Below are 57,671 nucleotides of genomic sequence, written 5' to 3'. Positions count from 1 at the left end.
AACGAACAAGGATATCGTGTTTTTACAGAAGCCTATCACTTAAAACGTGGTTATTGTTGCAAAAGTGGTTGTAAGCATTGTCCTTATGGTTACGATAAAAAAACAGATACTTTCAGAAAAATTATTAAGAACCCAATAAATCAAAAAAAATGAAAAGATATTTTTTAGTTCTAGCAGCGTCAGTAGCACTTTTGGTTACTTCTTGTAGTCCGTTTCAAGTAAAAACTGATTATTCTCCGACTGCTCATTTTACAGATTATAAGACTTATCAATTTAGGGTAGATGACCTTAAAATTAATGATTTAGATAAGGATAGGGTACTGAATGAAGTAGCTAAAAACTTACAATCTAAAGGATTGTCGGCTTCTCAGACTCCTGATTTAATTATTAATCTTAAAGCATCTCACAAAGAAATTACAGATATCAATAATGATTACCCAGGAGGAATGTGGGGATGGGGAGGTCCTTATGGTTGGGGCTGGGGAATGAACCGCACTTGGACTAATCACTACACCAGAGGCTCATTGGTTATCGATATTGTAGATACTAAAACCAATAAATTAGTTTGGCAAGGGGTAGGAAATGGGATTAATGTAGATTCTCCAAAATCTAAACAAAAACAAATTCCTGCCATTGTAGAAGAAATGATGGCTAATTTTCCACCGATTAAGAAATAAATTTTCTTTGAATTTTTACATATAGTTTTTTAAATTTCGGGATGGCTTTTTTTGGGGCATCCCGAAATTGTTTTATAGGGCCTTAAAAAGTCTTAAAGAAATCATAATGCACGTTAAAAAGAATATTTTTTAGCATAAAATCCATAATTTTGCACCCAATGAAGTTATTAGAACATACCATTCCAATCGTTGAAATTTCTATTGGGGCAAGTGTACAACTTTTCATCAAAAGAGAAGACCTTACTCATCCCGAAATTTCTGGAAATAAATATTGGAAAATGTTTTTTAACATGAAAAAATATTTAGAAAAAGAAGTTTCCGAAAGGAAGATTATCACTTTTGGAGGTGCTTTTTCTAATCATATTGCCGCAGCTGCAGCTCTGGGGAACGAGTTCGGAATTCAAACTCTTGGCATCATCAGAGGAAATGAATTAGAAGATTCTTGGCAAGAAAATCCCACTCTTTTTTTGGCACATCAAAACGGTATGACTTTCAGATTTGTAAGTCGGGAAGTGTACAGAGATAAGGAAAAAATGATGAAAGAACTTCAAGAAGAATTTCCAGAAAGTTTGGTGGTTCCAGAAGGTGGAACCAATGAAAATGCAGTAGAAGGAATACAATATATGCTTTCTGATGAGACAAAGGGTTTTGATTATCTTTGTTGTGCTGTAGGAACAGGAGGCACTGTTTCTGGACTTGTAAAATTTGCAGAGCCTCATCAGCAGGTCATTGGTTTCAAGGCGGTGAAAGATGATTCTTTAGAAAAGAGAATAAAAAAACTTTCTCAAAAAGACCATTTCACCTTAATAGATGCGTCAGATGGAGGTTTTGGTAAAATAATAGACGAAAATGTACGTTTTATTAATGAATTTTATCAATATTTTGGCATTGTTTTAGAGCCTGTTTATACTGGGAAGATGCTGAGAAAAATCTTTGAGATGATTGCAGATGGTTATTTTCCAGAAAATAGTAAAATCTTAGCATTTCACACCGGTGGTGTACAAGGAATAGCAGGGGCTAATGAAATGTTGAAAAAGAAGAACAAAGAGTTAATTAATATTTGTAGAACTTAATAAGTTTTATTCGATTAAAAAATAAATATGAAGAAATTTATCGTAATATTTTCAATACTCATGATTTCGAATTTCCAAGCGCAAGGTTGGAAAACAGAAGACCAATACATTCAAAAATTTGCGCATTTTGCGGTAGAAGAAATGGAGAAGTATAAAATTCCGGCTTCTATTACTTTAGCTCAAGGTCTTTTAGAAACGGGAGGTGGACAAAGCATTTTGGCGCAACAAGGCAACAATCATTTCGGAATTAAATGCAAGGAAAACTGGACGGGTAGAACCATGAAATATACCGATGATGCACCCAATGAGTGTTTCAGAGTGTATGATGACCCTAAACAATCTTATGAAGACCATTCTATTTTTTTGGTTAACAGACCGTTTTATAGAGGGTTGTTTAGTTTGGACCCTAAAGATTATAAAGCTTGGGCACACGGATTGAAAAAGGCGGGCTATGCTACCAATCCTAGGTATGCTCATATATTGATTGCAAAAATCGAAAAATATAGACTTTTTGAATTTGACTTTATTAAAAAGGAAGAAGTTACAGAAAAGTTATTAGCTCTTTATCCTGAATTGGCCAATGACAAAGTTTTTTTGGCTAAAAATCTACCATTACCAACAGAAAAAATAGAAGACGAGCCGAAAGTGGTGATAGATGCTCCAGAGCCTGTAAAATTAACCAAGCAAGAAGTGCTGCTTTCGATTTTAATGAAAGCCCATCCTAACGAAGCGCTTAGGTATATTGTTATCCCTGTAGAGCCAGATTATGATGATGCTTCGGAGGTTAATTTAGAAGATATTTCCAAAAAATATGAAGTTTCTGTATCTAAGTTGATGAAATGGAACGAATTGACTTCTAATGCTTTAAAAGAAGGGCAAATCCTATTTTTAGAGAAGAAAAATTCAGAAGGAAGTGTAGATACTTACAGAGCTGAAAAAGGAGAAAGCATGTACAGTATTTCACAGAAATTTGCCATAAGATTAGACAAACTTTACGACAAAAACCGCATGGAGTATGGGGATAAAGTAAAAGAAGGTCAACTCATCTATCTCAAAAACAGAAAACCAAGAAATTAATCGACAATCAATTTTCAATCATCAATTATGATTTACCAAAGAAGTTCAGCGTTATTCGAAGAAGCTTATCAATATATTCCAGGAGGTGTCAATTCGCCAGTTCGTGCTTTCAAATCTGTAGGTGGAGTTCCTATTTTTATGAAATCTGCGAAAGGTGCTTATCTTACCGATGCAGATGAAAGAACTTATGTAGATTACATCAATTCTTGGGGACCAGCAATTTTAGGACATACTCATCCTGAAGTTTTAGAAGCCGTGAAATTACAAGCAGAAAAAGGTTTCTCTTTTGGTGCGCCAACAGAACTAGAAACAGAAATTGCAAAATTTATCATCGAAAACGTTCCGAATATTGACCAAATCAGAATGGTTTCCTCAGGTACAGAAGCTTGTATGAGTGCCATCAGATTGGCAAGAGGTTATACCGGAAGAGAAAAAATCATCAAATTCGAAGGTTGTTATCACGGACATTCAGATTCATTTTTAATAAAGGCAGGAAGCGGAGCTGCCACTTTTGGGAATCCTAATTCACCAGGCGTAACTTCTGGAACTGCAAAAGATACTCTTTTAGCAAAATACAATGATATAGAACAAGTTGAGGATTTGTTTCGTCATAATCAAGGTGAAATTGCTGCGATTATTGTAGAACCCGTTGCAGGAAATATGGGTTGCGTTTTGCCAGAAAATAGTTTCATTCAAAATCTAAGAAAAGTTTGTGATGAAAATGGCGCTTTATTGATTTTTGATGAAGTGATGACGGGGTTCAGATTGGCTTTTGGTGGAGCGCAAGAATTGTACAATGTAAAAGCAGACATCGTTTGTTACGGAAAAGTGATTGGTGGCGGAATGCCAGTTGGTGCTTTTGCAGCTAGAAACGAAATTATGAATTGTTTGGCTCCAAAAGGTGCCGTTTACCAAGCGGGAACTCTTAGTGGAAATCCTCTTGCAATGAGAGCTGGATTGACCACGCTTCAACTCATTAAAAATAATCCTAATTTCTACGAAAAACTAAATAAAACTACAGAAACGCTAGATTTTGAAATTGGAAAAATTCTCAATGAAAAGGGAATTGCCCATAAAATTAATAGAAAAGGCAGTATGATGAGTGTTTTCTTCCATACGAATAGAGTTTCTAATTTTGAGGAAGCTGCAGATTCTAATCATGCGTTATTCAATAATTTCTTCCATCAATTGTTGGCTCAGGGAATTTATCTTCCACCAAGTGGTTACGAAACGTGGTTTATTTCTGATGCCATCAACGAGACCGAAATCGATAAAACGCTTGAAGCCGTAAGAAATTTTGATTATTCAGATAAAGTAGAAGACTAATTTTTTTGCCACAAATACACGAATATTTTTAAAATTAATTCGTGCATTTGTGGCATAATTTATATTTCCAAGCCTAAAAGTTTTGCTTCTTTAATCACGAAATTTCTTGCTTCATCTTTATCATTGGCAATTTCACCTTCTAGAATGGCTTCTTTTACTTTTTCCTTTAAAATTCCAATTTCACGACCTGGTTTTAAGTTGAACATTTCCATAATTTCTTCACCAGAAATTGGGGGTTGAAAATTTCTAACGTGGTCTTTTTCTTCCACTTCTTTGATTTTTTTCGCCACATATTCAAAATTTTTCTTGAATTTTTCCTGTTTCGAAGCATTTTTCGTGGTGATGTCTGCTTTACAAAGCGTGAATAAATCTTCTAAATCTTCACCAGCGTCAAAAAGCAATCTCCTCAAGGCAGAATCCGAAGTTCCATCATCAATCAAAGCAATCGGGCGAGATGAAAGTTTCACCATTTTCTGCACATATTTCATATCAGTTCCTAAAGATAATTTCAGTCTAGTAAACAGATTTTTCACCATTTTAGAACCTAGAAATTCGTGTCCGTGGAAAGTCCAACCCACTTTTTCTACAAATTTTTTAGTCGGTGCTTTTCCGATATCGTGAAGCAATGCAGCCCAACGTAACCAAAGTTTATCTGTATTTTTAGAAATATTGTCAACTACTTCTAGCGTGTGCCAAAAATTATCTTTGTGCGTTTGTCCTTCTACTTCTTCAATGCCTCTTAAAGCCGTCAATTCAGGGATTATTTTTTCTAAAAGAGTAGTTTCTTCCATCAATTTTAAACCAACCGAAGGTTTTTCGCTCAACATAATTTTGTTGAATTCCACCATAATCCTTTCCATCGAAACAATTTTGATGCGTTCTGCTTCTTGTTTGATGGCTTCTAGAGAATTTTTTTCAATTTTAAAATCTAAAACCGATGCAAATCTTATGGCTCTCATCATTCTCAAAGGATCGTCAGAATAGGTTTGATCTGGTTCTAGAGGTGTTTTAAGAACTTTATTCAGCATATCTTCTCTTCCGTTGAAAGGGTCAATGAGTTCCCCGAAATTTTCAGCATTCAGAGAAATTGCCAATGCATTTACGGTAAAATCTCTGCGTTTTTGATCGTCTTCTAAAGTACCAGTTTCTACGGCTGGTTTTCTAGAATCTTCGGAATAGCTTTCTTTTCTGGCGCCCACAAATTCCAAATCCAAATCTTTGTATTTTATCATCGCCGTTCCGTAGGTTTTGAAAACAGAAACCTTCAAATCTCCGAGCTCTTTTCCTACTGCTTTTGCAAGTTCTATTCCGCTTTGTTCGGTTACAAAATCGATGTCTGTTGGTGCTTTTCTTTGCATCAACAAATCACGAACGTAACCGCCCACAATATAGACCGTTTGGTTATTTTCTTGGGCAACTTTAGAAATGATTTTAAAAAGTTTGAAATTTTTATTTTGGGTTAAATTGATTTTCATAAGTTGGAAGATGGAAGTCTGAAGATGGAAGTTCTTAATTGCCTCCAATAATCTAAATATTTTGCAAAGATACAAATGATTTTTTAAGTATATTTTACAATGCAGTAACCAAATTCTAATGCTGATTCAAAATATTCTTTGAATTTCTCATCTTTATATATTTCTCCAAAATTCTTTTTTCCTACTTTATTGAAAATTCCATCTTCAAAACCTTCATTCTCCATAATTGAAACTGCATAATCAATATCATATTCTGAATCTTTATCCGCTAAAATATAAAGCATAAAAGGAAACTCACTTTCATTATTTTGAAATTTTCCTAAATAAATATGAAATTCCTTTTCCATCACTCTCTCAAAACTTTCACTCTTCCGTCACTCCAAATTTTGATAACAGAAGAACCAGAATATTTAGAAACGCTTTCTCTGTTTTCTTCCACTGCGTAATCTACTGCATCAATCAATTCTTGAGAAATATCTGAGAATTTCAAAGGAGATTTGTCTCCGCTAAAATTCGCCGATGTGGAAACCAAAGGTTTATTGAGTTTAGAAATCAATTTTTTGCAAAAATCATCTTTTACCAATCTGATGCCGATGCTTCCGTCTTCTGCTAAGATTTCTTTTGGTAAATTTCTTGGATTTTCATAAACAATGGTGACAGGTTTTTCAGATAAATCAATAATCTGCCATGCCATTTCTGGAACATCCACCAAATCTTGTAATCGTCGTTCAGATTCTACCAAAATAATCATCGATTTGGTTTTCTCACGCTTTTTGATTTCAAAAATTTTGTTGATGGCTTCTACATTGGTGGCATCACAACCAATTCCCCAAATGGTATCAGTAGGATAGAGGATAACACCTCCGTTTTTTAGTATTTCTAGTGTTTTTTCCATAATTATTTAGAATTTTCTTCAAATTCTGATTTTAGTTCTACAATATTAGGATTTCTTGATGAAAAAATGATGGTTTCAAAATCTCCAATATTTTTTAAAGTGTCTTTCAAAAACAAATTTTTTGAAATTTTTTCATTGTTAAATTCAAAATTTATTTTTGCTCTTTTGTTGCCCTTATAATATGAAATATCTTCAATTTTCACTGATTTTTCAACTCCATAATAAGTTAAATCTGTGTATTCTACAAAATTTACAATTTTATAAAATAAGAAAATTGCTAAAATGAAAATGGTAAATGAGAATATTGTTAAAGTATTTCTGAATATTGCGAAATTTTCTTGAGATTCAATTTTATGAAAACTTAATAGACCTATAAAACCGAAGTTGTAATTTTTTAAAAATATTTTCCTTGAAACTAGAATTCCTAAATGCAAAATGCCAATCCAACCCAATCCTATTATTAAAAAGAGTTTGAAAAAATCACCAGAGTATAAATCAAGTTTCCACCAAAAATGATAAGCTAGTAAAAATGAAATTCCAATTGATAGAATTGAAATTAACAAATATTGTATTGTTACTTTATAATTCATTTTTGTAAAAATTCCTTCGGAATGACAGATGATGTGGTTTATATTATTTCAAATTGGGTAAATACCTTTCCTCAACTATTTTTAAATGATGGAAATTGTGTCCTACGATTAATCTTCCGATGGTTTCTACAGAAATTTCGTTTCCGTTGGCTTTTCCCGTGTTGGCAAGTGCAACATTTTGCAGATTTTCGAAGAAAATAATTGAAGTTTGTCTTACAATTCTAAATTCTTCTAGCAAGCTCACTAGAGTTCTGTCATTGGCAAAAGAATTCGCAACGAAGAAATCTTCATCAAAGCCAGCAAGTTCGGTTTGGTCTTTTCTTGCAAAACGAAGCGCTCTGTATTGGAAAATCTTTTCGGTGTCTATTAAATGAAGAAGCAATTCCTTCAAAGTCCATTTTCCTTCTGCATAGGCAAAAAGTGCAGTTTCGTTGTTTAAACCAGAAAAAATCTGAATGGTTTCTGCGCCAGAATTAATCATTTCTTCCAACCAATTTTCTGTCGGAATTTGGTCTAGATATCTTTGGATGTATTTTTGAAATTCAGTCATAATTATTTACGATTTACGATTTACGATTTACGATTTTGGATTTAAAATTTATCTTTTTTCTGTTAGAAATCGTAAATCCAAAATCCAAAATCTAACATCTAACATTAAAAGTGATTGGTCCATTCATAAAAATTGGCGTGCGTATAATGCTCAAAGCCACAACTCGGGTAGAGTTGGTTGCCAATTTTGTTGGTTTTATCGGTTTCTAAAAGAATTCCGCAAGCTTTTGTAGCAACACACAACTCTTTTGCGTTTTCTATCAATGCTTTAGAATGTCCTTTTCCACGATGATTTTCATTGACAAATAAATCATTCAGCAGCCAATATCTTTTCATTCTGGTGGAGGAAAATAAAGGGTATAATTGAGTAAAACCCGTCAATATTCCATTTTCTTCGGCTAAGAAAATTTCAGAATCTTGGTTTTCTAATCTTTCACGCAAGAAATTTTCAGCGCCTACGATGTCACTTTCTTTATGATACCAAGTTCTGTATAGGTCAAATAAATTGGCCAATTGCGGTAAATCTTCTAAAGTTGCTTTTCTGGTTGTGAACATTTTTTGAGGATTTATTTAATTTTACTCATCAATGCAAATTCCTCTGCAAATTCTTGAATTTTATCTGCCACATCATCTTCGCCAGTTGCTCTTTGGTAGGTATGACCTAGAGAAACAAAAATTTGATGCAAAAATACTTTCATTTGGTCAACAGGCATATCTTTTGTCCAAAGGTCTATTCTAAGAGCTTCAAATTTTTTATCGTCCCAAACTGAAATCATGGTAGCTTTGGTTTCTTGGTTTTCTACACCGCCATCTTGAGCGTTCCAAGTCATTTTTTCTGGAATGTGGTTATCATCAAGTTCTACGTTGATGGTTATTTGTGTATTTCTCATAAATGCAATTAGCTAATAGCAAATGGCAATTAGCTTTTGGGTTTATAATTAGTATTGTTAAATATTTCTGTTGCGTTTTTTTGTAAAAACTGTTGTAGGGTTACTTCGGGGTGTTCGCTTAGGTATTTTCTACAGATTTGCCAACCGATGAAAGCACCTACTCTAGGCGAAGATTTTTGGTCTATTTCGGTGTAAAATTTAGAAAAAGGACCTTTGTTTAGAAATCTCTCGTTCAAATTACCATCATCACTGAAAAGCAAATCATTTTCTACAAAATAATTCCAAATGTTTTCTTCGTTAGAAACTGCCCATTCTTGTTGACTTTTAGCATATCCTATTTTATATTGGTCTAGTGTTTTCGGCAAAAAAGCGTCTTGCAAGGTCAATAGTTTACCTTGATTAATGATTTTATCTAAAAATTTATTTTGGTCTGGCGTTACTGGTACGTAATCTACAGCGATGGTTTCGGAAACTCTGGTGATTACATTTTCCGGATTCATATCTTTTTTGATGTAATAATCTATTCCTTCATAATATTCAGATTTTTCGCCCATAAAAGCTGAAAGGTCTATGAATAGAATTTTTTGGTTTGGAATATATAAAATAGGTTCTTGGTACAATTCTGTAGCTGAAGAAAACACATACACTTTAGGATTTTGAAATTTTGGGAAATAATATTTCACGTGCGCAAATAATTCTGATAAATCTTTTTCCAGCTGAGGAATTTTATTGAGAGAAATAGCATTTTTATACATTCTTCTCTCTAGAGTATTGTTTCTTTTTTTCTCATAAGTAGCATCTGGAACTTGCGGTGCTAAAAAAAAGCTGTACTTCTCTTTAAATTCTTGAAAAGGAATTTTTTCATTGTAAAATTCAGCAGAAATATCGGTGATTTTTACAGGTTCAGAGGTTTTTACTTCTACATTCCAACGGTCATTTTCTTCTTTATTACAAGAGAAAAGGGTAAAAGAAAGGGATGCAAGTAATAAAAACAATATATTTTTTTTCATTATAATAGAATTTAGCAGTGGTTTGCGCTGAATACGTGCAAAATTTTAATTATTTTTACATCAGTTTTAGTTTCGCAAAAATAAGAAATAAAGGATGAATATCAGAATAGAAACAGAAAGATTAATTCTAAGACCTTTCACAGAAGATGATGTGGATAGATTGTTTTTACTAGATAGCAATCCAGAAGTGATGAAATATGTAGGACAGAAACCTTTAACTAAAATAGAACAATCTGCCGAAGTCATCAAAATGATTCAAAAGCAATATTTAGAAAACGGAATAGGAAGATTGGCAGTGATAGAAAAAGAAAGCAACTTATTGATAGGCTGGAGTTTTCTAAAATATTTAACCGAAGAAATTAATGGATTTAAAAATGTTTATGATTTAGGTTACCGATTTTTGCCAGAATTTTGGGGAAAAGGTTATGCTACAGAATCTGCAAAAGCAAGTTTAGCGTACGGTTTTAATAAAATGAATTTAGATAAAATTTGTGCACATGCTCATTCTGAAAATCTAGCATCAAATCATACTTTAAGGAAATTAGGTTTCGTAGAAAAAGGAAGTTTCGAAGAGCCAGACGGAACTTGTATTTGGTATGAAAAAAGTCGGATGTTAAAAAACGGAAGTCAGAAATAAAAATAGTTTGAAATTTTCAAACAAAATCAAACAAAATCAAACAAAAAATAAATATGCAAACAGAAAAAGTAATAGATTACATCGTAAATTGGTTGAAAGATTATGCTACAAAAGCTGGCGTAAAAGGGTATGTGATTGGAGTTTCGGGTGGTGTAGATTCTGGTGTGGTTTCTACGCTTTGTGCCATGACAGGCCTTAAAGTTTTGACTTTAGAAATGCCTATTCGTCAGCAGAAAGACCAAGTTTCTCGTGCACTAGAACACATCGATTTTTTAAAAAATAAATTCCCAAATGTAGAAGGTTTCACGGTAGATTTGAATGAACCTTTCGAAGCGTTGTACAAAACTTTTGATGTAAAAGATGACGAATTTCCTGCCGAAAAACTCGCTTTTGCAAATACTAGAAGTAGATTGAGAATGCTCACATTATATTATTACGGTCAAATTAACGGACTTCTCGTTTGCGGAACTGGCAATAAAGTAGAAGATTTCGGGATTGGGTTTTATACCAAATATGGTGATGGTGGAGTAGATGTTTCGCCGATTGCAGATTTGTACAAAACCGAAGTTTACGCTTTGGCAAGAGCTTTAGATTTGCCAGAAAGCATCAAAAATGCGATTCCTACAGATGGACTTTGGGATGTGGATAGAACCGATGAGCAACAAATTGGCGCTACTTATCCAGAACTAGAAAAAATCCAAAAAGAATGGGGAACCAAAACCGAAGCAGATTACAACGGAAGAGATTTAGAAGTTTACCAAATTTTCAGCAGAATGCACAAAGCGGCACAACATAAAATGAATCCAATTCCGGTGTGTGATGTTCCGGAAGAGTGGAGAGATTGAGTTGGAGAATGGGAGAATGGGAGAGTTGGAGAAATGGAGATTTGGTTTAAAATTTGATATTGAATTAAAAACAAAACTTATGAAATTTCTCAAAACTAAATATATTACACCTATTGCTTTATTGATTTTCTTTATGCCTTTTTTGAGAATGTGTGAAAGCAATAAGTCTATTAAAGAAATTGAACATAAAAAAGAAAATGTTACAGAAATTATTACTGAAAAAGAAGGCGGTTTATATGTTGGCAATGAAATTAATTTAAATGCATATGAAATTGCGTATTATCCATTTAGAATGATTAAAGAGAAAGATTTTGAACTAAAATTTTTCAGAGATAAAGAATTTTATGCTATAATTTTATATTCAATTGTCATTCTTTTTTCAATTTTAATGATTGTCTTTTCTTGGGAAAAAAGATATTTTTTAGTGAGAAATTTGGGAATTGTAAATATTATTTTGCTAACAATTTCAACAATTTTATTTGTTAAATCTAAATTTATTGATGAATTTGCAGATGTGAAATATGGATTGTATGTTTTTTTAATCTATTCAATATTAATTATTTACATTGCCAATAAAGAAAATTTAGAATTTAAAACTTAAATATCAAGGATTAAAATAAATTATGCAAAACAAAAAATCGTTTCTCTATATTTTTCTGGCTTTCGTGGCAGGGTTATTATTGATGTATCTTTTCAATAACTATAAAATCGAGAAAAAAAATACATCAGAAAATACAGAAATTTCTTATCAAAAATCTGAAACTCAAAATCAAGATAATTCTTATTCTTACGAAAAAAAATCAAAGAAAAATCAAGACCATTTTGAAAAAGAAAAATCAGATTTTTCTACAAAAAATAATAATAATTCAAGTAATCAAATCGATGAACTTACCAATGACGAGATTGTTGTAAAATATCTAAAAGAACACGGCGAATTACCAGAATATTACATCACAAAATCTGAAGCCAAGTCTTTGGGTTGGGTTCCTAGCAAAGGAAATCTCTGCGAAGTAGCTCCCGGAAAAGCCATTGGTGGTGATATTTGGACGAACAGACAAAAATCTCTTCCTACAAAATCTGGCAGAAAATATTACGAGGCAGACCTTAATTACCGTTGCGGAAACAGAAATGCAGATAGGGTAGTTTTTTCTAATGACGGATTGGTTTTCGTAACGTTTGATCATTACAGAAGTTTCGAGGAGAAATAAATTTGCTGGAAGTTAGAAGATGGAAGTTTTTAAAAAAAATATTTTTTTCTTTATTTTTATTTTATTGATTTTTTCTTGTGAAAAGTCAAAGGAAAATGCCATTGAAAACGCAGAAGAAAAAACGATCATCATTCAACCTTTTAAAGATATTAGTCCCAAACAATTAATTGAAATTTCGGCTAATATCAGAAAAATTTATCCTAAAATTAAGATATTAGAACCTATTGATTTTCCAAAAAATGCTTTTTATGAACCAAGAAATCGATATAGAGCAGATTCTATTATTAAATATTTAAGAACCCAAACTCCAGAAAATTGTGTCACTTTGGCTCTTACTAATAAAGACATCAGTGTTACCAAAGGAAAAGTGGCAGATTTCGGAGTGATGGGATTAGGTTACAGACCAGGAAATGCTTGTGTTGCTTCTACTTTTAGATTGAATGCTGAAAATAAAAGTGAATAGTTTTATAAAGTAGCGATTCACGAATTAGGACATACCCAAGGATTGAAACATTGCTCAGATAAAACCTGTTTTATGCGTGATGCAGAAGGTAAAAACCCAACTGATGAAGAGAAAGATTTTTGCCAAAACTGTAAAAAAGTTTTGAGAAGTAAGCATTGGAAAATTTAAAAACTAAAAAGTTCACTAACTTTGAATATTGAATTTTTTGAAATCATTTTTAACACCCCGACTTCGCTTTGCGAAGCCACCCCTCTGAAAGAGGGAAACCCCGAAGCGTTCAACTATAAATGTGAATTATGGAAATATATATTGATTTTTTAGAAATTGGTGATTACGAAGATTTTTATGCTCAATTAAAAGAAAAATTGACTTTACCCGAGCATTTTGGTGATAATCTCGATGCACTTTTTGATGTAATTACTGGCGAATTAGAAATGCCGTTACACCTAGAATTTGTGAATATGAGTGTAGAGCAATTAGAAATTTTTGAAGATTTATTGACTACTTTAGAAGATGCCGAAGATGAGGTAGAAGATTTTACTTTTTCTTATTATCTAGAGCAGTATGAAGACGAAGAGTAATTTTGATTTACGATTTTAGATTTAAGTTAAAAAAATGCGCCCCGAAATAATTTCGGGGCGCAAACTGTAATAATTAAATTGATATGAAGAAAACCAACTATTTTAAAAGAGAAGTTAAATCTACACCTTCTACAGTAGACCAAGCACCTCCAGTGATTGCAACTTTAGTCACTGTGCTAGTGTTGGTAATGGTTTTAGGAGCAGTAGAAGTGAAACCTGCATAACCCCAAACTCCAGCATTGTCAGAATTAAGAACATTGATTGGAGAAACTAGAACTTTATTAGCAATTACTTGGCTGATGTCAGTCGGAGAATCTTGGATAAGTACCGGATAAGCTTGTTTACCTCCTGTGTTTTTGTAACCATCAATATACACATTGGTGAATTTACCATTTCCGTGTTTTTTGAACTGGATTGCAGAAATTTCAGAAGAACCTGCTACTTCTGGATTAGTACCTGCAGCTCTGATTAAGGTAACCCCTGCTACCTTAGGGAAATTAGCATCAGCATTGTTAGAAGATTCTATTTCCATACCGAAGTTTCCTGTACCGGTTTGGTAAGCGAACCAATTGCTGTTGTCCTGTCCGTACCAACCATCTTGCCAGTCGAAAGCGTCATCAAAGTTACCGTATGAGATGAAATTTTTGGCAGAAACTGTTCCTCCGAAGAATTCTATACCATCATCAGTACCTTTGTAAGAAACAATGTTTTCTACGATAGTACCAGAACCTACTGCATAGAAGGTGATATTGTTAAATTCTGAAGTACCGTCACCAATTTTTTTACCACCATATTCTACTCTCAAATATCTGTAAACCCCAGAGTTAGAGCCTACGTCAGTACCACCATAGATTTGGTTAAGGCCGTCTTCAGAAGTTGCAGTAGAACCGCCACCGTTTGCTTTGATTGGGGCGTCACCATAGATTGTAATTCCGCACCAGTCTCCAGGTTTTTTTGATTCAGTAGTAAAAACGATAGGTTCTGTAGCAGTACCTTCTATGTAAGCTTTAGCGCCTTTTAAAATGATTAAACCGCTGGTAGTAGTTGTTTTAGCGTAAAAAGTAGCGCCAGGCTCAATGGTAAGTTTTACGCCATCTGTAATTCTTACTAATCCGTCAATATAATAAGTTCCTTTTTTAATCGTCAAGTCTTTGGTAATAGTTCCGGTAAGTGTACCAGAACCAGACATTACGTTTCCTGAAGTACTTCCACCACCTTCAGTAGTAGGGATGTCTGTGTCTTCCATAATTTCTACAGTACAAGATTGTAAAGAGATGGTGAAGATAGTAGCAAGAGCTAATAGTTTGAAAATGTTCTTTTTCATGATATTTTTTTATTTTTATTTAATACTTTTTATTAAAATTTAATTCCGAAGCTTAAGTTAAAAGAAACTCCTTTTTTATAATCTTCTAGTCTTAGGTTAGAAGCATTTATTTTTACGGTGCTTTCATCACCCATATCTAGTCTGTAGGTTTGGTCTAAAATATTGTAGATGCCCAATTTTACATCTATTTTTTTAGAAAGTTCAGATTGTAAGATGAAATCGAGTTGGTGAAAAGGTTTTTCGTACACGTGGTCTAATCCTCCGAAACCAACTGCATAGATTTTTTCAGCAGATACATTGTACACCAAAGAGGCAGTTCTTTTCAGATTGTTAGAATTCTTAAATTCGTATCTTAAATCTGCATTAACCATCCATGGTGCAGCACCTTGTAAACCTCTTTTGCTATTGAAATTGGTTTCTCCTTTTTGAGCGTCAGATTTTTCAACTTCAGAGTATAAGTAGGTGAAGTTACCCCCTAAACTCCAATTTTTTAAACTTTCTGAAATTCTATTAAGGTTGAGATTACCTTCTAGCTCTAGTCCAGCAATTTTTGCTTGTTTCGCATTGAAAAAAGTAGTCACCGTACCAGTAGAGTTAGAAGAAGGTAAGAAAGCTCTTTCGATAGCTCTGTCTAATATTTTTCCAAAAACATTGATCGCAAATACTTCTGAAGCTTTAGGGAAAATCTCATATTTTAAGTCGAGATTATAGTTTTGGCTATTGTCTAGTCCTTTGAAATCTTTACCAAAAGAAGTGTTAGGAATTTCGTAGTTCCCCAAGATGTTATTGCCATCAGGGTTAATGTATTCTATAGGTAATGTTTCTATTAAGATAGGTCTGGTAATGGTTTTTGAGATGGCAAATCTAAGGTTAGATTTGTTTTCAAAAGATTTTTTAACAGATAATGCAGGTAAAAAATAGTATTGATTTTTGGTAATGCTATTGAATTTACCATTGATGTTATCCGTAATTTTTTTATACCTAGTGATATTGATATTATTTTCGACTCTTAAGCCAGCTAGAATATCCCATTCTTTTGTTGGTTTGTAATTAAAACTGGTATAACCAGCATTTACAAATTGGTATAAGAAAGACTTATAATTAGGCTGGTCACTTTCTCTCCAATTTAATTTACCATTGTTACTGGCATTTAAGAAAGAAGAATCTGGTCTATCGATATTGATAATATCTTGGGTAGGATTATCGGTGTATCCGAAGATAAATCGGTAAGACATGGTTCTAAGGTCGGCAAAACCATTATATCCTAATGTAAAGGTGATAGGATAGTAGTTATCCTCCTGTTTTTTACCAAGGCCTAATTGGTATTCTGCCATACCAGAGAAATAATTTTCTCCACTTATGTCTAGATATTGTCTGATGAGGTTGTTTCCTCCGTAACTAATTAATAGATTGTTGTCACCGGTTCTAGTCCCAAAAAGAATTTTTCTATCTGGTTGTTGAAACCAGTTGTTTACCCAGCTTCCACCAGCTTTGAATTGATGTCTGTCACCAATTTTCTGTGAAACTAATAACTGCAAGTCTGTTAATCTAGACAAGTCTTGTTGGTTGGTACGGAAAAACAATATATCTTGAGGTCTATTGTCTTTAAAACCGTCATTGTCTTGAATTTGATTAGAAGAATTTTGCAAGAATGTACCGTTGAAATCTATTTTGGTGCCTGCTTTTTTATAGCTTAAGCCTAATAAAGCTGTAGATTGTATGTTGTAATTGTATTCTTTTTTGTAGAGTTTATTTTTAAACTCACCATTGGTATCAAAAGTATTGTCATTTCCTTCTCTGTATTCATATTCTGAACTTTGAGAAAGATTTAATAAAAATCCTAAGGAACCTCCATTTTGAAATTTGTAACGCTGAGATGTAGTCAATCCTATAGAAGTATTAGGTAATGATTTTACATTGTTAACATTCCAAGTGTCTTTAAATGAAGAGTTTGGTATTATTTTTCCGCTTGGTCTATAGCCATTTACTTCACCAGGAAGTTGTCTGTCTTCAGAATTAAGTCCAATGAATCCAGACATTGTGTTGGCATTTTTGTTAATTTTAAAATTCTTTCTGAATGAACTTAGAGTATTCACCCCAACAGATAGTTCTAACTTGGTGAAAGAGTTTTCAGGAACTAGAGTTTCAATGTCAAAAGTAGCCCCCGCAAAATCACCATATAAATTGGCGTTATATGTTTTATAAACATCGAATTTTCCTACAATATCCGTTGGAAATTGCTTCAATTCGATGATTTTTTGAAAAGGGTTGTTAGAAGGTGTTGCCAATCCGTTTACCAAGAGAGAGTTGTATCTTTCTTCTAAACCTCTTACAAATAAACCTCTAGATTCTACGGTGTTGATACCCGTGATTTTGGTAAGTCCTTGTTCTAGGTTAGAAATTCCTTTTCTAGAAATTTCTTCTGCACCTATAGATTGCTTTTGCACAATAGCTTTTCTCTGTTCGCCTAAAATAGCAGTTTCAGTTTTTTTATTGTTGGCGCCTTTTAGTTGTACACCTTCAATGCTCTTTTCTTTGGCTTTTACAGAATCTTTTTTAGTCTCTTGCGAGAACATCAATTGACTGCCTGTAAATAGAAATAAAACAGCAAGACTGATTTTTTGATACTTCATTTTTAATTTTTATTTGCCGCAAAGAAATAACCATTTCGAGTTTCGATTGGTTTAGGAAATTTTAATTAATTTTTAAATAAATTTTAATAAAATGAGGTGAATATTAATTAATTGTAAAATTTAATTTTTCGTAACAATGCATTGGTTTTTTTATTAATTTTGAAAGGTTAAATAGTATAGATGAAAGACAAAAAAATTCTTTTAGTAGATGATGAGCAGGATATTTTAGAAATCCTATCATACAACCTGGAAAAAGAAGGTTACAAAGTTTTTACCGCTAATAATGGTAATGAAGGTATAGCAAAAGCAAAAGAAATCATTCCTGATTTAATCTTGTTAGATGTAATGATGCCAGAGAAAGACGGTATAGAAACTTGCCAAGAGATGAGGCAAATCAAAGAATTACAAAAAACATTAATCGTATTTTTATCTGCCAGAGCCGAAGAATTTTCTCAGTTAGCTGGTTATGAGGCAGGAGCAAATGATTATATTGTAAAAATCATCAAACCAAAAGTTCTTATTTCTAAAGTAAATGCATTATTGCAACTCAGCACTCAAGTTTCAGAAAAACAAGTAAAAGTTTTAGAATTCGGTAATTTAATCATTGATAAAGAAAACTTTAAGGTCACCAAAAACGGAGAAAATCTCTTGCTACCCAAAAAAGAATTTGATTTGCTCTATCTATTAGCCTCAAACACTCAAAAAGTATTTAAAAGAGAAGAAATTCTGGACAAAGTATGGGGAAATGATGTGATTGTAGGAGAAAGAACCATAGATGTACACATCAGAAGATTGAGAGAAAAATTAGGTGATGACTCTATACAAACACTCAAGGGTATTGGATATAAACTTACGGTATAATTGATTGATTGCCCATGAAGATTTCTTTTTTCGGAGCTTCCATATTGATTAAAAATCACTTGCTTTCTATAGCTGCTGCATTATTTCTTACTGTAGCTATGGTCTCTATAGTAGTGTTTTTTAATTATGCACAAAAAACAGTTACAGACAATCATTCTCATTTCTATTTTTATCTTTTTATAAGTTTAATTTTCATTTTTTTTATCAATTATTTTGTGATAGAGTTTTTGTTTAAGTCCTACGGGAAAAAACAAATCAAAAGAATCTCAGACATTCTTCCAGATAAGATGATTTACGAAGAAGACACTGTCAATTTCAAAGAATTGGGAGAAATGATTCAGAAAAACGTATCAGAAATAGATACGATGAAAGAAATGGAAGATTACAGAAAAGAATATCTAGGTAATGTCTCTCACGAGCTCAAAACGCCACTTTTTTCAATACAAGGTTATATAGAAACCTTGAAAGATGGGGCTGTAGAAAACCTGAATATAAGAGATAAGTATCTTGAGAGAATTGGTAAATCTGTAGAAAGGCTGCTGAATATTGTAAAGGATTTGGACATGATTAGCCAATTGGAAACTGGTGAAATATCTCTGCATTATTCTAAATTTGACATTAATCTTCTGATTAGAGAAATTTTTGAACTTCTAGAAATGGAAGCTCAGAATAGAACGGCCAAACTCATTTTACAGAATTCTTTACCAGTATTTGTGAATGCTGATAAACAAAAAATATCACAAGTATTAATCAATTTAATTTCTAATGCCATTCATTACAGCAACCGAGAAGAGGCACAAATTAGAATAAAAACAACCACTGCAAAAAATCTGGTAACCATACAAATAACAGACAATGGGATGGGTATAAAGCCAGAGGCATTGCCTAGAATTTTTGAGAGGTTTTATCGGGTAGAAAGTAGTAGAAATAGAAGAGACGGAGGTTCAGGATTAGGTTTAGCCATAGTAAAACACATACTAGAGGCTCATCAACAAAATATTTCTGTAGAAAGTACCTATCTAGAAGGAACTACCTTTACATTTTCTTTAGAAAAAGCTTTGTGATTTCAATAATTTCTGTAAATTGGCATCATTAAAACGCTGGGAATTTAAGAAAAACTTTTATTAATAAAAATTGAATTTTTTTGAAAACTCATATTTCTTTTGTTTTATCTTTGTCCCCGAAATTAATACCAAATCAATAGAATATTTACAACAAGAAGTAACTCAAAAGGTTTAGTAAAAAGTAAAATATGGTTTATAAGATCAGAGTAATTTTAGATTCCAAAGACAGTATTTTCAGAGATATTGAAATCAAAGAGAAGCAAACTTTATGGAATTTACATTTAGGAATTAAGAGCGCATTCAGCTTGCAAGGTGATGATTTGTCTATGTTTACCCTTTTAGATGAAGAAGGCATAGAAGTAAAATCTGTTCCATTGGAAGATATGAGTGATGATGGTGATGGCGAAATTATGTCAGATGTTTACCTGATGGAAGCCTTCCAGAAAGTAGGTGACAAAATTCAATTTCAGTATGGATTAATTGAACTTTGGGAATTTTTCTGCGAATTAGTAGAAATTATCGATGAAAAACCAGCGGTAAACTATCCTATTACCGTTTTCAGATTTGGCAACGTGCCTTTGAAAGCCCCAAGTAAATCTGGAGGTTCTAGCAAAGCTGCGTCTGCGGTATTTATAGATGATGATTTTGTAAACTTAGATTCAGATTTCAAAGATGATTTTGATGATGAATTTGCTACAGATGACGAAGAGGATGATGGCTATGGAGATGATTTCGTAGATGAAGAAGATGAAGATTAAAATATAAATGGATATCATTAATTGATTAAACTCATACCTAATCCGGAAACTTTTTTCCGGATTTTTTATTTTCTTATTTTTACAATTCTTACCTTTGTCAAGCTAAATTTTTATTATGAAAAAATTAATTTTATCTGCAATTTTGGGTGTTTCACTCATTTCTTGTGGAATCCAAAAAAATGAAAAAACAATGAGTACAGACTGGAAGCATACCACCAATATCTATGAAGTAAACGTAAGACAATACACCAAAGAAGGCACTTTCAAAGCTTTTCAAAAAGAATTGCCTAGACTCCAGCAAATGGGGGTGAAGACCCTTTGGTTTATGCCTATTACACCCATTGCCCAAAAAGAGAAAAAAGGAAGTTTGGGAAGTCCATACGCAGCACAAGATTATACCTCTATTAATCCGGAATTTGGGACTTTAGAAGATTTTAAAAATTTGGTGAATGAAGCACACAAAATGGGTTTCAAAGTCATCATAGATTGGGTGGCCAACCACACTGGTTGGGATCATGTTTGGACCAAAACTCACCCAGAATATTACATTCACGATGCAGATGGAAGTTTCCACAGAGCTTCAGGGATGGATGATATCATAGAGCTGGATTATAAAAATCAAGAAATGAGACTCGCCATGATTGATGCTATGAAATATTGGGTACAAGAGACCAATATCGATGGTTTCCGTTGTGATTTGGCAAGTTGGGTAGAAGTAGATTTTTGGCAACAAGCAAGACCAGAAGTTGAAAAAATAAAACCGCTTTTCTTTTTAGGAGAGTTTGATGAGTTAGAAAATCCAGATTACGGAAAAGTTTTTGATGCTTCTTATTCATGGACTTGGATGCACAAAACTGAAGATTTCTACAAAAAGAAATTGCCGATTACAGAACTTACAGATTTATTACAAAAATATTCGGCAATTGGTGACGGTTCTATGAGAGCTTGGTTTACTACTAACCATGACGAAAACTCTTGGAATGGCACAGAATACGAAAAATATGGAGAAATGGCCAAACCATTAGCAGTGTTTTCTGCTACTTGGAACGGGGTTCCTCTCATGTATTCTGGGCAAGAATTACCAATGCTCAATAAAAGGTTAGAATTCTTCGAAAAAGACCCTATTCCTTGGGATGGCTCATACAAACTAGAAGAGTTTTACAAAAAATTATACCAATTAAAATCTGAAAATTCAGCATTAAGAGGTGGTGACCCTAACGCAAGTACTCAAATTTTACAGACCAATGCACCAGATAAAGTTTTAGCTTATCTTAGAAAAAATGGAAAAGATGAGGTTTTGGTAATCTTGAATTTGTCTGAAACCCAGCATTTGAAATTACAAATTCTAGACGAAGCAGTAAAAGGTAAATTCAAAAGTCTTTTCTCTGGTCTAACTACCGATTTTGATACAAAACCTACCATAGAAATGTACAAATGGGAACATTTGGTTTTTGAGAAGTAAGAAAATTTTGAGGTCAAATGTAAATTTGATTTAAATGTAAAATCAATAGAGTCGGGCTTAGGTCCGACTTTTTAATAAAAAATCATTAATTTGGTCTCAGTCAAAATCATATAATGAACAAACCACAACTTTTAGAAATCATCCACCAAAAAATTTCAGAGAAAATTCAGAAATTAGAACAATTGATTGCCGAAACAAGAGCTTCTAATAATGAAACCAAAAGTTCTATGGGAGATAAATACGAAACTTCCCGAGAAATGCTTCAACAAGAAATCAACAACCTTCAATTGCAGCTTAATGAACATTTGAAATCTTTACAAATTCTAAAAAACGTCAACCCAAATCCTCATAAAATTGTAACTTTAGGAAGTTTTGTAGAAACTGAAAAAGGTAAGTTTTTTATTGCAGTTTCTTTGGGCGAATTTAGTTTTAACCAAGAAAAAATATTCGTCGTTTCAGCAGAATCTCCTTTAGCAAAAGCGATGAATAGTAAAAAAACTGGAGAAACTTTCATTGTTAATAATTTATCTCAAACGATTAAAAATATTTGGTGAAAATTTCATTAATTTGTAGCAATCATTTATCATTCATCAACCATCATTTATCCATCATAAAAAATGCAAAACTACCTAGATTTACTCCAACATATTTTAGACAACGGAACCGATAAAACCGATAGAACAGGCACAGGAACCAGAAGCGTTTTTGGCTATCAATTGCGTTATGATTTGTCTAAAGGTTTTCCTTTGGTTACTACCAAAAAAGTTCATTTAAAATCCATTATTTATGAATTATTGTGGTTTTTGAAAGGCGATACCAATATTAAATATCTTACCGATAACGGCGTAAGTATTTGGAATGAATGGGCAGATGAAAACGGCGATTTAGGTCCAGTTTACGGTGCACAATGGAGAAGTTGGAGAGGAGCAGACAACAAAGTGGTAGACCAATTTTCTGATGTGATAGAACAAATTAAGAAAAATCCAGATTCTAGAAGACTCATTGTTTCTGCGTGGAATGCCGCCGAAATTCCGAATATGGCTTTAGCGCCTTGTCATACTATGTTTCAGTTTTATGTTGCCGATGGAAAACTGTCTTTGCAATTGTACCAGAGAAGTGCAGATGTCTTTTTGGGTGTTCCTTTTAATATTGCAAGCTACGCTTTGCTCACGATGATGGTAGCGCAAGTTTGTGGACTAGAAGTAGGAGATTACGTACATACATTTGGCGATGTTCATATCTACAATAATCATTTTGAGCAGGTTCAGAAGCAACTTTCTCGTGAACCAAGACCATTGCCAACCATGAAAATCAATCCTGAGATTAAAGATATTTTTGAGTTTAATTTCGAAGATTTTACCTTAGAAAATTACGACCCACATCCAGGTATTAAAGCGCCTGTTGCGGTGTGATGAAATTATTAGCATCAATATTTTTAATAGTTCTTTTTCTTTTTTCTTGCAATAAAAAGGAAGATATTTCTTATGCTAAAATAATTGATGATTTACCTTCAGAAAAAGCAGTTTTAGATAGTAAAAATGTACCTGATTATTTAAATGAAGTTGTCTTAAAAATATCAAAGATTAATGGATATGAGAATGGAGTTTTAGCAAAAGGACAAATAAAATCAGCTAATTTTGAGAATTTCAAAGAATTAAAATCTTTAGCTTCTACAAAAGATTTGGTTTTATTAACCAAGAACAAAAATAATGTTGTCGCATTATATGCTGCGATTGCTTTGTTAGAAGCAAAATATAATGATATTGATAAAGTCTTTCTAGATTTTTTAAAGAATAGAAAATCAAGAGTAGAAACACAAAATGGCTGTGTTATTAGTAAAGAAATTATAGCAGTACCATTTTATAGAAATTATTTTTTTTCTGAAAAAAAAGAAGAAAAGCTATTGAGGAAATTAGACTCTTTAGTTTTGTATAATACTTCAGAAGAAGAATTACTTCGTTATGCTTTTAAAAACAGATTATATCCTAGCCATTTTAAAAAGCAAATTGAAAAACTAGCTTTTAAAAGTAAAAACGAAGATGCAATATTGTATTTATCAAATTGGCATAAAGGTGACTATAGTTTAGCACTTCAAAATGAATTCAAGGATTTATTAAAAAAAGATTCTCTCAATTATTATCTATTTGAAACATACATAAGAGAGTTAGTAAGATTTAATAATATATCAAATAATGATTTTATCAAAAAAACACTGAAAAAAGATACAGTGTGGAAAGACAATGAAATTGAAATGATATGGTTTTTGAATAGGAATAATATTAATATTGATAATGACTAAGGTTTTATAAATTAAAGTTTAGATTTTATTCTAAACTTTTTTATTTTTAGAAATATTGATTAGTTTTTAAAAAATAGTAACTTTGTTGAAAATCAAGGATGATGGAAATAAGAATCAGCTTAAATGAATACGCCGATATTCCTTTTATTAAAAAACTTTTGTCGCAGATAAAAGGTGTTTCTGATATTGAATTGATAAAAGATAATGAGATGCTTTCCGACAAAGAAAATGAAGAAATTAAAGATTTATTATTAGAAAAAAGTCTAGAACAATCTAAAAACGGTGAAAAAGTAAAATATTCTAAAGAAATATTAGATGAAACTTTCAAATGATTGAAGTTCATTTTACCAAAATAGCACTAGATTCTTTAGACGAAATCAATACTTTTTTGAAATACAAATGGAGGCAAAAACAAATAGATAATTTCAGAAATGACATCGAAACGTTTATCCAATCTTTAGAATTGGGTATTATAAATTATCCACAATATAAAAATTCAAAAATTCAATTTGCGCTTTTAGGAAATAAGCAAGTTACAATATACTTCGTAAAAATTTCTGAAAATAATTATGATGTATTGTTATTTTGGGATAATAAGAAAAATCCTCAACAATTAAAAAAATTACTTAAATAAATAATGAAAAAACTAATCATTGCCGCCTTATTTTTAGGCCTTTTTTTTAACAAAAATACTGCATTTGCTCAAACCGAGACTTCTGGTAGAACCGGAGTTTACAGAGCTACTCATACTAAAGTTACAGAGTTGAAACACACCAAATTGCGTGTGAATTTCAATTTTGAAAAAGAACAAATGAACGGAGAAGCTTGGATTACTGCTTCGCCCTATTTTTACGCTTCTAATGAACTAGAATTGGATGCTAAAGCAATGATAATTAGTGATGTAGCATTAGAAAAAAACGGAGCTAGAACTCCTTTGAAATATACATATAAAGATGATATTCTTAAAATTTCTTTGGATAAAACCTACCAAAAAAATCAAGATTACACCGTTTATATCAAATATGTGGCAAGACCTAATGAAGTAAAACAAGAGGGTAGTGCCGCTATTAATGATGCTAAAGGGCTCTACTTCATCAACGCGCAAGGAAAAGACCCCAATAAACCTACACAAATCTGGACTCAAGGAGAAACAGAATCTTCTTCTTGTTGGTTCCCAACTATCGATAAACCCAACCAAAAAACAACGCAAGAGATATACATTACGGTTCCTAAGCAATATGTTACGCTTTCTAACGGTTTGTTGAAAAGTTCTCAAAATTTAGGAGAAAGTTTAAGAACAGACCATTGGGTAATGGATAAAAAACACGCTCCTTATTTATTTTTTATGGGAGTTGGTGATTATGCTGTTATCAAAGATAAATGGAGAAATATAGACGTAGATTATTACGTAGAAAAAGATTATGAGGCTTTTGCGAAGCAGATTTTCGGGAATACTCCAGAGATGATGGAGTTTTTCTCTAAAAAATTAAATTACGATTATCCTTGGCAAAAATATGCTCAGATGACAGCGAGAGATTATGTTTCTGGAGCTATGGAAAATACTACTGCGGTTTTGCATCAGGAATCTGCTCAGCAGAAACCAGGAGATTTAATCGATGAAAATAAATGGGAAGATGTAATTGCTCACGAATTATTCCACCATTGGTTTGGGGATTTGGTTACTACAGAAAGCTGGAGCAACCTTACCGTTAACGAAAGTTTTGCCAATTATTCAGAATACCTTTGGAATGAATTTAAATATGGTAAAGATGCAGCAGATTATCATTTGATGAAAGATATTAAAGGTTTCAAAGCAGATCCTAAAAATATTTCTAAAGATTTGGTAAGATTTAATTACCATAGCAGAGAAGATATGTTTGATGGGGTTTCTTACAACAAGGGAGGCGCTATTCTGCATATGCTCAGAAATTATTTAGGTGACGATGCCTTTTTTGCTGGGCTTACAGACTATCTTAAAACCAATGAATATGGAACTGGTGAAGCGCACCAACTAAGACTTTCTTTAGAAAAAGTTTCGGGTAAAGACCTTAATTGGTTCTTTAATCAGTGGTATTTTGGTAGTGGTTATCCTAAGTTAGAAGTTTCTTCTACCTATGATGCTATGAAAAAACAAGTGACTGTTTCTGTAGCTCAAACTCAAGACCAAAAATTTGAATTTCCTTTGGCGATAGATGTTTTAGAAAATGGTAAAATGTCTAGAAAAAATGTTTGGGTAACGGCAACTTCTAAAAATAATTTCGTTTTTGACGCTTCTAAAAATCCAGAACTGATTAATGCCAATGCAGACGGAGTTTTGCTTTGCGATATTAAACAAGACAAAACGCCTGAGCAATTGTATCTTCAATATAGCAATTCTAAGGAATTTTACGGCAAATACAATGCGATTGAAGAGTCTAAAGAGAGTGTAGGTAAAAATCCTTTTGCCAATAAAACCATTTCTGCAGCATTAAAAGATCCATTCTTTAGAAATAGGATCTTAGCATTAGAATCTATGCCAGAAGATGCTAAAGATTTTTTAGTAGATATAGAAAAACTAGCTCAAAACGACCCGAAAACATTGGTTCAAGGAACTGCAATAGGAGTTTTGGCTAAAACTAAAAATCCTAAATATGCCTCATTATTTGAGAAAAGTTTGAGTTCAGTTTCTAATTCGGTGAAGGGAAATGCGATAGCTGGTATTGCAGAAATAAATCCTGAAAAAGTGACTACGCTTTTAGATAAAATCGATTTAGAAAATGCCAATGAAGAGGTAATGAACAAGTTATTACCGATTATCGTAAAAAATAAAATCACATCTCAGATGCCAAGTATAGCGCAAACGGTTGCTTTTTATCCGTTTATAGGGTTCCAAAATCCAGCTTTGGCACAACCAGCAGAAGAAGGTTTTAATTGGATTATGGATTCTGATAATACCAAAGCGGTAGAAAAACTTACTGGTATTTTGAAACAAGTAAAATCTCAGATTGGTGACAATGCACAAGCCAAAATGATGATTAGCGATATTCTAAAAAAAGGTCTCGAAAGAAAAATGAAACTCTTCAGAGAAAACCCTAACAATCAAAGTGTAAACAAGCAAGTAGAATTGCTTAATACCACTCTGGAAGCTTATAAGAATTAATTACTAACCTCTCATTTTTGAGAGGTTTTTTAGTTTTTTAAGAAAAAAGATAAAATTCATAAGCTAATTTTTTTGTTATGAATTTTCAACTCGTTAAATTCGTACAGTTTTTTAATGAATGAGATTAATCTGTCTATAGACTAGGCTTAATCTTCTAAACCATATTAAAATTTTATCAATGAAAATCGGAATTGAAGCGGCAAGTTTTTTTGTACCTACATTGTACTTAGAAATAAAAGATTTAGCAGAAAAGCGTGGTATAGAGCCTGCAAAACTAGAAAAAGGGTTGGGATTGAAGAAAATGGCTTTCCCAGATGTGCACGAAGATGCAGCCACTTTCGCAGCGGAAGCGTTACTAAAACTCATCAAAGATTATAACATAAATCCTAAAGAAATTTCTAGAATTTACCTAGGGACAGAAAGTGCGGTAGATGCTGCCAAACCTACAGCTACTTATGCTATGCAAATGGTAGAAGGTGCTTTGGCGAATGAATTCGGGGAGAGAAGTTTCAAAAATTGTGATGTAGTAGATATGACTTTTGCGTGTGTAGGAGCAGTTGATGCTCTACACAATTGCTTAGATTTTGTGAGAGCAAATCCTGGAAAAAAAGCGGTGGTTATTGCAAGTGATTATGCAAAATACGAACTGGCTTCTACTGGCGAATATACTCAGGGTGGTGGAGCTGTAGCGGTTTTAATCTCTGATAATCCCACGCTTTTAGAAATCGAAAATCAGTTTGGGGTAGCTACAGATAGTGTTTTTGATTTCTTTAAACCTAGAAGACCTACTACCAAAAATTTGATACAAGGTTTGCCAGAAACTTTTGCAGACAAAGTAGAAATTTTCACAGATGAGCCTGTTTTTGAAGGGCAATATTCTAACCAATGTTACCAAGATAGAATAAGAGAAGCATATGCCCATTACCAAGAAGAAAGCGGAAAAGTAAAACCATATGAAAATTGGAGATTCTTGATCTTCCATTTGCCTTATGCATTCCACGGAAAGAGATTGTTTACCGAAATTTTCGGGATTGAAAACGGAATGAATACCGCAACTTCAGATGATATAAAAGCCATTGCACAAACCGAAGAATATAAAAATCTGGTGGCAGAGAAAATAGAAATTACACAACGTGCAAGTTCAGAAATAGGGAATTTATATACGGCTTCTATTTTTATGGCATTGCTTTCGGCATTGCAAGTTTCTTACACAAATGGAGAAGATTTAGCAGGCAAGGAAGTTGGGTTTTTGGCCTATGGAAGCGGAAGTAAATCTAAAGTTTTTGCCGGAAAAATAGGAGATAATTGGAAAAGTGTGGTAGAAAAATGGAATCTTTTTGAAGAGCTGAATACAAGAAAATCTATAGATTTTGATACGTATGAAAAGCTTCACCGCAAACAATTAGATCAATCTGTAAATCCTGATTGGAAAGGTTTCGGGCTTGTGAAAATAGAAAAAGAAAGTCCAGTTTTGGTAGGAGCCAGATATTACGAAAAAAGATAATTAATAACCGAGAGCAATCTCGGTTATTTTTTTGAATAAATTAAATCATTTATCGTTTATAATTAATAATTTTGAATGATAAAGAATTATTAATGAGATTTAGAAATATTTTTTTTCAAATATTAGCTCTTTTGCTTTTAACCATTGGTTTTTTTAAGTCTCAAAGCCAATCAGATTTTTTTATATCTGATGCTCAAGGAAATCAAAATCCTACCATAAGTTGCAGTTATCACTTCGTAAATGGGAATTGTGTGCAATTAACGGCCAACTATCCTCAGTTTAGATTGACGGATTCTTATCGTGTCACTTCAGCTCCTTACGCGCCATATTCTGTGCCCAATAAAACAGTCATTAAAGATAATTTGGATGATGTTTTTACTGGAGAAATTGATTTGCCTTTCAGTTTTTGTTTTTATGGTAAATCTTACCGAAAATTGTTGATAGGCTCTAATGGAATGATCAGTTTTGATGTGAATCAAGCCAATCAAGCCAATGCTCCTAATTTTTCTGACTCATTACCGAATCAAAATCTGCCTAAAGAATCTATTTTTGGAGTACTTCATGATATGTATTTTTCTGTGACGGATGATTCAGAGATTAATTATTCTGTGATTGGTGTGGCTCCTTTTAGAAAATTTATAGTAAATTTTTATAAAGGTAAATTATCTGGTTGCGATACACAGAGTTCTACTTCGCAGATTGCGCTTTCGGAAGGAAGTAATACGATAGAAGTTTTTGTAGAGAATAAAGAAGTGCCGTGTAGTTTGGCAAAATTTAGAAATTCTTTGATTGGGATTAATGATGCCACCGGAAATCTTGGGATTTCTGCTCCGGGAAGAAATACAGGAATATGGGCGGCACAAAACGAGGCGTGGGTTTTTTCACCTGATGGTGGTCTTCTAGTTCCTAATTTTGTTTGGTATGATGCCGCAGGTAATGTAATAGGAAGAGCTAAAGACCAGATGGTATGTCCGCAGAAAGAAGAAAATTATAAAGTCGATATTATCTACACTACTTGTAATGGAGAGACTACCACGTATACAGATGATATCAATCTGAAGTTTACTGTAGATTATCCTACAGTGCAGGCATTTACTAAAATTATTTGCAATGTTACAGATAATATTATTCTGGCAGATTATCGACAATTTTTGACCACTAATGATATTTCTAATTTTAATTTTGAATTTAGAGATGCTGTTACGGGTCAGTTGGTAGATGAGAATATCCCTTTTACCATCGGTGCAGATAGAACTTTTAATGTTACGGTTTCTAATAAGAATTTGCCTGATTGCAAAAAAACCACTAAGCTTTTGCTCAGGTTTTACTCAGAAAATATCCTTACCAATAGATTGAATGTATGTGATATGCTGAATGATGGGGTAGAAAATGATTTTGAGCTCAATAAATTCAATACAAAATTAGTAGGTAATAATTACCAAGGTACCATTGCATATTTTCTTAGTTATGACGATGCGCTTAATAATGTCAATCAAATTACTACCATTAACTTGGTAAATGGAACTCAATTGTATGTAAGGTTAGCCTATCAAAATTGTGTAAATGTTTTGGGGCCTGTGACCATTAATTTTAATCCTACGCCAATCGTTACTTCACCCGTAAGTATAGATGTCAATGTTTGTGATTCTAATGATGATGGAATAGAAAATTATGATTGGGAAGCTTTGGTTAAAGACAAAATTACTACAGATACTGGTGTTTCACTTATTCGTGTATTTAATTCATATTCCGCAGCTTTTAATGCCTTGCCTTCTAATCCAGGGCTTACGAATATTGTGGCAGGGACTTATAAAGTTTATGCAAGAGCAGAGTACCCTAGTGGTTGTTTTTCTATTGCAGAGATTAATATGAATGTCATTTTTGGGGTCATCAAGCTCAATAGTTCTAATACTTACATTTGTTTTGATGGGACTCAAGATATTCCTGTAAATTTAGATACATTGACTACCGGAATGTTGGTAGAGCCACTAGACGGTTCGGTTACAGGCCCTATTTATTTTGGCAGTTATCAAGATGCAGTAGATAATGATCCTGCAAAAATAATTCCTGCCAATCAATTAATTACAGATAATGGGGATTTTGTGACCAAAATATTTTATGCAAGATTTGATAAAGGAATAGATTGTTATTCTATAAAGCCTATAAATGTTTATTTGATTCATTTGGTTAAAAATATTGACCGATTTAGTATTTGTGATCATTTGAATGATGGAACGGAAACTGTTTCGCTAAATAATTATGCCCGTCAAATTAACAATCAATCAGGTACGCAAGTTTTGTTTTTTGATACCAATGCAGCGGCTCAGGCAAATGTGACGGGAACTGATATTACTTCTGCTACGGTTAATGGTAATGTTACACTCTACGCTAGAGTGATTTATCAGAGTTGTTTTATCATTTTCCCGGTTTCTTTTAATTTGGTTAATACTCCAAAAATAGCTCCCGAAGTAAATGCTGTTATTAAAAATATATGTGATAACAATGCAGATGGAAAAGAAAATATGGATGTAAGAGTTTATGAGTCTCAAATTAATATCAATAATGAGAACTTGGTTTTTACTTATTACCAAAATTACAATCCTGCCAATAATTCTTTTTCTAACCCGTATTCAGACCCAGCGAATGTGAACGTAGGAAACGGAAGTGTAGTCTATGTAATGGCAAAATTTAGAAATTCTGGTTGTTTTTCTGTTTCTAGAATTAATTTCGGAATAGAATTTTATCCGCCAATTTATCTTAATCATAATGCAGTGCTTAAAATTTGCGACAAGGATTTGAACTTTGGGGAGTCATTTGATTTATCTCAGACCACTGCACAGATTTTTGATCAAAGTAACAATAAAGTTCAGCTTTCGGATTTGGTAATTACTTATTATGTCACTGAGGCTGATGCTAATAACGGAACTTCGGTGGGTAGAATTGCATCTCCTTTCGTTACTTCCGCGGCTAATGTCTTTGTTTATGCCAGATTTCAATCTAGAACTTATGGTTGCTATTCTGTAGCGCCTATTAATTTGTTGTCTTATTTCCCTGTAAAGGCTAGAAATTCTGTCATTCAGATTTGTGATAATAATGTAGATGGTTTTTATGATGTCAATCTTTTAGACTACAAAGACCAAATGGTGCAAACGCCAAGTGATGAAAATGTGTATACTTTTTATCTCAATCCATTAGATATAGGGGCTCCTGGTAAAGAAATACCTAATCCGAGCAATTTTATTCTGAATCCTTATACCTCTAAAATTTGGGTATATGTAGAAAATTTGAAAGATTGTGGTAGTAGTGCTGAAATTAATTTTGTGAATGGGACTCAGCTTTCTATCAACCCGAATCAGTTTACTATTGGTAATATTTGTGATGAAGGCAATGATGGTAAAGAAATTATAGATTTAACTACTTTTGAAGCGAATTTTGGAACATCTTATACGTATGAGTATTTTGAAACAAGACAAAATATGATAGACGCTCAGAACCCAATTCAGAATCCTTCCGCTTATCTTTTTGATGAAGCCAAGGGAATTTCTACGTTGTATGTTAAGGTTTCTCAAGCAGGTTTTTGTCCTAATTTTTATACCATAAATGTTCTGAAATTTAACAAAACGCCTATCATTACCATTAATGATTTTTATTACTGTAAAAATGACTTGATAGGGTTAAATATTCGTCCAGATTTTACAGGCTTAAATGTAATTTACTATAAATGGGAATACCCAGATGGTACAATTTCGGAAGGGGCTGGTCAGAATTTTTTAACAGGAGTTAAAAAGATAGGCACGTATCAACTGACACTTACCAATTCATCTAACTGTACTTATACTACAAGTTTTAAAGTCATCAATATAGATACGCCAGAAATTACAAAATTATCTGGGGAAAATGATTATTATACCATAACAGCTACTGGAACTTCAGGTAGAAAAATAGTCTATTCTAAGGATTTGATTACTTGGCAAGACAGTAATGTATTTACCAATTTACAGCCGGGTGATTACACTTTTTATGTAAAATATTCTGATTCTGATTGTCACGGAGATATGAGATTGGGCAGAATTTTTACGATAATTAATGCATTTACGCCCAACGGAGATGGTTTAAATGATTATTGGAAACTAAGTGGTCTAGATGTTTTTCCAGAGAATTCTACTTTACAAATATTTGATAGATACGGAAATCTGGTGTATCAGCAGATTAGCAATACAGAATTTGTTTGGGACGGTCAATTCAATTCTAGGAATTTAGGTACAGATTCTTATTGGTACGTCATAAAAGCAGCAGATGGAAGAACCTACAAAGGTTGGATTTTATTGAAAAATAGAAATTAATTGATAAGAAAAAGCTTCACCCAAAGATGAAGCTTTTTTTAATTTTATTGTTCTAGTTTGAAACTATCTTTCAGCGTTACAGTTCTATTAAAAACCAGTTTTTCATCAGTAGAATCTTTGTCTAGTGTAAAATACCCAATTCTTTGGAACTGATAATGGTCTTCTACTTTTGCATTTTTAAGACTCGGTTCTGCATATCCTTCAATTACTTTTAAGGAATCTTTGTTTACAAATTCCATAAAATCTGTTTCTTTTTCAGCGTCTGGTTGTTCGTTTGTGAAAAGTCTGTCATATACTCTTATCTCAATTGGTAAAGCGTGCTTTGCAGAAACCCAATGCAGTGTTCCTTTTACTTTTCTCATGCTGGCTTCTGTGCCACTTCCAGATTTAGAATCTTCGTCGTAAGTTGCATAGATGGTCGTTATTTCGCCGTTTTCGTCTTTTTCTACTCTTGTAGCTTTGATGATGTAAGCAGATTTTAGACGAACTTCACCTCCAATCGTTAGTCTGAAGAATTTTTTTGGAGCTTCTTCCATAAAATCTTCTCTTTCTATGTAGAGTTCTTTAGAAAAAGGCACTTGTCTGGTTCCAGCGTTTTCGTCTTCAGGATTGTTTTCGGTTTCTAGCCATTCTTCTTTTCCTTCTGGGTAATTTTCTATGACCAATTTTACAGGATTTACTACAGACATTACTCTGGTAGCAATCTTGTTAAGGTCTTCTCTTACACAGAATTCTAATAATTGTATATTGATGAGGTTTTCGCGTTTTGCTACCCCAACTCTGTCTATAAATTCTCTGATAGATTTCGGGGTGTAACCTAATCTTCTCATACCAGAGATGGTAGGCATTCTAGGGTCATCCCAACCTGTAACTACATTTTCTGCAACTAATCTTTGTAATTTACGTTTAGAAGTTACCATATAAGTAACATTCATTCTGGCAAATTCTCTTTGTTTGTTGCGTACTTTACCATCTTCATAAACTTGGTCTAAATACCAATCGTAAAGAGGTCTGTGGTTTTCGAATTCTAGAGAACACAAAGAGTGCGAAATTTGTTCTAAATAGTCAGATTCACCATGAGCCCAATCGTACATAGGATAGATTTTCCATTTTTCGCCAGTTCTGTGGTGTGGTCTTTTTAGAATTCTATACATTACAGGGTCACGCATATTCATATTAGGCGAGGTCATGTCTATTTTGGCTCTTAGAGACATTGTCCCTTCTTCGAATTCTCCGTTTTTCATTTTTTCAAATAAATTTAGAGATTCTTCTATGGGTCTATTTCTGTAAGGGGAATCTATGCCAGGTTCTGTAGGGTTTTTTCTTTGTTCTGTAATCAATTCAGAAGGTTGCTCATCTACATAAGCTTTACCTTGTTTAATCATTTCTACCGCCCAATCATATAATTGCTGGAAGTAATCTGAGGCATAAAGTTCTTGGTCATAAGTAAAACCAAGCCACTTGATGTCTTCTTTGATGGCATCTACAAACTCTTGTTCTTCTTTTTCAGGATTGGTGTCATCAAATCTTAAATTTACCGGAGCTCCGTATTTTTCTCCCAAACCAAAGTTGATGCAGATTGCCTTGGTATGACCTACGTGCAAATAGCCATTAGGTTCAGGAGGAAATCTGAATCTTAGTTTAGTTGCATCAAGACCATTCTCAATGTCATTTTCTATGATTTGTTCTATAAAATTGAGCGGTTTTTTTTCTTCTACTTCCATAATCAATTCTTGTAATATGCAAATTTATGAATTTTAGAATATTTTTGTGAATAATTTATCTGTATAAACCATTATGTAGTCAATTTTTATTTTTGTTTTGTGAAATATTTAATCATATGACTCATTTATTTTTAGATTTTTATCATTTTGTCAATATTTTTTATAATTTTACAAGATTACACAAAGGTGTAATTGTGTGAGGGCTGGTTTATTTTGATATTTGTTGTTGATAACTATATTTTATGATTGAAATTACTGTAGCAATAGTAGAGGATGAGAAGCATTATAATAATGCCTTAAAAAAAATTATTGACTATGATGCAGGTTTGCGTTGTATAGGGCAATTTTATACAGGGAATGAAGCTATGAACCATCTTGTTGCCTTGAAGCCCAATGTGGTTTTGATGGATATTAAACTGCCAGACATGAGCGGAATAGAAATAATGTCAAAAATAAAATCGCAATTAGAAGATACTCAGTTTATGATGTGTACCAGTTTTGAAGATGATGAACATATTTATGACTCTCTAAAATTTGGGGCAGCTGGTTATTTAATAAAAGGGGAGAGCATGGATAAGATTATATCATCTATAAAAGATGTACATAGAGGAGGTGCTCCTATGAGTTTTGGTGTGGCCAAAAGAGTTTTGAATTATTTCAGAGAAGAGAAATCAGAAATTAACAATCATTTGAATGATTTATCTAAATCTGAGCACGAAATTTTAGAATTATTGGCACAAGGATTACTTTATAAAGAAATAGCAGATAAAAAAGATATTACCATAGATACCGTAAAAAAACATGTAGGTAATATCTATAGAAAATTGCATGTTAGCAATAAAGTAGAAGCTATCAATATTTTGAAAAACATTAAATATTAACTATAAAAATTCGCAAATGAAAAAACAAGCTACTTTTTTTAGAATAGTTGCAACAACAGTATTATTTACCATTTTAAGTTGCAATAAAAATCCTAATTCAACCCAAAACATTATTTCTTCTGAAAATGCAGACAGTGCAAGTCTAAAAATAGATCCATTAGCACATATTCCTATGCCAGCAAAGCTAGACTCTGCCATGAGACAAAGTTTCGATAAAGAAACTTATCAAGAATTGAAAAAATTAAACAAAAAGAATGGTAAATCTTTTTATATTACAAAAGAGAATTATCTTAAAATGATTGATAATCTGCCTGTAGATGCAGATAGGGTATCTTTTAGTTTTGTGCAATTTAATAGTGCTAAATTTCCTGGTAAGTATAAGGAATTGTCAAAATTTGATGGTTCACTCTACATGTTGTACTCTTATATAGACAAAAGCGGAAAAATTCTTGCTGGTAAAGCTTATGCTGTACTTTCTGTAAAAGATGCCTTAGAAATACCGGAAGCAGATTTTAACATTATGTTTGAGGATTATAAAACCAATATAAAACCAAAAATTGACCGTTTTGTAAAAGGGCCACAAGGGAATACGCTTTCTGTAAGAATAACCAGAACGGATTTAGAAGCGTATAAGGCTAGAATGACTACCAAAAAAGATATTGGAAAATTCAAAATTACTCTTGCACAGTGGCAACCTATTTCTAATTTTACATCAAAAGATCAGCAAAATTCACTGTTAAATAAATTATCAGGTTTTACGGATGATAATGTAGGGCAAATGACTTTTATTACAGACTGTGTGGGTGCAAATGGTCAGAATATTAATAGTCTTTCAGGTGATGATTTTAATAGTTTTTGTCCAACTGATTGTGATTAACAAATGAATAGTATATTAACAAATGTTTATAATATGGTTGTCATTATAACTATGTTATATTCTTTATATCTTTTGTTTTGGAAAAAGTACAAAAAAAGGCAAAGACACTTTTATCTTTATATAACTATCATTTTTTTGATTGACAGTATAGGGATTATTATGGGTAGAAAATATTTTGATATAGATCAATTTTATTTCTATTTTCCACTTTTTATTTTTACAATTCTATACTTTGGCTATTTTTATTTGAATGATTATAAAGATAAGTTTAATAGAATTTTATTGGTATCATTGGTTTTTTTGTCATTAGTCTTTATTGTCTTTTATCAAATTCAGGAAGATTCTCTGGTCGTCTCTTCTAATCTTTTTTTAGTGTTAATTGTATATCAACTCGCATTGGCCTTGCAATGGTTTTGGTATATTGTAAATCATGCTGATGAGCAAAATATAATACATAAACAAGCTTTTTGGGTGAGCTGTGCCCTGCTCCTTTGGAGTACATTTGCATTGTTTAGAATGTACCCTGTGTATGACTTGAATAAAATTGATAGTTCCTTTTTGGCTACTATCATAGATGTCTTTCAGGTTGTGAATATTATCACATATTTACTTTACATCAGAGGTTTAAGGTGTACAGATTATAATATCCTTAGAACATTTAATCACTTTTAAGTAAAATGAATCATTTGCCAGAGCAAGTAAAATTTATGTTTCTAATAGCACTCATTATTCTTATTATGTTTGCAGGATTTATTGTGATGGTGGTCATGGTGTATAAAAAGAAACAATTGGTATTTCAGAAAGAAAGATTGCTACAAGATATCCAATACAGAAATCAGTTGTTAGAAAAAGAGTTAGAAATTCAGATGAAAGTTCAGGAAGAAAGAGAACGTATTTCACATGATATGCATGATGATTTAGGAGCGGGTATATCTGCTTTAAAACTTCAGGCTGAATTTATCAAACAAAAAGTAGATGACCAAAGTATAAAAGATGATGTAGATGAATTGCTAAAAACGGCAGGTGAGATGAATCTTTCTATGCGTGAAATGCTTTGGAGTCTTAACTCTACCAACGATAATTTAGGGAATTTCATGCAATATGTAATACAATATGCCGAAAGTTTTTTTAAAAAATCTTCTATTAAGATTTTGGTCAAAAGAGATGTCAACTCTCCTGAAGCCAAACTTAATTCTGAAATGCGAAGAAATCTGTTTCTTTGTGCCAAAGAATCCTTGAATAACATTTATAAACATAGCAAAGCCAGTGAAGTTAGTATTTCATTTAACCTTACTCATGATGAAGTTTTCACCATGCAGATTTCTGACAATGGAGTTGGTTTAGGAGAAAATAAAAATATAGGATATGGTCTGCAGAATATGCAAAAGAGGATGAATGATGTAGGCGGTAAATATGAAATATGCACTACGAAAGAAGGTTTGTGCTTATTTTTTGTGATAAAAATTTAGAAAACTACACAAAAGTGTAATTGACTGTTGGCAAAACTAATCATACATTTGTATCAGAAAAACATAACCGCGAAAACTTAGCGCTTAAACACAAATGATTGATTCTATTGTAAAGGTCTTCTGCATAAGAAGACCTTTATTTTTTAGCTTAAGATTTTACCTAGTATTCATCCACATTTTATCACCTTTCAAATTTAGATTTGTTTCAAAATTATTGGTAAAGAGTGCTCCGGTTCCTAATCCTTGTGGTAAAGGATTTTTTTTGGTGTAAGTGTATTGGCAAATAGCATTAAGTCCTATATTACTCTCTAAGGCAGAAGTAATCCACCAATTGATTCCCAATTCTTTGGCAATCGAAATCCAGTCGTCTGAGCCAGAAAAACCACCTACGAGTGCAGGTTTTAAAATGATATATTGAGGTTTTATAGTTTCTAAAAGTTTTTTCTTTTCTTCGTAGTCTATGATGCCTATCAATTCTTCGTCTAGCGCAATAGGAGTGGGTGTTACTGCGCACAATTTTGCCATCAAAGAATCTTCGGACTTTGGACTTCGTATTTCTGACTTTTTTATGGGTTGTTCTATAGAATGAATTTTGAGCTCTGCTAATTCTTGCAATACGATTTTAGCTTCTTCATAACTAAAGGCACCATTGGCATCTACTCTCAGTTCAAGCTTTTCTGCTGGGAATTTTTGTCTCAGTTTTTTGATGATTTTTTTCTCAGAATTCCAATCTACTCCTATTTTTAATTTGATGCAATCAAATCCTTTTTCAAGTTTTTCTTCAATCTGAGATTGCATAAATTCTACAGTTCCCATCCAAATGAGACCATTAATTTTAATAGAATCTTTACCCGTTGTAAAATCACTTGGGAAATATAAATCTAAACCATTTTTTAAATTTAATAACGCTTGTTCTAGTCCGAAAATGATGGAGGGAAAATGGCTAAGCTCATTTTTTAAAATTTCAAAATCTTGATTGATATTTTGACAAAGCCAATTCAGTTTTTCTTCATATTCTGGTACGTCATCATAGCTTAACCCTCGGAAAATGGCACATTCTCCAATCCCTATTTTCCCTTCTTCTGATACTTCTAGAATGTAGGTTTCTTTGGTAGTTAAGACACCTCTAGAGGTTCCGCTTGCGTGTTTAAATTGTAAAATATATTTTTTGAAATGGGCTCGCATATTATTTGATTTTCTGATTTTTTCCTATTGCAAAATACAATATTGAGCCTAATATAGGCAAAAAAATAACTAGCAATACCCAAATTATTTTACCATTGGCCTCTTTGAAATTGCTTTTTAAAATATCAATTAAGGCGATAATCCATAATATGGATGGTAATAATATGAAAATGAAGACCATAATGAGATGTATTATGGAAAGAGATAAAAGAGTTATTGGCATTTGGATAAAAAATTTAAATAAAATTACAAAAAAATCGTAAAAACTCTTTAGATTTTACGATTTTAAAAATTTATTTTTTTGATGATTAAGGTTTTACTGCTTTGGTCATAAATTCTTCTGCTTTTGTAACCATGGCGGCGCTTCCGCAGAAAAAAGGAACTCTTTGGTGCAACTCTGTAGGCTGTATTTCTAGAATTCTTCTGTAGCCATCACTGCATTTTCCGCCGGCTTGTTCTGCTAAAAAAGCCATAGGATTACACTCGTAGAGTAATCTTAGTTTTCCCTTCGGTGAGTGTGAAGTTGATGGGTAAATGTATATGCCGCCTTTGATCATATTTCTATGAAAGTCAGATACTAACGAACCAATGTAACGTGAAGTGTATGGTCTGTCATCTTCTTCTAATTGACAATATTTAATGTAATCTTTCACGCCCTGTGGGAATTTAATATAGTTTCCTTCGTTAATAGAATATATTTTTCCCGAAGTAGGGATTTTCATATTAGGATGAGAGAGATAATAGGTGCCAATTGAAGGGTCTAGCGTAAACCCATTTACGCCATTTCCTGTGGTATAAACAATCATGGTAGAAGAGCCATAAACGACATAACCTGCGGCTACTTGTTTAATTCCTTTTTGCAAAAAATCTTCCATTTGCACTGGGGTTCCAGGTTCTGTTACGCGCCTGTAGATAGAAAAAATGGTACCTACAGAAACATTGACATCTATATTAGAAGAGCCGTCTAAAGGGTCTATCAAAACTACATATTTGCTAAGGTGAGCGTTGTTGGTTGCTTTAATTTCTATAAAATCATCACTTTCTTCAGACGCTATTCCGCAGACAACTTCTCTCTGAGAAAGTGCTTCTATAAAAATATTATTGGCAAGAACGTCTAGTTTTTGTTGGTCTTCGCCTTGTATATTTTGATTTCCGGCTTGCCCAATGATATTGGCAATTCCAGCTTTGTTTACTTCTCTATTTACTACTTTAGAAGCTAGTCTAATTGCGCTAATTAATCTAGAAAGCTCGCCTGTAGAGTATTTAAAATCTTCTTGTTTGTCAATGATAAATTCACCTAGGGTTTGGAATGTTTGGTCAGACATTTTTTGTTATTTTGGTTTGTTGTAAATTTCGTAAAAATCTGGCAATTTTCATACTAAATTTAAAAAAAATCATTTGAAAATAATTTAATAAATTTGAAGGTTTGAAATGTTATAAGGTACAACAATGAAAGTTTTTAAATTTGGAGGAGCATCTGTAAAAGATGCTGAAAGCGTAAAAAATGTAGCAAAAGTTTTAGAAACTCAAGGTTTCGAGAAATGTTTATTAGTGGTTTCTGCGATGGGCAAGACAACCAATGCATTAGAAAAAGTAATGGAATATTACTTTAAGAAAGAGGATTTCCACAGTGAAATAGAGAAGATAAAACAGTCTCACTTAGAAATTACCAAGGGGCTTTTTGCAGAAAATCATTCTATTTTTAATGAAGTAGCCTTGTTTTTTGATGATTTGGAAGCTTTTTTGAGAAGAAATAAATCTCCAAATTATAACTTTGTTTATGACCAAGTGGTGAGTTGTGGCGAGATGATTTCGTCTAAAATTCTTAGTGATTATCTTAATGATATTGGTTTTTCTAACTCATGGTTAGATGCCAGAGATTATATTAAAACGGATGATTCTTACAGAGAAGGCGTTGTAAATTGGAAAGAGACAGAGGCTAATATTTCTAAATTAGGAAAAGAGCAATCTTATGTGACTCAGGGTTTTATAGGTTCTGAAGACAATAATTTTACCGTAACACTAGGTAGAGAAGGTTCAGATTATTCTGCGGCTATTTTTGCGTATTGCTTAAATGCAGATGCTATGACCATTTGGAAAGATGTACCAGGAGTAATGACAGGAGACCCAAGAAAATTCGAAAATGTAACGTTGCTTTCTAATATTTCTTACGAAGAAGCAATTGAAATGGCATATTATGGGGCATCTGTAATTCACCCAAAAACATTACAACCGCTTAAGCAAAAAAATATTCCTTTTTATGTGAAATCTTTTGTAGAGCCTGTAAAACCAGGTACTAAGGTAGGGATTTCAGATAAAAATCAAAGCGAAGAAAGTTACATTCTAAAAGAAAATCAGGTTTTGATGAATATTTCGACCAGAGATTTTTCATTTATTGCAGAAGATCATATCAGTCAGATTTTTAATCTTTTAGCAAAATACAAAGTTAAAGTTTCTCTTATGCAAAATTCAGCAATTTCTTTGGCATTATGTTTAGAAGATAAATTCGGTAAAATAGATTTGGTAAATGAAGAGTTGAGTCAAAAATTCAATACAGATTTAGTAAAAAATGTATCGCTTTATACCGTGAGAAACGCTAACTTAGATGAACTTTCTAAATTTTATCAAAATAAAAAAGTTCTACTAGAGCAAATTTCTAAACAAACGGTACAAATCGTCACAAATTAAAACTAATGAGCCTCATTTCTAAACAAGACCTTATAAAAGCAACAGGGCTTTCTAAATTTGGTTTTCTCAAAAGACCCATTGCAGCTACCATAATGAAATTGGTGAAGCTAGATGGTGTCAATAAGCTTTATGATCAATTAAAAGATACGGAAGGAAAAGTATTTTTCGATCAATTCCTCAAGGAGTTGGGGGTAAATTATATTGCTTACGAGGAAGATTTGGCAAAAATTCCCAAGACAGGACCATTTATTTTAGTGGCCAATCATCCTCTTGGTGCTGTAGATGGTATTTTGATGTGCAAAATTCTTTCAGAAATAAGGCCAGATTTTAAAATTATGGGCAATTTTTTGCTACAAAAAATTGAGCCGATGAAAGATTATGTAATTCCAGTAAATCCTTTTGAGGGAAGGAAGGAGTCATTCAATAGCTTGTCGGGAATGAGAGATACTCTTACTCATCTCAAGAATGGGGGCTGTATAGGCATTTTTCCGGCAGGGGAGGTTTCAAACAAAAATAATGAGACAGGAGAAGTTTTAGATAAAGATTGGGAATTGCCTGCTCTTAAGTTAATTAAGAAAGCCAAAGTTCCTGTAGTTCCTATGTATTTTCATGCTAAAAATTCTAGAGCGTTTTATAGTTTTGCTAAAATACATCCAGATTTACAAACCTTAATGCTTCCTTCAGAGATGCTCAAAAAAAGAGACAAACCCGTGAGGATAAGAATAGGTAAGCCAGTTTCTTCAAAAATAATAGAAGATTGTGATGATGCAAAAGAATTAGGAGATTTTTTAAGAAAAAAGGTCTACATGATGAGGTCTTACTTTGATAGAAGAAAATCTATCACAGAGTTATTTAAATTGTCTAATTTGCCCATTAAATTCCCTCTAAAGCACGAAGAAGAAGTTGTTCAAAATATCATAGATGAAACCCCAGTAGAAGATTTATTGAAAGATATTGAAAATCTTAAATCTAAAGATAAGCAACTTTTCGCTAATGGTAATTATGAAGTGTATTTCACAGAATACAAACTCATACCATCAATCATGAGAGAAATAGGAAGGCAAAGAGAATTAACCTTCAGAGAAGTAGGAGAGGGTACCAATCTTCCGTTTGATTTAGATCAATATGATCAGCATTATCATCATTTAATTTTGTGGGATAGTGCTACACAAAAAATTGCAGGAGCTTACCGAATGGCACTAGGTGCACAAGTCATGAAGAGATATGGTATAGATGGCTTTTACGTGAGTTCACTATTCGAAGTAGACCAAGAGTTGCGTCCGTTTTTCAGAAAGGTAATAGAGATGGGAAGGGCTTATATTACTAGTGAATACCAGCAAAAGCCATTGCCGCTTTTTTTGCTGTGGAGAGGCATTGTGCATGTATGTCTTAGAAATCCAGAGCATAAGTTTCTAATGGGAGGCGTAAGTATCAGTAATAGATTTTCAGATTTTTCTAAATCTTTGATGATTGAATTTATGCGTTCTCACTATTATGATTCTGTTGTAGCGCAATATGTACACCCTAAAAATGATTATAAGGTAAGGCTTAGTGAAAAAGATAAAAGTCTATTTTTTGAAGGTTTGGATAATGATTTGAATAAATTTGATAAATTGATTGATGATTTTGAGCCTCAGATGAGATTGCCAGTTTTGATTAAGAAATACATCAAACAAAATGCAAAAGTGATAGCCTTCAATGTAGACCCTAATTTTAATGATGCAATAGATGGGTTGATGTATATTAGAATAAGTGATCTTCCGGAAAGTACCATAAGGCCAGTCTTAGAAGAATTAAGTGAACAGTTGAAAGATACAGAAAAATAATTCTATTGAAAATCAGCTACTTTAAGTTAAATGCTGAAAAATAATTTAAAAATAGTTGCATGGTATATAAAAAGTGATTACTTTTGCACCACTTAAAACACAATGATGAAACAATAATGGTTTCTTAGCTCAGTTGGTAGAGCAACGGACTGAAAATCCGTGTGTCCCTGGTTCGATTCCTGGAGAAACCACTTTGAAATGTTCAATTTCAAGCAAATGCCCTTAAATCGTAAGATTTGAGGGTTTTTTGTTGTTATTTGATACTAAAAATATCAAAATGTGTCAATTCGTAAGGTGACCAAATCGGTTACCTCTAAATTTTAATCATAGGTAGGTAACCGAATTCTCTGGAAAAGCCCATAGACAAGCTTGTTTTAAAATTAAACATCTTGTGTAAATGGGCCCTTTATATTTATTTTAACCTTTAAAGTTACCATTATGAATGCAAAAGTTTCGATATTATTCTATGCAAAAAAATCCAAAGCAACTTCACTAACTAAAGTCCCTATTTATTTAAGAATTACAGTTAACGGTAAAAGAGCAGAGTTTTCAACAGGAAAAACTGTAGTTATTGATAAATGGTGCTCTATACAGAGCCGTCAAAAAGGAAGTTCAGAAGAAGCACGTGCTTTGAATAAATATTTAGATGTGTTGTATTCAAAAATTCTTGAAATCGAAAGAAACCTCATTTTATCAAGAGATTATTTTGATGCAAATGATATTAAAAATATTCTTACGGGTAAGGATAAAGTTGAAAGATTTCTCATTCCAATTTTTGAAGAACATAATAACAAAATTGAAAAGCTTTTGGGTAAGGAGTATGCACTAGCAACACTCAAGAATTTTAAAACATGTTTGGCTCATTTGAAAGAATTTTTGTGGAAATTTCATAAAAAATCTGATATTAATATTCAAAAACTTGAATTGTCTTTCCTAAATGACTTTGATTTTTTCTTGCGCACAAAATCCAATATCAATAACAATTCCGCAGTAAAACATACCAAAAATTTAGGTAAGATTTTAAAAATCTGCTATCAAAATAATTGGATTGAAAAAGATTTGGTGATGTTCTATAAAGGAAGATTTCAAGAGGTGAATGTTAATTTCCTTACAGAAGAAGAAATTAATACAATCATGAACAAAGAATTTTCAGGAAAAGGTATTGACTTGGTTCGTGATATGTTTATTTTTAGTTGTTATACAGGTCTTGCTTACATTGATATTTACAATCTAAAAAAGGAGCAACTTTCCATTGGAATTGATAAAACCCTTTGGATAATCACCAACCGCCAAAAGACAGGTAATTCTTCAAATATTCCTTTGCTTCCTATTGCTGAAGAAATCATAAAAAAATATGAAAATCATCCATCTGTTTCAAATTCTGGAAAATTACTTCCAGTTTACACCAATCAAAAAGTAAATGAGTATTTAAAAACTATTGCGGAAAATTGCGGCATACATAAAAAACTAACTTTTCACTGCGCAAGACATACTTTTGCAACTACTGTAACGCTTGCCAACAATGTTTCTATTGAAAGCGTAAGCAAAATGCTTGGTCATAAAAGCATTAAAACTACACAGCATTATGCTAAAATTTTAGATAAAAAAGTAAGTGAGGATATGAAAAATCTAAAAAATGTACTTAATCAGAGAGAAAGAAGTATTTAAATTTTGTGAATTACTTACAATTTATACATTCCTTTCCTTATTTACAAAATTTAATAGTAAAAACTAAAAACATTAATCAAATATAATTATAAATGGATTTTTAGGTTTAATTTTTTTGACCTTATCCAAAATTAATCTCAATTGTAAAAATTAGATGATCAGAATATTTTTGAAAAATTAAGTAAAATGCGTCACATTTTGACGCATTAGCTTTTTAACTTTGTCCTAATAAAAAACAACAATTCAAGACCATGAAAAAAGACTTCTTTTTGGCACGTTATGCTTTAATTATCAAAAGACTTGAGCGTTCTCCTGCAACCTTTGAAGAGATAGAGCAATTTTTGTTAGACAGCAGAGAATTTCAAGATGCTAATGTTTATCAATATTCTATAAGAACTTTACAGAGAGATTTGAAAGATATAAACTCCTTATTTAACCTCGTTATTCAGAATAAGAAAAAGGGAGATAATCGGTATTTTATTGCAAGCAGACCCATAATGGAAGTAGATGAGTACAACCAAAGGCTTTTAGAATCTTATCAGATTATCAATGCTATTAATGCTTATCCAGATTTTGCAGATTTTGTTTTTTTAGAGCCTAGGAAACCCAGAGGAATAGATTCTTTTTATGATTTACTTTTTGCTATCAGAAATAAAAAAGTAGTAGAATTTGAACATTTCAGTTTTCTCAATCAAAAAATCACCAAAAGAAAAGTACATCCTTTAGCCCTGAAAGAATCTAAAGACAGATGGTATCTCATAGCAGTTGATACTAAAGATAAAAAGACCAAATCCTTTGGTTTAGACAGAATAAAGTATTTAGATGTATATAAAGCCAGCTACAGAGAACGTTATAAAATTGACGTGAAGGAACATTTTAAAAACTCTTTTGGAGTGATGAATTTAGAAGAACAAAAACCTCAAAAAATTGTTTTAGAATGTAGTAAGCAGCAAGCCGAATACGTCAAGAGCTTTCCGCTTCATTCTACACAAGAACTTGTGTCAGAAACGCCTGAAAAAGTTGTTTTTGAGTTATGTCTTCATCCTACCTATGATTTTATGCAAGAAATTCTTTCTTACGGAAAAGAAGTAAAAGTTCTAGAGCCACAATGTCTTATAGACGACATTAAAATTCATCTTCAAGAAAGTATAAAAAATTATTTTTTGTAAAAACTTTTTTCTCAATAACATCCGCCTCGAAAAAGGCGGATTTTTTTATTTCTTTTTTTAATACGACGAGTTTTGGCGCAGCGAAAAAATAGCTTTATCCCAATAACAAAATATTAAAAAATGGACAAAATTACACAGCAAAGAATTGCGAAACTACATCCTATAGTAAGAGCTGAGGTTACCGAAATCATTAAACAATGCGATCAAGCATTGCAAGGAAGAGCCAAAATAAGAATTACACAAGGGATAAGAACTTTTGAAGAGCAAGAATTGCTCTACGCCAAAGGCAGACTAAACAAAGAACAAAAAGTTACCAATGCTAAAGCCGGACAGAGTATTCATAACTATGGGTTAGCGGTAGATATTTGCCTTATCATAGATGGAAAAGAAGCCAGTTTTGACACTAAAAAAGATTGGGACGGCGATAAAATTGCCGATTGGTATGAATGTGTAAAAATCTTTGCCAAAAACGGTTGGGATTGGGGCGGAAATTGGTTGAAATTTAAAGACTTGCCCCATTTTGAGCGCAGATTTTTACCTACAGAAAAATCTTTAGTAAAAACCTCTTGGCGCAACCTTATTAAAATGAAGAGAGACCAATACGGTTACGTTATTTTCTAAAGATTAATTTTCTTACGACGAGTTTTGGCGTCACCAGCATCTACATTTGCCTCAACATCAAATCACAAAACAATGAGCAAAAAAATTACTATTCTTTCTCTGGACGGAGGAGGAATACGAGGAATTATCCCTTGTATTATTCTCAAATATATAGAAGAACAGCTTCAGCAAAAAGACAATCCCAATTTGAAATTAGGAGATTATTTCGACCTAATTGCTGGAAGTAGTACCGGCGGAATTTTGGCGTCTATTTTACTCTATCCTAATGGAAATAAAAAAGCTAAATTCTCTATCCAAAAAGCATTTGAACTCTATTCTGAAAAAGGAGAAGATATTTTCAGTGTAGGTTTTTGGGGAGGGTTGGTGAATCCTTTTGGACTTTTTAGCGAAAAAATTTCTGAAGAAGAATTGGAAAAACATCTTCTGGACTTTTTTGGTAATCTGGAACTGAAAGATTTTGCAAAACCTTCATTGATTACTGCTTATGATATTGAAAATAGAAAAGCTCAACTTTTTAATTCTTGGGATGCACAATTGCCAACCAACAATTTTTTGGTAAGAGATATTTGTAGGGCAACTTCGGCAGCGCCTACTTATTTTTCTCCTGCCAAAATAAAATCGGTTTACGGACAATACTTTAGTTTGATAGACGGAGGTTTATTTGCTAATAATCCTGCACTTTGTGCCTATGCTGAAGCCAGAAAAATTCCTTTTGCTGAAGTATTAAAGTCGCATCTTAAACCCAATAGACCTTCTGTAAATGATATGATGATTGTTTCTGTAGGAACTGGCTCTGAGACCAAACCATATTCATACAAAAATCTGGAGAATGCAGGAAAAATAAAATGGATAAGTCCGGTAATTGATATTTTGATGTCTTCTAATGCAGAAACGGTAGATTATCAACTTTCGCAAATGTTTCAAACTTTGGGAAACCGTAATCAAAAAAACTATTATAGACTAAATCCTTCGCTTAAAAATGCTTCACCAGAAATGGATAATGTGAAGCAAGAAAATCTAGATGCTTTGATACAGGCGGGACTTTCTTATGTGAATGAAAACAAAGAAACACTGAATCAGATAGTTCAGAAATTAATTAAAAATAAAATTTAATGCGACGAGTTTTGGCGCATCTTCGGTATATCTTTGTTTCAGAGAAAAACACAAAATAAAAACACAAATGATGAAATTTTTTTCAAAATAAACTTTAACACGACGAGTTTTGGCGCCACTGCAAATTACCTTTGAAACATCAAAACAAAACACCAAATACAAATTACAATGAAAAAGAAATTTCTAAAAATCTTATTCGAACATGCCGTCTTGTTCATTAGAGAAAAACTCTTTAGAAAGAAAGAGAAAAGCGCATAATTAACTAAAATTTTTACGACTACTATTATTAAAATCGACACTTAAATGTGACTCGAACAGCAAGAAGTATGCACCAAAGTCACAAAATTTTTCGCGAAAAATTAAAAAAATGTTTAACCTAAAAAATTACAAAAAAAAATGAAAGCATCTGAAGACGTTCCTGATGTTTTTCAGGAAAAGGAAATCGCCATTACCTCATTAACCGAAGAAGAAAAAATGGAACTCCATATAGAAGATGAGTTGCAAGATATGGAACTATTTTTTTCAAAAGAATTTGATGAAATGGAGCTGAGGTTTCAGGATTATGAAATGAATTATTAACCTAAATTATTTGCTATGAAAACAAGCATTTTAGAAAAGTGGATAGAGAATTTTTTAATGAAATTTTTGTCCTTTTAGAAAACAGAATCAACACTTAAAAACAAAAAAAATGAAATCAAAACAAGAACTAAAAAAGGTCTTCGAAAACGGAGACAAACCCAAACAAGAAGACTTCTGGGATTTAATAGAATCCTACTTCCACAGAGATGAACCTGTTACCTTGGAAGAATTATCATTGTTAAAGTCTAATTTGGCTACGGTTGATAAAACAAACAACGGAACAGAAACATTAGGAAATGTAGACACAAAACAACAGGTAAACGCAAAAATAAATTCTGCAATTGACGCTTTAAAAGCAAATGCCCCCGAAACTTATGATACCCTAAAAGAAATTGCAGATTATATAGCCAACGACAGCAACGCTGAAGCTGCATTGCTCCAATTAATCAATACAAAATTGGACAAACCTACAATGACTAATAATTATTATGGGCTTTGGGATGATACGAATAAAATTTTTGTTGATGGACAATTAAAGTATGAAAATAACTATAATGTTTCGCAAGAACCTTTAAAAATTAAAAATACACCTATTGTACCAAAAGAAGATTTAAGTTCTTTATTTATGGGCACTGAGCCTACAAATAATATAGGGCAAAATAATTTTATATTTGGGTATAATTCTGGAGGTGGTTTAACAACTGGTTATTATAATGTATTAATAGGAAATGAAGCTAATAAAACATTAACAACTGGTATTGGAAACACTATAATAGCAGGTGGAGGTTCTGGAGGGTATGACCCTTCTACGAATACAATAAATAAAGAAATTACTGCAAAACATAATGTAGCTATTGGTACATCATCTGTTCATAATGTTACTTCAGGGAGTAGAAATGTTGGTGTTGGTAATGGCGCATTAAGTAGGATAGAGGCAGGTTCTAATAACATAGGTATTGGATATGGTTCTGGCATAAGTTTAAGAACAGGTAATAATAACATTTTTATTGGTTCTGGTGCAGGGGGGCAAAGTACTTCTCAAGTAGCAAATCAGAGTGTTAATAATAAATTATGTATTCATAATATAGTGAATACATCTACTGGGATAGGTTATACAACTAATCCAAATTCTTTTTGGGACACTGCACCTTCACCTCATGGTATGAATACTTGGGATTTAGGATTAATTACTGGTGACTTTTTTGAAAGATGGGTGAAATTCAATGGTAAATTCATTATTGGAGCTGGATATATGCCTAATGCAGATAGTACTTATACAAAAAATATTGTAGCAAAACCAGATGGAACTTTTGGCTGGGAAGATAAAAAGGCATTAGAAATTAATGCTTCTAAAGGAACAATTTTTCCTAGTGTACCCAACTCAGGTGACTTGTTCTTTAATACCTCAGACAGCAAACATTATGGGTTTGATGGAACTAATTGGAATGCTCTTTACTAATATTTTAATTATCAAACACAATCGTTTATGAAATCAAAACAAGAACTAAAAAAAGTCTTCGAAAACGGAGACAAGCCCAAACAAGAAGATTTCTGGGAATGGCAAGACTCTTATTGGCATAAGGAAGAGAATATTCCCAAAGAAAAAATAGAGGGAATTCCTCCTAATTTAGCGACGGTAGATATAAATACTGAAACAGAAAATATAGAAGGAACAGTAAATACAAAAGAACAAGTAGATGCAAAAATAGCTAATGCAATTAATAATCTAAAAAATAATGTACCTGAAACTTATGATACATTAAAGGAAATAGCGGATTGGATAAGTAATGATGAAACAGCAGAAGCTGCCATATTACAAGCTATACAAAATGAAACTACAGCAAGAGTAAATGCAGATAATACAAAATTGGATAAACCAACGATTACCAGCAATCCTGTATCTTATCCTTATGTAATAGGAGAAAACGGAAATGGCGGCTCTGCAAGATTACCAGTAGGAGATTTAGGAAAGAATTTTTTTAATGCTGATTTAAGCAATACAACTGCTAGAAACCATACGATGAATGCAGCGTTGACTGTAAATACTTTGGGAAATCCTCACACTTTAGCAGGTTTACCTAATAAGAATACAGATGTAACTAATTTTAGAAAGATAAGAGTTCAGAATACAAACGGATTAGATGCTGTTGCTGATAGTAAAACTCTAATCACAGATGCAGTTACTTCTATGACAGATGCAGAGAAAGATGTTTGGAGATTAGCACAAAGAAAAACAGGAGAGACTTATAGTACAGGACAGCCTAGAATTGATTTAATAAGTCCGAACAATATTAATAGTTCACATAATTATACTCAGTATGTATCAGTAATTGGTTTAAACTTATATATTAATACAGGAGCATCAGTTGTAAGATTAGTTAGAGTAAAAGATGAAAATGGAGTTAGTGTAATTCCAGAAGAAACATTAATAAATGCTTCATCGATTCAGACTTTTTCAACAAATTTTCAAATCTTAGTCCTAGGAATTAACTTTTTTGGTAAAGCTAAGGGATATTATAAAATATACATTACATCATTTACAGGCTTGACAAATTTAACAAGTCCAGAATTTTTTGTAGAAGAAAACTTTAATCTATCAAACTTTAATCCTATATCTTTCAGTGTTGTAGATAAATATACTAACTCATCCGATTATGTAACAAGCTCAGAAATTTACCACATTAATCTACAACAAGCGGGAAAAACAACACTAGAAAAATCAGTAAAATCTAATGCACTGTTTAATTTTCAGAATGGTTTTTTATATGAATTTAATTTTGAAATGTATTTAGTTGGTTCATATACGAATGCTTCATTTAATTGTGGGTTTTCAAATGGAGATTTTGGTATAACTAATGGATACTCTCCACAAGCATTTTTAGGTGTAGGGGGAGATTATGGTCATAGATTTATTAATTCAGTTACTAATAAAGATCATAATCAAACAAGAAATCAGACAGTAGTTGTTAAATGTATTTTTTTTAATAAAGATGGTATTACAACTATAATCCAGCTAGCTCCTAATGGAGTTGTATTGGTTTCTTCAATGGTTCAGAATTATGATATTGGAGATACCATTAGATTTTATGCTAATTTCTATTCTTCTGATGGCGGATATGGAACAGCCATAGGACAAAATTTCAAAATACAATTTCCATCAACTTATCAATCTTTTTAATTATGAAAAATTTACAAATACCAACGGCAATACAAGGATTATTAGATTCTATCAATTCTACAAAATTAGATTTAGGAGAAATAAAAATAGATAAACATCCTTTATTATCACAAGATTTAGATAGATATATCCAGATCAATAAAATAAGTATAGACCTTAATTTACCAAGAACATATATTTGGTACAGTCAGATACTTAAAGATTCAGAAGGTAATATAATCCCATCTAATCTCCCTACTCCAGAATGGATGATTTCAGAAATTGAAACTTCATCTTTAAGAGATGAAAATTTTCAAAGAATAGAAGTTCCTGTAGCAGATTCAGAAACAGAAGAGCCTTTATTGAACGAAGATGGAACACCAAAAATGTCACCACTTTTTGTGAATAGCCATAAATATCTTCTTTGGTTGTTGAAAAATAATAAGGTAGGTTTTTTACAATTATTATCTGCATATCTAAATGAGCTATTGCAGGATATAGACTTCAAGTCAAGTCTAAACCAACTTTCTTAATGGTTGGCTTTTAATTAAAATTTAAAAGTAAATTAATTGAAAATCAATAACTTAAAATTATTGAACAGCATGTATTATGCTTAAAAACTAAAAAACAACACTCTTATTTGCGCAAATACAAAGAGTACATCTCAAAAAATCAAATTATTAACAATTTAAAAAAATATAAAAATGTTACCAGAACAAAATATGAACAACAATAACAGTAAAAATAATGCATCACAAACATTATTTAGATTTGTAAGCCTTAGAAATCCACAGCTTACAGAAATGCATCCAGAGAAAAATCTCGGGTTTGTACATCTCCCAAAAGATTTAGCCATTCTTTTTGAAGAAGTTATTCCAGTAGGAATTTGGGATAGTTCAAATGGATCAAAAATTTCCGCTTTGGAAAATCAAATTTCAGTAATTGATTCTCAAAATAGCAACTACTTTTATAAAACAAAAAGTGAAGTAGTTGCAGATTTTTCAGATTTTTTTCCTGCTGCCGAGAAAATTGCAAAAAATGAATTAGAAAATATTGGGAATTATTTACCCGAAAGCAATACTTTTCCTGCTAATTATGCAAAATTATGGGACAATTTGATTTATCAGGTTCTAACTCAAAAAGATTTTTATGTAAAAGAGGCTATTTTGCAAATTATAAAAGCTATTCATTTTTCTTTACACCAAAATAATGAAGATCATTCATCACTTAGAGATGCGAAGGTAGTTTTGCCAGGAAGATTATTTGTAGATACTATAATAGATGATGGTGTAGATGCAGAAGATGCCCCTAATGTATTTACTGTAAATGAAAGTTTAATTTCTACTTCTTATATTGCAGAAGACCCTAATTTTACTAAACTTTCTGTAGCAGCAGAGAAAAAGCTAGCTAATTATGCTAAAAAAAATCAAGAATTAGCGTTGGCAATTTCAGAAAAATTAAGAATAGATTCTTTGAAGACGGAGATTAATCTTATTTCTAAAAATTACCAGAGAGATTATAGCATTGCACTAAATACTGCTCAAGAAGATTACCAGACAAGTATTAAGCCATTGAAGGATGATTATGAAGCTCAGTTGGATCTTGTGAGAAATTCTTTCACTTCAGAACAGACACCAGAAGAAAAACAAGCACTTTTAGATGCAGTTCCTTATCCTACTTTGCCAAATTTTCAGTTTAGTTATTCTGCTTTTGATACGAATTATCTCAAAGAAAAACTTTCTCAAAAGTCATTTGAAACAATGTCAGATGTTCTGAATAGAGAGTTTGTAGGAAGTTATAATGGAGAACCTTCGAGTCAAAATATTCAATTTTTCAATAACGAAGCATCACCAGACGAAAGAATTCTTCCTGTTGACGGAGTTTTTACTCGAGAAGAATTAGTTAAAATGATTGATAGTCAAAACTCTGAATTTGCTACAAAAATTGTTACAACTACAGAGGTGGAAAAAGAAGAATATGCTAATATTGGTGGGGCCTCTGTTCGAATTCAAAATGCTACTGCTCAGAATCCTCTTTCTGCCGTTTTAACTCCGAAAGTTAATATGAGATGGAATGTAGTAGATTTTAGATATTTGTATGATTTCGATTTGGTTTTAGAAATGCCAGATACTTCTTGGGAGTTAGATGCCGTAGAGTGTGAAGTAAAAGATTCATCTGGAAATATTCTTACCTATACCCCTACTGAATTTTCTGTAGATGGAGTAAAACTATTGATTAATAATATTTTTAATGATCAGTTTACGATTTCAGAATTATACGATTTTACAGAATTTACCGCAAAATTTTATTTCAAAAATAATAGAGAAGGTACTCTTACTTTTAAATTAAACAATCCTACAGCAGACTATTATTTTGCAAAATTAGTATTACCACAAGGCAACACAGGTAAAAAAGCATTTAACCCAAAGAATTTTGGAATTAAAAGATTAGGAGTGGCAGATTATCTAAAAGTAGTACAGAGCGTACATGCCTATGTGCCAGGTGAAGTTTCTAATATAGAAAATGTAATGGCAAGTGAGCTTCGCCATAAGTCTATCTATGAAAGAACACTTACCGAAACAACTACTACAACTACTAAGTCTCAGGAAGTAGAAAAAATGACGGATACTACCAAAGTAAACCGTGCAGAAATGCAGAGTGAAATAGCGAGAGAACTAGACAGACAACAAAATATTGAAGCTCATACATCATTCAGTGCAAATGGAGCAACTTGGAAATTCGAAATTGGTGGAAGCTACGCTAACAGTAGTGCACAAAGAGAAAGCTCAAGACAAGCTACCATAAAAGCACAAGAGATTACTGAACGTGCGCTTGAACGTGTGGTTACAAAAATTTCTGAAGAAAGAATTCAGAAAATTGTACACGATGTTCAGTTGAACAATGTACATGAATTTGATAACCGAGGTAAAATTGGCAGTGATACAGTACCGCAGCACATTACAGGAGTTTACAGATGGGTAGATAAAAAAGTGAAAAATCAAATTCTTAATTATGGGAAACGTACCATGTTTGAGTTTATGATTCCTGAGCCTGCACGTTTGCACAGACTGGCTACTAAGTCTGTTAAAACACTACTTACTGCACCTATAGACCCAAGAAAAGCTACAGGACTTAAGCAAATGAAAGATGCAACAGCAGAAGAAGCTACCATACAGTATTGGGCAGATTATTATAAAGTGAAAATAGCGTCTCTTTTACCATTTATAAATCAAATAACACATGGTGCAACAGGTGTTCCACAGACAAATGATGATTTTGGACCGGATATTACCAATATTACAATACCAGAGAATTACATAGGAAAAAGCGCAATTTTTAGCTGTACATCTTCTAGAAATAGAGGTGGAGGATGGGATGGAGCTCGTTATTCTGAGGTGTTTTGTTCAAATTTGAAAGGAGATTTGATTGGTAAATCTGAATATGGTAATATCAGTTTTGAGCAATCTGTATTTAATTTAAATGTAAGTGGAATTCAAGAGTTTAAAGTAAGAGGACATAATATTACCAATTATAATATAAAGGTGGTTGTAAATTGTGAACGAAGTGATGAATATTATAACAATTGGAAAAGGAATAGCTTCAACGCCATTATTGAAGAATATGATAAGCAGTACGCAGATTTTAAACAAGCACAGGCAGATGCAGACGCCACATCTAAAGCGGAAGAAGAAAAGAATAAAGATAAAGTAAGCACATTCTACCGTGAGATGGAATCTAATATCTTAAAACATAATTGCATTGCTTATTTACTGCAAGACTATAATGGCATTGGCAAAGCTCTTTCTACGGATGATAACCAGACGATGGAAAGCTTTAGCGTAACCATAGACGAGAATTTAGATGCTTACACCTCACTTGCCAAATTCTTAGAACAAGCCTTTGAGTGGAATGTGATGGATTATACCTTCTATCCATATTACTGGGCAGAAAATAAGCATTGGAAAGAAATGTACTTATCAGAAGAGCTAGATCCATTGTTTAGAAATTTCTTACAAGCAGGTATGGCAAGAGTAGTAGTTACGGTAAAGCCAGGTTTTGAAGATGCTGTAAATTTCTATATGGCAACCGGCAAAATCTGGAACGGTGGCGAAGTACCGGTAATTGGAGATCCTATGTTCCTTTCTATAGCAGATGAACTTAGAGAGCCTACTGGCAAACCACAAGGTAAATATTGGATTACTACCATCCCTACCTCTCTTACCATTTTACAGGCAAAATCTGCAGGTTTAGAAGTTACGGATGCTTTACCAATCTTCCCGGAAACAGATGTAGCAAACTGTGAAAACCCAGAAGAATTGGTGTTTGAATGTCCTTTTGTATTACTAGAAGATGCTAAAATGGCAGGAAGCGACTTAGCAACTACTTTGCCGAAGACGGTTACAAATGTGTATAACGAAACAATAAAAGTATAACCAAAAAAATTAATTCCTCCTCTGTTTTGAGGAGGAATTTTAAAAATATAAAAAAATATAAAATTATGTTTAATTATAACCCAACTATAAATACCTTAAGACAGCAGTCCATTGAAAAGGCAAAGAGATTGAGAGGAATAATAGGAAGTAAATATGATTTTTTACCTGTTGTAAAAACGAATGGTGATGAAAAAGCAAAAAACTCTATTGTTTCATTGAATGATTGCCAAGCATCAAAATTGGAATATTTAAGTTTAGGAAATGATTATGATGAACAATCGAGAAAGTACCCAGTTGCAAATATTGTAATTGCAAAAAACTCTATAGCAAGAATCCCATTATTGGTAAAAATGGGATATGATCCAATTGGACCACAAGATGGTGATGGGGTTTTGGAGTTTAAAAGTTCCAACGCTTCTGCAAAACTAAACTTTATTGATAGTGATAATACAGATTACGAAGAAGGAGAAAGTAAATACGATTTAAAAGATGCAGAATATGGAGATGAATTTGTCTTGGAAATTGATGCAAAGGCATTGGCGAGAGGAACTAAATTTACTATTTCTGTTTTTGCATCTGATGACGATGACGGTCTTGGAAAAACATCTAAAAGAAAAGGCATCTGTGGAAAATTTAATATAAAAGTGGTAGAAAAAGATGTATTTTTGAAGGAAGATTTGAATCGGTTAAATGATATGATAAAACTAGTATCTTCTAAGATTAATTCAAAACCTAATGCGGGTGAATACAGACATTCGAGAAATTACTGTGTCTTTGCAACGGATAGATATATTGGTTCTTTATTAAACAATGCAAAGGATTTTTATACATATGATGATGATAAAGCAGCAGTAATAAATTTGGAGAGTTTGCAATCTGGAACATATAGAGCTGAAAATATACGCAAAAAAGGCTATATCCATAATTATGTTATTTATAAAGATAATGAACTTCTTAAACCAATATATGCTAATATCCAAAAGATTGAAGATGATTTAACATATGATGCTTTAAGTATAAATAAAGGTTTACTATTAAATTTTATTAAAAAAGGTATCTCTGAAAAATTAGGATTTCATATTTATTATACTACTTATTCAGATGATTTTCACGTACAAACCTTAATAATAGATAATACTCAACCTTGTAATCCTACATATAGAATTGTTGATCAACATGGAGAAAGTACATCACATGGTAAGTTATCTGATATTGAAGAAGGTTTTAAAAATCAATCTAGTTGGACTTACGTGAATTTTTATCTAAACCACAATAAACAGTCATTAACAAAAACAATATCATCATTATGGAAAATTCAAAGAAATTAATTTTATTCAGTTTAATTTTATTCACATTCATTTCTTGTCATAAAAATTTAAAAGAATGCCAAGAATGTAAAACAGATAAGGATAGTTTAATTTTTGTTGATAGAGAAACAAAAGAGGTTTATATTAGATTGAAAGCAATAGAATATCATCCAAAATTAGAAGAAAAATTAAAAGCTAATAATTATTATAGTTTTTATAATTCTGTAAATATTTATTCTTTAAATAAGAGTGTTAATTTAAGCGAAATTATTGATCAAAAATCTTTTAAAA

Annotated in this window: 55 protein-coding genes and 1 tRNA gene (1 of these 56 running past the window's edge); 42 read left to right on the top strand and 14 right to left on the bottom strand. The window is 32.4% G+C overall.

From position 1 onward, the window contains the following. From IEW40_RS07915 to hemL, 5 genes are all read left to right on the top strand, one after another. Positions 1-153 carry the 3' portion of a C1orf53 family protein gene (locus IEW40_RS07915; RefSeq protein ID WP_188617561.1) on the top strand. It extends 45 nt beyond the left edge of the window, so only the last 153 of its 198 coding nucleotides appear in the window; its start codon lies beyond the left edge, outside the window; it ends in the stop codon at positions 151-153. Then, on the top strand, positions 150-677 hold the full coding sequence (locus IEW40_RS07910) for a DUF4136 domain-containing protein (RefSeq protein ID WP_188617560.1): 528 nt from the start codon (positions 150-152) through the stop codon (positions 675-677). Before IEW40_RS07915 ends, IEW40_RS07910 begins: the two co-directional genes overlap by 4 nt. Before the next feature lie 158 nt (positions 678-835). Further along, positions 836-1,750 (top strand): 1-aminocyclopropane-1-carboxylate deaminase/D-cysteine desulfhydrase, encoded by a 915-nt coding sequence (locus IEW40_RS07905; RefSeq protein WP_188617559.1) that lies wholly within the window; start codon positions 836-838, stop codon positions 1,748-1,750. A gap of 27 nt (positions 1,751-1,777) precedes the next feature. Further along, entirely contained in the window at positions 1,778-2,827 is a 1,050-nt protein-coding gene (locus IEW40_RS07900) for a glucosaminidase domain-containing protein (protein ID WP_188617558.1), read from the top strand. 27 nt (positions 2,828-2,854) lie between these two features. Continuing rightward, positions 2,855-4,153, top strand: a complete 1,299-nt coding sequence (gene hemL / locus IEW40_RS07895) for a glutamate-1-semialdehyde 2,1-aminomutase (RefSeq protein ID WP_188617557.1) — start codon at positions 2,855-2,857, stop codon at positions 4,151-4,153. Positions 4,154-4,212: 59 nt separating this feature from the next. Here the strand turns inward: hemL and IEW40_RS07890 are convergent, their stop codons facing one another. The 8 genes from IEW40_RS07890 to gldB form a co-directional block, all read right to left on the bottom strand. Then, a complete protein-coding gene (locus tag IEW40_RS07890) occupies positions 4,213-5,628 on the bottom strand; it encodes a CCA tRNA nucleotidyltransferase (protein ID WP_188617556.1) in 1,416 nt (471 codons plus the stop codon). Positions 5,629-5,711: 83 nt separating this feature from the next. Then, complete coding sequence (locus IEW40_RS07885; RefSeq protein ID WP_188617555.1) at positions 5,712-5,975, bottom strand: hypothetical protein; 264 nt, start codon at positions 5,973-5,975, stop codon at positions 5,712-5,714. Then, on the bottom strand, positions 5,975-6,523 hold the full coding sequence (locus IEW40_RS07880) for an L-threonylcarbamoyladenylate synthase (RefSeq protein WP_188617554.1): 549 nt from the start codon (positions 6,521-6,523) through the stop codon (positions 5,975-5,977). The genes IEW40_RS07885 and IEW40_RS07880 overlap by 1 nt, the downstream gene beginning before the upstream one ends. 2 nt (positions 6,524-6,525) lie before the next feature. Further along, the gene (locus tag IEW40_RS07875) at positions 6,526-7,113 is read right to left on the bottom strand and encodes a hypothetical protein (protein ID WP_188617553.1); all 588 of its coding nucleotides are present in this window, start codon (positions 7,111-7,113) and stop codon (positions 6,526-6,528) included. A gap of 43 nt (positions 7,114-7,156) precedes the next feature. Beyond that, positions 7,157-7,663, bottom strand: coding sequence for a DinB family protein (locus IEW40_RS07870; protein ID WP_188617552.1), 507 nt, complete (start codon positions 7,661-7,663; stop codon positions 7,157-7,159). A 104-nt stretch (positions 7,664-7,767) separates the two neighbouring features. After that, the gene (locus tag IEW40_RS07865; protein WP_188617551.1) at positions 7,768-8,217 is read right to left on the bottom strand and encodes a GNAT family N-acetyltransferase; all 450 of its coding nucleotides are present in this window, start codon (positions 8,215-8,217) and stop codon (positions 7,768-7,770) included. Between the two features lie 11 nt (positions 8,218-8,228). Beyond that, positions 8,229-8,552 (bottom strand): gliding motility protein GldC, encoded by a 324-nt coding sequence (gene gldC / locus IEW40_RS07860; protein WP_188617550.1) that lies wholly within the window; start codon positions 8,550-8,552, stop codon positions 8,229-8,231. A gap of 29 nt (positions 8,553-8,581) precedes the next feature. Beyond that, positions 8,582-9,562 (bottom strand): gliding motility lipoprotein GldB, encoded by a 981-nt coding sequence (gene gldB / locus IEW40_RS07855; RefSeq protein WP_188617549.1) that lies wholly within the window; start codon positions 9,560-9,562, stop codon positions 8,582-8,584. A gap of 94 nt (positions 9,563-9,656) precedes the next feature. On the opposite strand from gldB, the gene IEW40_RS07850 reads away from it, so the two are divergent. The 7 genes from IEW40_RS07850 (at position 9,657) to IEW40_RS07825 (ending at position 13,296) form a co-directional block, all read left to right on the top strand. Then, entirely contained in the window at positions 9,657-10,199 is a 543-nt protein-coding gene (locus IEW40_RS07850; RefSeq protein ID WP_188617548.1) for a GNAT family N-acetyltransferase, read from the top strand. A 53-nt stretch (positions 10,200-10,252) separates the two neighbouring features. Beyond that, positions 10,253-11,044: an NAD(+) synthase gene (gene nadE / locus IEW40_RS07845; RefSeq protein WP_188617547.1), complete on the top strand. Its 792-nt coding sequence runs from the start codon at positions 10,253-10,255 to the stop codon at positions 11,042-11,044. Positions 11,045-11,123: 79 nt separating this feature from the next. Further along, positions 11,124-11,645: a hypothetical protein gene (locus tag IEW40_RS07840; protein WP_188617546.1), complete on the top strand. Its 522-nt coding sequence runs from the start codon at positions 11,124-11,126 to the stop codon at positions 11,643-11,645. 22 nt (positions 11,646-11,667) lie between these two features. Then, entirely contained in the window at positions 11,668-12,252 is a 585-nt protein-coding gene (locus IEW40_RS07835; RefSeq protein WP_229663408.1) for a ribonuclease domain-containing protein, read from the top strand. Between the two features lie 19 nt (positions 12,253-12,271). Further along, positions 12,272-12,715, top strand: a complete 444-nt coding sequence (locus IEW40_RS07830; RefSeq protein ID WP_229663407.1) for a hypothetical protein — start codon at positions 12,272-12,274, stop codon at positions 12,713-12,715. 15 nt (positions 12,716-12,730) lie between these two features. Beyond that, positions 12,731-12,883, top strand: a complete 153-nt coding sequence (locus tag IEW40_RS14170) for a hypothetical protein (protein WP_262891248.1) — start codon at positions 12,731-12,733, stop codon at positions 12,881-12,883. 125 nt (positions 12,884-13,008) lie between these two features. Further along, positions 13,009-13,296 carry a barstar family protein gene (locus IEW40_RS07825; RefSeq protein WP_188617809.1) on the top strand — a complete coding sequence of 96 codons (288 nt, stop codon included), beginning with the start codon at positions 13,009-13,011 and terminating at the stop codon, positions 13,294-13,296. Positions 13,297-13,393: 97 nt separating this feature from the next. Here IEW40_RS07825 and IEW40_RS07820 read toward each other — a convergent pair whose 3' ends face one another. Together IEW40_RS07820 and IEW40_RS07815 are read right to left on the bottom strand one after the other, a co-directional pair. Further along, positions 13,394-14,620, bottom strand: a complete 1,227-nt coding sequence (locus IEW40_RS07820; protein ID WP_188617545.1) for a beta-helix domain-containing protein — start codon at positions 14,618-14,620, stop codon at positions 13,394-13,396. A gap of 32 nt (positions 14,621-14,652) precedes the next feature. Continuing rightward, positions 14,653-17,253 (bottom strand): TonB-dependent receptor plug domain-containing protein, encoded by a 2,601-nt coding sequence (locus tag IEW40_RS07815; protein WP_188617544.1) that lies wholly within the window; start codon positions 17,251-17,253, stop codon positions 14,653-14,655. A gap of 180 nt (positions 17,254-17,433) precedes the next feature. Between IEW40_RS07815 and IEW40_RS07810 the strand changes: the two genes are divergently transcribed. The 12 genes from IEW40_RS07810 to IEW40_RS07755 all read left to right on the top strand — a co-directional run bounded on the left by IEW40_RS07810 (position 17,434) and on the right by IEW40_RS07755 (position 32,683). Beyond that, positions 17,434-18,114: a response regulator transcription factor gene (locus IEW40_RS07810; RefSeq protein ID WP_188617543.1), complete on the top strand. Its 681-nt coding sequence runs from the start codon at positions 17,434-17,436 to the stop codon at positions 18,112-18,114. Positions 18,115-18,161: 47 nt separating this feature from the next. Continuing rightward, positions 18,162-19,178 carry a sensor histidine kinase gene (locus IEW40_RS07805; protein ID WP_373283788.1) on the top strand — a complete coding sequence of 339 codons (1,017 nt, stop codon included), beginning with the start codon at positions 18,162-18,164 and terminating at the stop codon, positions 19,176-19,178. Positions 19,179-19,366: 188 nt separating this feature from the next. Next, positions 19,367-19,936, top strand: a complete 570-nt coding sequence (locus IEW40_RS07800) for an IS1096 element passenger TnpR family protein (RefSeq protein WP_188617541.1) — start codon at positions 19,367-19,369, stop codon at positions 19,934-19,936. Positions 19,937-20,051: 115 nt separating this feature from the next. Continuing rightward, positions 20,052-21,398, top strand: a complete 1,347-nt coding sequence (locus tag IEW40_RS07795) for an alpha-amylase family glycosyl hydrolase (protein ID WP_188617540.1) — start codon at positions 20,052-20,054, stop codon at positions 21,396-21,398. A gap of 113 nt (positions 21,399-21,511) precedes the next feature. Further along, a complete protein-coding gene (locus IEW40_RS07790; protein WP_188617539.1) occupies positions 21,512-21,952 on the top strand; it encodes a hypothetical protein in 441 nt (146 codons plus the stop codon). A gap of 63 nt (positions 21,953-22,015) precedes the next feature. After that, positions 22,016-22,810 carry a thymidylate synthase gene (locus tag IEW40_RS07785; RefSeq protein ID WP_188617538.1) on the top strand — a complete coding sequence of 265 codons (795 nt, stop codon included), beginning with the start codon at positions 22,016-22,018 and terminating at the stop codon, positions 22,808-22,810. Further along, positions 22,807-23,697, top strand: a complete 891-nt coding sequence (locus IEW40_RS07780; protein WP_188617537.1) for a hypothetical protein — start codon at positions 22,807-22,809, stop codon at positions 23,695-23,697. Before IEW40_RS07785 ends, IEW40_RS07780 begins: the two co-directional genes overlap by 4 nt. Positions 23,698-23,798: 101 nt before the next feature. Next, complete coding sequence (locus IEW40_RS07775) at positions 23,799-24,029, top strand: hypothetical protein (protein ID WP_188617536.1); 231 nt, start codon at positions 23,799-23,801, stop codon at positions 24,027-24,029. Further along, entirely contained in the window at positions 24,026-24,331 is a 306-nt protein-coding gene (locus IEW40_RS07770; protein WP_188617535.1) for a hypothetical protein, read from the top strand. The genes IEW40_RS07775 and IEW40_RS07770 overlap by 4 nt, the downstream gene beginning before the upstream one ends. 3 nt (positions 24,332-24,334) lie before the next feature. Continuing rightward, the gene (locus tag IEW40_RS07765) at positions 24,335-26,836 is read left to right on the top strand and encodes a M1 family metallopeptidase (RefSeq protein WP_188617534.1); all 2,502 of its coding nucleotides are present in this window, start codon (positions 24,335-24,337) and stop codon (positions 26,834-26,836) included. A gap of 178 nt (positions 26,837-27,014) precedes the next feature. Further along, on the top strand, positions 27,015-28,340 hold the full coding sequence (locus tag IEW40_RS07760; RefSeq protein ID WP_188617533.1) for a hydroxymethylglutaryl-CoA synthase family protein: 1,326 nt from the start codon (positions 27,015-27,017) through the stop codon (positions 28,338-28,340). Between the two features lie 131 nt (positions 28,341-28,471). Continuing rightward, positions 28,472-32,683 (top strand): T9SS type B sorting domain-containing protein, encoded by a 4,212-nt coding sequence (locus IEW40_RS07755; protein ID WP_188617532.1) that lies wholly within the window; start codon positions 28,472-28,474, stop codon positions 32,681-32,683. Between the two features lie 44 nt (positions 32,684-32,727). Here the strand turns inward: IEW40_RS07755 and IEW40_RS07750 are convergent, their stop codons facing one another. Continuing rightward, positions 32,728-34,407, bottom strand: coding sequence for a glutamine--tRNA ligase/YqeY domain fusion protein (locus IEW40_RS07750; RefSeq protein ID WP_188617531.1), 1,680 nt, complete (start codon positions 34,405-34,407; stop codon positions 32,728-32,730). A gap of 242 nt (positions 34,408-34,649) precedes the next feature. Between IEW40_RS07750 and IEW40_RS07745 the strand changes: the two genes are divergently transcribed. From IEW40_RS07745 to IEW40_RS07730, 4 genes are all read left to right on the top strand, one after another. Beyond that, a complete protein-coding gene (locus tag IEW40_RS07745) occupies positions 34,650-35,288 on the top strand; it encodes a response regulator (protein WP_229663405.1) in 639 nt (212 codons plus the stop codon). 16 nt (positions 35,289-35,304) lie between these two features. Next, positions 35,305-36,165 carry a hypothetical protein gene (locus IEW40_RS07740; RefSeq protein WP_188617530.1) on the top strand — a complete coding sequence of 287 codons (861 nt, stop codon included), beginning with the start codon at positions 35,305-35,307 and terminating at the stop codon, positions 36,163-36,165. 135 nt (positions 36,166-36,300) lie between these two features. Continuing rightward, the gene (locus tag IEW40_RS07735) at positions 36,301-36,837 is read left to right on the top strand and encodes a hypothetical protein (protein WP_188617529.1); all 537 of its coding nucleotides are present in this window, start codon (positions 36,301-36,303) and stop codon (positions 36,835-36,837) included. Positions 36,838-36,842: 5 nt separating this feature from the next. Next, entirely contained in the window at positions 36,843-37,634 is a 792-nt protein-coding gene (locus tag IEW40_RS07730) for a sensor histidine kinase (RefSeq protein WP_188617528.1), read from the top strand. 156 nt (positions 37,635-37,790) lie between these two features. Here the strand turns inward: IEW40_RS07730 and menC are convergent, their stop codons facing one another. The 3 genes from menC to fbp form a co-directional block, all read right to left on the bottom strand. Beyond that, the gene (gene menC / locus IEW40_RS07725; protein WP_188617527.1) at positions 37,791-38,819 is read right to left on the bottom strand and encodes an o-succinylbenzoate synthase; all 1,029 of its coding nucleotides are present in this window, start codon (positions 38,817-38,819) and stop codon (positions 37,791-37,793) included. Position 38,820: 1 nt separating this feature from the next. After that, positions 38,821-39,000, bottom strand: coding sequence for a PLDc N-terminal domain-containing protein (locus IEW40_RS07720; RefSeq protein WP_229663419.1), 180 nt, complete (start codon positions 38,998-39,000; stop codon positions 38,821-38,823). Between the two features lie 127 nt (positions 39,001-39,127). Next, a complete protein-coding gene (fbp, locus tag IEW40_RS07715; RefSeq protein WP_188617525.1) occupies positions 39,128-40,144 on the bottom strand; it encodes a class 1 fructose-bisphosphatase in 1,017 nt (338 codons plus the stop codon). Positions 40,145-40,268: 124 nt separating this feature from the next. On the opposite strand from fbp, the gene IEW40_RS07710 reads away from it, so the two are divergent. The 14 genes from IEW40_RS07710 to IEW40_RS07645 all read left to right on the top strand — a co-directional run. Next, positions 40,269-41,507, top strand: coding sequence for an aspartate kinase (locus IEW40_RS07710; protein ID WP_188617524.1), 1,239 nt, complete (start codon positions 40,269-40,271; stop codon positions 41,505-41,507). A 5-nt stretch (positions 41,508-41,512) separates the two neighbouring features. Then, positions 41,513-43,333 carry a bifunctional lysophospholipid acyltransferase family protein/GNAT family N-acetyltransferase gene (locus IEW40_RS07705; RefSeq protein WP_188617523.1) on the top strand — a complete coding sequence of 607 codons (1,821 nt, stop codon included), beginning with the start codon at positions 41,513-41,515 and terminating at the stop codon, positions 43,331-43,333. A gap of 118 nt (positions 43,334-43,451) precedes the next feature. Beyond that, positions 43,452-43,524 (top strand) — tRNA-Phe (locus tag IEW40_RS07700). A gap of 247 nt (positions 43,525-43,771) precedes the next feature. After that, positions 43,772-45,001, top strand: coding sequence for a site-specific integrase (locus tag IEW40_RS07695; protein WP_188617522.1), 1,230 nt, complete (start codon positions 43,772-43,774; stop codon positions 44,999-45,001). A gap of 251 nt (positions 45,002-45,252) precedes the next feature. Beyond that, a complete protein-coding gene (locus IEW40_RS07690; protein WP_188617521.1) occupies positions 45,253-46,170 on the top strand; it encodes a helix-turn-helix transcriptional regulator in 918 nt (305 codons plus the stop codon). Between the two features lie 120 nt (positions 46,171-46,290). After that, positions 46,291-46,791 (top strand): M15 family metallopeptidase, encoded by a 501-nt coding sequence (locus tag IEW40_RS07685; protein WP_188617520.1) that lies wholly within the window; start codon positions 46,291-46,293, stop codon positions 46,789-46,791. Between the two features lie 72 nt (positions 46,792-46,863). Then, the gene (locus tag IEW40_RS07680) at positions 46,864-47,904 is read left to right on the top strand and encodes a patatin-like phospholipase family protein (protein WP_188617519.1); all 1,041 of its coding nucleotides are present in this window, start codon (positions 46,864-46,866) and stop codon (positions 47,902-47,904) included. Between the two features lie 396 nt (positions 47,905-48,300). After that, positions 48,301-48,483: a hypothetical protein gene (locus tag IEW40_RS07675; protein ID WP_188617518.1), complete on the top strand. Its 183-nt coding sequence runs from the start codon at positions 48,301-48,303 to the stop codon at positions 48,481-48,483. A gap of 109 nt (positions 48,484-48,592) precedes the next feature. Then, complete coding sequence (locus IEW40_RS07670) at positions 48,593-49,942, top strand: hypothetical protein (RefSeq protein WP_188617517.1); 1,350 nt, start codon at positions 48,593-48,595, stop codon at positions 49,940-49,942. Between the two features lie 27 nt (positions 49,943-49,969). Next, the gene (locus IEW40_RS14165; RefSeq protein WP_229663404.1) at positions 49,970-51,661 is read left to right on the top strand and encodes a hypothetical protein; all 1,692 of its coding nucleotides are present in this window, start codon (positions 49,970-49,972) and stop codon (positions 51,659-51,661) included. A 2-nt stretch (positions 51,662-51,663) separates the two neighbouring features. After that, the gene (locus tag IEW40_RS07660; RefSeq protein WP_188617516.1) at positions 51,664-52,173 is read left to right on the top strand and encodes a hypothetical protein; all 510 of its coding nucleotides are present in this window, start codon (positions 51,664-51,666) and stop codon (positions 52,171-52,173) included. Between the two features lie 171 nt (positions 52,174-52,344). Then, entirely contained in the window at positions 52,345-56,073 is a 3,729-nt protein-coding gene (locus tag IEW40_RS07655; RefSeq protein WP_188617515.1) for a hypothetical protein, read from the top strand. Positions 56,074-56,138: 65 nt separating this feature from the next. Further along, entirely contained in the window at positions 56,139-57,401 is a 1,263-nt protein-coding gene (locus IEW40_RS07650) for a hypothetical protein (protein ID WP_188617514.1), read from the top strand. After that, the coding region (locus IEW40_RS07645; protein ID WP_188617513.1) for a hypothetical protein at positions 57,380-57,671 on the top strand (292 nt) is incomplete at its 3' end. The genes IEW40_RS07650 and IEW40_RS07645, both read left to right, overlap by 22 nt.

Origin of the sequence: Cloacibacterium rupense (assembly GCF_014645495.1) — a bacterium.
Classification (GTDB): Bacteria; Bacteroidota; Bacteroidia; order Flavobacteriales; family Weeksellaceae; genus Cloacibacterium; species Cloacibacterium rupense.
The sequence above is the reverse complement of the archived record's forward strand: the minus strand, read 5'-3'. Positions and strand labels throughout refer to the sequence as shown.

Bases quoted from the DNA above. Each gene is read 5' to 3' on its own strand.
- IEW40_RS07900 (WP_188617558.1), top strand. From the start codon at position 1,778: ATGAAGAAATTTATCGTAATATTTTCAATACTCATGATTTCGAATTTC.
- nadE (WP_188617547.1), top strand. From the start codon at position 10,253: ATGCAAACAGAAAAAGTAATAGATTACATCGTAAATTGGTTGAAAGAT.
- IEW40_RS07890 (WP_188617556.1), bottom strand. From the start codon at position 5,628: ATGAAAATCAATTTAACCCAAAATAAAAATTTCAAACTTTTTAAAATC.
- IEW40_RS07870 (WP_188617552.1), bottom strand. From the start codon at position 7,663: ATGACTGAATTTCAAAAATACATCCAAAGATATCTAGACCAAATTCCG.
- IEW40_RS07840 (WP_188617546.1), top strand. From the start codon at position 11,124: ATGAAATTTCTCAAAACTAAATATATTACACCTATTGCTTTATTGATT.
- IEW40_RS07690 (WP_188617521.1), top strand. From the start codon at position 45,253: ATGAAAAAAGACTTCTTTTTGGCACGTTATGCTTTAATTATCAAAAGA.
- IEW40_RS07695 (WP_188617522.1), top strand. From the start codon at position 43,772: ATGAATGCAAAAGTTTCGATATTATTCTATGCAAAAAAATCCAAAGCA.
- gldB (WP_188617549.1), bottom strand. From the start codon at position 9,562: ATGAAAAAAAATATATTGTTTTTATTACTTGCATCCCTTTCTTTTACC.
- IEW40_RS07790 (WP_188617539.1), top strand. From the start codon at position 21,512: ATGAACAAACCACAACTTTTAGAAATCATCCACCAAAAAATTTCAGAG.
- fbp (WP_188617525.1), bottom strand. From the start codon at position 40,144: ATGTCTGACCAAACATTCCAAACCCTAGGTGAATTTATCATTGACAAA.
- IEW40_RS07740 (WP_188617530.1), top strand. From the start codon at position 35,305: ATGAAAAAACAAGCTACTTTTTTTAGAATAGTTGCAACAACAGTATTA.
- gldC (WP_188617550.1), bottom strand. From the start codon at position 8,552: ATGAGAAATACACAAATAACCATCAACGTAGAACTTGATGATAACCAC.
- IEW40_RS07760 (WP_188617533.1), top strand. From the start codon at position 27,015: ATGAAAATCGGAATTGAAGCGGCAAGTTTTTTTGTACCTACATTGTAC.
- IEW40_RS07730 (WP_188617528.1), top strand. From the start codon at position 36,843: ATGAATCATTTGCCAGAGCAAGTAAAATTTATGTTTCTAATAGCACTC.
- IEW40_RS07705 (WP_188617523.1), top strand. From the start codon at position 41,513: ATGAGCCTCATTTCTAAACAAGACCTTATAAAAGCAACAGGGCTTTCT.
- IEW40_RS07775 (WP_188617536.1), top strand. From the start codon at position 23,799: ATGGAAATAAGAATCAGCTTAAATGAATACGCCGATATTCCTTTTATT.
- IEW40_RS07820 (WP_188617545.1), bottom strand. From the start codon at position 14,620: ATGAAAAAGAACATTTTCAAACTATTAGCTCTTGCTACTATCTTCACC.
- IEW40_RS07675 (WP_188617518.1), top strand. From the start codon at position 48,301: ATGAAAGCATCTGAAGACGTTCCTGATGTTTTTCAGGAAAAGGAAATC.
- IEW40_RS07770 (WP_188617535.1), top strand. From the start codon at position 24,026: ATGATTGAAGTTCATTTTACCAAAATAGCACTAGATTCTTTAGACGAA.
- IEW40_RS14165 (WP_229663404.1), top strand. From the start codon at position 49,970: ATGAAATCAAAACAAGAACTAAAAAAAGTCTTCGAAAACGGAGACAAG.
- menC (WP_188617527.1), bottom strand. From the start codon at position 38,819: ATGCGAGCCCATTTCAAAAAATATATTTTACAATTTAAACACGCAAGC.
- IEW40_RS07815 (WP_188617544.1), bottom strand. From the start codon at position 17,253: ATGAAGTATCAAAAAATCAGTCTTGCTGTTTTATTTCTATTTACAGGC.
- IEW40_RS07650 (WP_188617514.1), top strand. From the start codon at position 56,139: ATGTTTAATTATAACCCAACTATAAATACCTTAAGACAGCAGTCCATT.
- hemL (WP_188617557.1), top strand. From the start codon at position 2,855: ATGATTTACCAAAGAAGTTCAGCGTTATTCGAAGAAGCTTATCAATAT.
- IEW40_RS07865 (WP_188617551.1), bottom strand. From the start codon at position 8,217: ATGTTCACAACCAGAAAAGCAACTTTAGAAGATTTACCGCAATTGGCC.
- IEW40_RS07830 (WP_229663407.1), top strand. From the start codon at position 12,272: ATGGAAGTTTTTAAAAAAAATATTTTTTTCTTTATTTTTATTTTATTG.
- IEW40_RS07795 (WP_188617540.1), top strand. From the start codon at position 20,052: ATGAAAAAATTAATTTTATCTGCAATTTTGGGTGTTTCACTCATTTCT.
- IEW40_RS07720 (WP_229663419.1), bottom strand. From the start codon at position 39,000: ATGGTCTTCATTTTCATATTATTACCATCCATATTATGGATTATCGCC.
- IEW40_RS07710 (WP_188617524.1), top strand. From the start codon at position 40,269: ATGAAAGTTTTTAAATTTGGAGGAGCATCTGTAAAAGATGCTGAAAGC.
- IEW40_RS07765 (WP_188617534.1), top strand. From the start codon at position 24,335: ATGAAAAAACTAATCATTGCCGCCTTATTTTTAGGCCTTTTTTTTAAC.
- IEW40_RS07875 (WP_188617553.1), bottom strand. From the start codon at position 7,113: ATGAATTATAAAGTAACAATACAATATTTGTTAATTTCAATTCTATCA.
- IEW40_RS07660 (WP_188617516.1), top strand. From the start codon at position 51,664: ATGAAAAATTTACAAATACCAACGGCAATACAAGGATTATTAGATTCT.
- IEW40_RS07750 (WP_188617531.1), bottom strand. From the start codon at position 34,407: ATGGAAGTAGAAGAAAAAAAACCGCTCAATTTTATAGAACAAATCATA.
- IEW40_RS07885 (WP_188617555.1), bottom strand. From the start codon at position 5,975: ATGGAAAAGGAATTTCATATTTATTTAGGAAAATTTCAAAATAATGAA.
- IEW40_RS07655 (WP_188617515.1), top strand. From the start codon at position 52,345: ATGTTACCAGAACAAAATATGAACAACAATAACAGTAAAAATAATGCA.
- IEW40_RS07850 (WP_188617548.1), top strand. From the start codon at position 9,657: ATGAATATCAGAATAGAAACAGAAAGATTAATTCTAAGACCTTTCACA.
- IEW40_RS07800 (WP_188617541.1), top strand. From the start codon at position 19,367: ATGGTTTATAAGATCAGAGTAATTTTAGATTCCAAAGACAGTATTTTC.
- IEW40_RS07670 (WP_188617517.1), top strand. From the start codon at position 48,593: ATGAAATCAAAACAAGAACTAAAAAAGGTCTTCGAAAACGGAGACAAA.
- IEW40_RS07905 (WP_188617559.1), top strand. From the start codon at position 836: ATGAAGTTATTAGAACATACCATTCCAATCGTTGAAATTTCTATTGGG.
- IEW40_RS07685 (WP_188617520.1), top strand. From the start codon at position 46,291: ATGGACAAAATTACACAGCAAAGAATTGCGAAACTACATCCTATAGTA.
- IEW40_RS07810 (WP_188617543.1), top strand. From the start codon at position 17,434: ATGAAAGACAAAAAAATTCTTTTAGTAGATGATGAGCAGGATATTTTA.
- IEW40_RS07835 (WP_229663408.1), top strand. From the start codon at position 11,668: ATGCAAAACAAAAAATCGTTTCTCTATATTTTTCTGGCTTTCGTGGCA.
- IEW40_RS07910 (WP_188617560.1), top strand. From the start codon at position 150: ATGAAAAGATATTTTTTAGTTCTAGCAGCGTCAGTAGCACTTTTGGTT.
- IEW40_RS07880 (WP_188617554.1), bottom strand. From the start codon at position 6,523: ATGGAAAAAACACTAGAAATACTAAAAAACGGAGGTGTTATCCTCTAT.
- IEW40_RS07745 (WP_229663405.1), top strand. From the start codon at position 34,650: ATGATTGAAATTACTGTAGCAATAGTAGAGGATGAGAAGCATTATAAT.
- IEW40_RS07785 (WP_188617538.1), top strand. From the start codon at position 22,016: ATGCAAAACTACCTAGATTTACTCCAACATATTTTAGACAACGGAACC.
- IEW40_RS07680 (WP_188617519.1), top strand. From the start codon at position 46,864: ATGAGCAAAAAAATTACTATTCTTTCTCTGGACGGAGGAGGAATACGA.